Genomic DNA, 55899 nt, shown 5'->3' with positions numbered 1-55899 from the left:
CAACGTCCTGTCCTTCCCGGCCGCCCCGCAGCCGCGGCATGCCGGGACCGCCGCGCCCCTCGGCGACGTGGTCCTTGCGTACGAGACCCTGGTGCGCGAGAGTGCCGAGCAGTCGAAGCCGCTCCAGAATCACCTCGCCCACCTCCTCGTCCATGGCACCCTGCATTGTCTCGGTCAGGACCACGAGATCGGCGAGGCCGAGGCCGATGCCATGGAAGCCCTCGAGGTCGCGGCACTCGCGACCCTCGGCATCCCGGATCCCTATGCCTGAGCGCGCGACGTCCGAGCGACCCCAGACCCGAGAGACATGAGCAACGATCGAAGTCGCGGCGCGGCCCTGGCCGCGCCCAGTTCCACCGAGGGCGAGTCCCAGCACCGGGAGCCCTGGTACGACCGCCTGCTCCAGGCGCTCCATCTCAAGCCGCGCGATTCGCTGCGCGAGGGTCTTGAGGAGGCGCTGGCAGAGCCGGACGCCGGCGAGAGCGGCCTCACCCCGCTCGAGCGCGTCATGCTCAAGAACGTCCTCGGCCTGCACAAGGTGCGCGTCGACGACGTGATGGTCCCCCGGGCCGACATCGTCGCCGTCTCGAACGACACGAGCCTCGGCGAGTTGCTCAAGCTGTTCCGCACGGCCGGCCATTCCCGGCTGCCGGTCTACGGCGAGACCCTCGACGATCCCCGCGGCATGGTCCACATCCGCGACCTCGTCGACCACATCGCCGCCAAGGCCGAGCCGGCCCGCCGCAGCGCGCCCGCCGTCTCGAAGCCCGCCGAACTCGCGGCCGACGGCGCGGCGGACGCGCCGGCCGCGCCGCGCCCGCGCCGGCCGGCGTCGCGCCTGCCGCGCGGCCTGGACCTCGGCAAAGTCGACCTGACGACCACGCTGGCGGCGGCGCGCATCCAGCGGCCGGTCCTGTTCGTGCCGCCCTCCATGCCGGCGATCGACCTGCTGGTGCGGATGCAGGCGACCCGCACCCACATGGCGCTGGTCATCGACGAGTACGGCGGCACCGACGGGCTGATCTCCATCGAGGACCTGATCGAGGTCGTGGTCGGCGACATCGAGGACGAGCACGACGTGGCCGAGGACAAGTACGTCCAGCGCGTCGAGGGCGAGGGCGAGGTCTTCGTGGCCGACGCGCGCACGCCGCTGGCCGAGGTCTCCGAAGTGACAGGCGTCGACCTCGTCGCGGCCGTCGGCGAGATGGCCGAGGAGATCGACACGCTGGGCGGCATGATCGTGACGCTGGCGGGCCGCGTCCCGTCGCGCGGCGAGCTGATCGCCGGCCCCGGGGACCTCGAGTTCGAGGTGCTCGACGCCGATCCGCGCCGCTTGAAGCGGCTCCGGTTCCACAAGGGCGCGGCGCGCATCGGCAATGTCGTGCCGCTCGCCCTGCCGCCGCCCGCGAACGCCCCGGTCGCCGAGACGCCGCACCCGTGACGGTCGCGGCGTGACGGGTCTGGTGGACGGTTTCGCCCGGTCGCCCGCGGCGGCCGGCGCACCGATGCGCGGGCCGATGCCGGGCCCCATGTCCGATCCGGAGCGGGCGCGCGTGCCCGGCGCGGTGCTGGCGATCGCGCGCCTGACCGGCTGGCGCCGGCTCGGGTTGGCGTGGCTTGCCGGCGCCCTGGGCGCGCTGGCCATGCCGCCCTACGGGCTCCTGCCGGCGCTCGCGGTCTCCCTGACGGTCGCGGTCTGGCTGCAGGACGGGGCTGCGGCCGGTCGGACGACACTCCGGCGATTCGGGCCCTGCTTCCTCATCGGCTGGGCCTGGGGCTTCGGCTATCTCACTGCCGGGCTCTGGTGGCTGGGCCAGGCCTTCCTGGTCGAGGCCGACGAGTTCCTCTGGGCCCTGCCGCTCGGCGTGATCGGCCTGCCCTTCGTCCTCGGCCTGTTCTACGGCGCCGGTTTCGGCGCCGCGGGCCTGCTCTGGGGCCGCGGCGCGGCGCGGATCGCCGCCCTCGCCTTCGGGCTCGGCGCGGCCGACTGGCTGCGCGGCCACCTGTTCACGGGGTTCCCCTGGAACACCCTCGGGATGGCGCTGGCCCAGAACCTCTGGCTGATGCAGGGGGCGGCGGCGATCGGGCTCTACGGCCTGTGCATCCTGGCCGCGCTGGTCTGCGCGGCGCCCGCGACGCTCGCCACCGGCGCGAATCCGCGCGCGCGGTTCGGGCCGAGCGTCGCCGCCGCGATCGTCCTCGCCGGCCTGGCGCTCTACGGGGCCGAGCGGCTCGGTCCGCCCGACCCGGTGGTCGCGGGTGTCCGGCTGCGGCTCGTCCAGCCCAACCTGCCCCAGGACGCCAAGTTCCGGCCCGAGAACCGGGCCGACATCGTCGACCGCTACATCGAGCTGAGCCAGCGCCCGACGGAGGCCGGTGCGCCGGAGCCGACCCACATCGTCTGGCCGGAATCGGCCTTCCCGTTCCTGATCCAGCGCGACCCCGACGCCCTGGCCAAGGTGGCGGCCGGCCTCAAGCCCGGGCAGCACCTGATCACCGGGGCGGCCCGCGCCGAGGAGCCGCTCCCGGGCGAGCGCCTGCGCTTCTACAACGCCGTCCTGGTGATCGGCCCGGACGGCCGGATCTCCGACAGCTACGACAAGGTCCACCTCGTCCCGTTCGGGGAGTACCTCCCCGCGCCACTCGACGCCGCCCTGCGGGCCGTGGGGCTGCGCCAGTTCGTGGCGATCCCCGGCGGGTTCTCGGCCGGGACGCTCGCCGGGCAGCGGATCCTGACGGTGCCGGGCCTGCCGCCGGTCGCGGCGACGATCTGCTACGAGGCGATCTTCCCGGGCGCGATCCTGCCCGCCGGGCACGCCGCGCCGTCCCCGCAGCCGCCGGGGCTGATCCTGAACGTCACCAACGACGCGTGGTTCGGCGACACGCCGGGGCCGCGCCAGCACCTCGCCCAGGCGCGCCTGCGCGCCGTCGAGGAGGGGCTGCCGCTCGTGCGCGACGCCAATACCGGGATCTCCGCGGTGATCGACCCGCACGGCCGCGTCGTCGCCCGCACCGCGCTCGACACCGAGACCTGGCTCGACGCCGACCTGCCCGCCCGCATCGTCGGCGGCACGCTCTACGGTCAGTTCGGCGACGCCGCCTTCGCGCTGATGCTGGCCGCCTGCCTGGGCGGGGCCGTGATCGCGCGGCGGCGGCCGTGAGCGAGGACCGGGCGACCGCCAACCGGTTCCTGCTCGGCCTCGCGCTGATGCTGGTCGCGTTCAACCTGCGCCCGGCGCTGAGCACGGTCGGCCCCCTGCTGGCGACGATCCGGGACGGCACGGGGCTCGGCGCCGGCGGCGCCGCCATCCTCACGACGCTGCCGGTCCTGTGCCTCGGCATCGCCTGCGCGCTGGCCGCGCCGCTGATCCGCCGGATCGGGCCCGACCTCGCGGTGCTCGCCGGCTCGACCATTCTCGTCGCCGGCCTGACGCTCCGCGGTCTCGGCGGCCTCGTGCCGCTCTTCGCCGGGACGGCGCTGGCGGCCATCGGGATCGGGATCGACAACGTCCTGCTGCCGGCGCTGGTGAAGCGCGATTTCGCCGGCAACGGTGGCCTCATGACGGGCCTCTACACGATGACCCTGTGCCTCGGCGCGGCCGCGGGCGCCGGGGCCTCGGTGCCGGTGCAGCACGCCCTCGGGGGCGGCTGGCCCTCCGCCCTGGCGATCTGGTCGCTGCCCGCGCTGGTGGCGGCCTTCGTGTGGATCCCGTTCGCCCGCCGGACCGCCTCGACCGCCGCGCCCTCGGCCGGGCGGCTGCTCCGCAACCCGCTGGCGTGGTGGGTGACGGGCTTCATGGGCCTGCAATCGTCGCTCGCCTACATCCTGTTCGGCTGGCTGCCGCTGCTCCTGCAAGGCCGCGGGCTAACGCCGCTGAATGCCGGGCTCTACGCCTCGCTGGCGACGCTGGTGCAGGCGCCGGGCGCCCTGCTCGTTGCCATGCTGGCGGCCCGCGCCCGCGACCAGCGCGCCTGGATCGTCGTGATACCCGGCCTGACGGCCGCCGCCTTCGTGGTCCTCGCCTTCGGGGCGGATTCTCTGCGGATCCCCGCCGCCTGCGCGCTGGGCTTCGGAATCGGCGGCTGCTTCGGGCTGGGCCTGACCCTGATCGTGCTGCGCGCCGCGGACGCCGCGAGCGCCGCCGGCCTCTCGGCCATGGCGCAGGGCATCGGCTACACCTGCGCCGCGCTGGGGCCGCTGGTCTTCGGTCTCGCCCACGAGGCGACCGGCGGCTGGACCGTGCCGGGCGCCCTGTTCGTCGGCATCACCGTCGCGGCGATCCTGATCGGGCTCGCCGCCGGACGCGACCGGAAGGTCAGCGCGGCCGAACCCGAGCCGCGGGATCCGGCCGCTCAGCCGCTGACCGAACTCCAGCCGGCGAACCCGGCCAGCGGTTCCTGATCGTAGCGGGCCATCAGGTCGGTCATCGCGGCGGCGTCGCCGAGCCGTCCCTCCGCGGCGAGGCGGGCCAGACCGTCGAAGAAGCCCTCGCGGCCGAGGGCCGGCGCGAAGCTCAGCGTGAAGCGCACCGGGCGGTCGCCGCGATTGGCGAAGGCGTGCGCGACGCCGGGCGGGATGAGCGCGAAATCGCCGGGTCCCAGGTCGTGGTCCGCACCGTCGACGTTCAGGGCGAGCCGGCCCGCCTCGACCGAGAAGGTCTCGGTCAGCCGGGCGTGGCGATGCAGTCCCGCGCCCGGCGTCCGGGGATCCATCGCGACGCGGTAGATGCCGAGGCCGTCGGCCGTCTCGTCGCTGCGCGCGAGATAGGTGACCCGCATGCCGCCGATGACGGCGTTCGGGCCGGGCCCGCGGTGCACGACACTCGCCATCTTCGCCCCCGTCCGTTCCGCAAACGAGAACCCCGCGCGGCCGGGTGACCGCGCGGGGCTGTGTCGATGAGCGCGCGCGCGAGGCTTACTCGGCGGCGACCCGGTGGGCCTGCGAGCCGTCGGTCAGGGTCTCGGACTGCAGGCGCTTGCCCGGGGCGGCGCGACCCGGCAGCGGCGGCAGGGCCTTGGCCTTCTCCAGATCGATCCCGGCGCCCTCGGCGACGCGGCGGCCGTAATCCTCGTCGGCGTGCCAGAAGTGCCAGACCATCCGCAGCCGGATCGGCTCGGGGCACTGCTTCATGTCGGCCACGAGGTTGGCGATCAGGTCGTCGCGCTCCCAATCCTGGAACGAGCGGTACCGGACGCCGGCCTGGGTGTAGTCGTCCTCGGTCCGCGAGGTCTGGTAGCGCCCGAGGCGGCCCTCCACCGGCTGGTGGTAGTCCTTGGCGGGCTTCGGCGCCTCGCGCAGGCCCTCGGCCAGCGTCGACGGCTCGTAGTTGATGTGCTTGTTAGGGCCGGTGCCGTCGACCGTGTAGGCCATCTGACCGTCGCGCTGGTTCGAGTAGACCTTCACGCCGGGCTGCGGCGCGTTGATCGGCAACTGGAGGTAGTTGGCGCCGACGCGGTAGCGCTGCGTGTCCGAGTAGGACAGCGTCCGCCCCTGCAGCATCTTGTCGTCCGAGAAGTCGATGCCGTCGACCAGCACGCCGGTCCCGAAGGCCGACTGCTCGACCTCGGCGAAGAAGTTGTCCGGCACGCGGTCGAGCACCATGCGGCCCACCGGCAGCAGTGGGAACTGGTCCACCGGCCACAGCTTCGTGTCGTCCAGCGGGTCGAACGACAGGTGGTCGTTCGGGCCGTCCGGCATGATCTGGACGCAGAATTCCCACTCGGGGAAATTCCCGGCCTTGATGTTGTCGTACAGGTCACGGGTCGCGTGGCCGACATCCTTGGCCTGGATCTCGGAGGCTTGGCTCGAGGTCAGGTTGCGCACGCCCTGCTTCGGCTCCCAGTGGAACTTGCAGAGCACCGCCTCACCCTGGTCGTTGACCAGCTTGTAGGTGTTGACGCCCGAGCCTTCCATCTCGCGGTAATTGGCCGGGATGCCCCAGGGCGACTTCAGGTGCGTCACCATGTGGATCGACTCGGGGTGCTGGGCCACGAAGTCGAAGAAGCGCCACGCCTCCTGCCGGTTCGTCACCGGGTCCGGCTTGAACGCGTGGATCATGTCGGGGAACTTGATCGCGTCGCGGATGAAGAAGACCTTGAGGTTGTTGCCCACGAGGTCCCAGTTGCCGTCGACGGTCTTGAACTTGACCGCGAACCCGCGCGGATCGCGCTCGGTCTCCGGGCTCTCCTTGGCGCCGGCGACCGTCGAGAAGCGCACGAACATCGGCGTCTTCACGCCGGTCTCGTTCAGCACGCGGGCGCGGGTGTACTTGGAGGCCGGCTCGTCGCCGATCTTGCCGTAGGCCTCGAACCAGCCGTGGGCGCCGGCGCCGCGGGCGTGGACGACGCGCTCCGGGATCCGCTCGCGGTCGAAGTGGGTGATCTTCTCGATGAACTGGTAGTTCTCGAGCGTGGCCGGGCCCCGCTCACCGACCGTGCGGGTGCTCTGGTTGTCGCGGACCGGATGGCCCTGGCGGGTGGTCAGGATCGGGCGTTGATCGCTCATGCGTACCGTCTCTCCGTACTGCGAAGGCTCTCGGTGGACAGCGGGGTCAGCCTGGAACCGTTCTGGTGAAGGGTTATGACCGGGGCGTGACCCCGAGGCAAATGCATCGTCACAAAGGTTCTGATAGACGCAGCCTATGAATCTGGCCGGCCTCTCCCTCCGCGATCTCGAATACGTCGTCGCCGTCGCCGACGAGGGGCATTTCGGCCGGGCTGCCGAGCGCTGCAACGTCAGCCAGCCGACGCTGAGCGTGCAGGTCCGTAAGCTGGAAACCGCGCTCGGCCTGACTTTGTTCGAGCGCTCGAACCGGCGGATCCTGCTCACCGAGGCGGGCCAGGCCATCGTCCGGCAGGCGCGGGTCGTCCTGGCGGAGGCGCAGCGGCTCCTGGCCCTGGCCAGCGAGGGGCGCGGCTCGCCGCTCACCGGGCGCCTCGTGCTGGCGGCGATCCAGACGCTCGGCCCCTACTTCTTCCCGCTGGTGCTGCGGCCCCTGCGCGAGCAGTACCCGCTGCTGATGCTCTCGCTGTCGGAATCGCGCACGGCCGACATCGTCGAGGGTCTGCGCGACGGCCGCATCGACGCGGCCCTGGTCTCGCTGCCGCTGCCGTCGCACGGGCTCGCGGTCTCGCCGCTCTTCGTGGAACCGTTCTGGCTCGCCTGCCCGGCCGAGCACACCCTCGCCCGGGGCGGCGCGCTCTCCGCCAACGAGATCGCGGGGCCGGACCTGCTGCTCCTCGACGAGGGCAACTGCCTGCGCGACCAGACGATCGCGGCCTGCGGCGCCGGTTCCTCGGTCGGCCGCCACGCGACCAGCCTGGAGACGCTCCGCTCGATGGTGGCGGCGGGCGCCGGATACACGCTGCTCCCGGCCCTGGCGGTGCCGGCGAGCCCCGATCCCAGCGGCCTGACGGTGACCCGCGCTTTCGACGTCGACGGTCCCGGTCGGACCATCGCGCTGGTCTGGCGCGCGAGCGATCCGCGGGCCGCCGGCCTCGCGAGCCTGGCCGCCTTCTTCCGGGCGCACGCGCCAGCGGGCACGGCCGCCTGCCGCGACGGGGAGGCCGTCGCCTGAGCCGCCGCGGACGCCCACCTTGAGCGGTTGTGAATAGGAAGAGGGGCCGCGACCGGTCTATCAGGAGGGGTGACGACAGGGAGCGGCTCGATGCGGCGCACGATGGTCTGGGCCGTACTGGGGCTGCTGATCCCCGCGGGCGCGCGGGCCGAGCCGAAGGACAGCTTCGCCCGGATCGACCAGATCAACCGCGCCTCCCTGGTGATGACGGTGGAGACCGGCATCGTGCCGCGGGCGCTGGGCGCGACCGTCGCCCGCGCCCTCGACCAGGTCGCCGCCGACGCCGCCAAGCCGGGCGCCGAGCGGCCGGACGATTACCTGCGGATCGAGCCGCTGATCACCGCCATCGAGGGGGCCGACGCCACGCGGATGCATTCCGGGCGCAGCCGCCAGGACATCATCCCGACGGTGCTGAAGCTCGAGCAGCGCGACCGTCTCCTGAACCTGGCCAAGGCGCTCAACGAGACCCGGGCGGCCCTGCTGGCAGTGGCCGAGCGCGAGGCCGACACGATCGTCCCGGCCTACACCAACGGGGTGCAGGCCCAGCCGACGACGCTCGGCCACGTCTACCTGGGCTACGCGTCCGTCCTCGCCCGCGACGCCGACCGCCTCCGGGAGACCTGGGCGCGGCTGAACCTGTCGCCCCTGGGCGCGGCCGCCCTCGGCACGTCGAGCTTCCCGGTGGATCGCGAGAGGCTGGCGGCGCTGCTCGGCTTCGACGCGCCGGTGGAGAACAGCTACGATTCCGGCCAACTCGCGCCCATGGACATGGGGCTCGAGCTGACCGGGCTCGCGGCGAACCTCGCCACCACGGCCGGCAGCTTCGCGCAGGACCTCTACGCGCAGTACCACCAGACCCGGCGCTGGATCCTGCTGCGGGAGGGCGCGCTGACCGGGCCGAGCAGCATCATGCCGCAGAAGCGCAACCCCGTCGCGCTCTACAGCCTGCGCATGAAGGCCAGCGACGTCGTGGGGGCCGCCCAGGCCTTCGTCATCATGGCGCACAACGTCGATTCCGGCATGCCGGACTACAAGCGCAACCAGGCCGAGCCGCCGGGGCGGACCCTGGCCGAGGCCGCCGAGATGTGCCGGCGCTGGACGCGCGTCCTCGACGGGCTGGTCGTGGACCGGGCGCGCGCCGCCGACGAGGTCGCGGCGGACTATTCCACCACCACCGAGCTCGCCGACACGCTCCAGCGCGAGGCCGACGTGCCGTTCCGGCTCGGCCACCACTTCGCGTCCGAGCTCGTGAGCTACGGCCGCAGCCACGACCTGCGCCCGGCCGACCTGCCCTTCCCGGAGGTGCGGCGCATCTACGCCGAGGCCGCGGCGGGGTCGGGGCTGAAGCCGGACCTGCCCCTCGACGAGGCCCGCTTCCGGGCGGCGCTGTCGGCCCGCGGCATGATCGACGCCGCGAAGGGGCTCGGCGGCCCGCAGCCCGCGGAGGTCCGGCGGATGCTGGGCGCCGCGCAAACGCGGCTGCGGACCGACCGCGACTGGCTCGACGCCCGCCGCAAGGGCCTGGCCGATGCCCGGGCGCGCCTCGACGCCGCCTTCGCGGCCCTCACGCGCGAGCCCTGAATTCCGCGCGGGGGCGCCGTGCCGAAACTCTGCCGTGACAGGGCCAATATTGCGGTATAGCGCGCGCCTGACGCCTGCCGGCTGAAGCGGGCCTCTCCCGATCGGTCGCCTTGCCCCCTCTCCGCACCCTCGGCCTCTGGGCCGCCCTCGCCGCCGCGTCGGCGGCCGTGTCGTACGGCCTGATGCAGGCGCAATTCCCGGCCGCGCTGCTGCTCGGGCCGATGATCGCGGCCATCGCCTTCGGCGTCGGCGGCTCGCGCCTGCGCGTCCCGCGGCCCGCGTTCCAGGCCTCCCAGGCGGCGATCGGCTGCCTCGTCGCGCACGCCGTCACCGGGCAGATCGCCCAGACCCTGATGGAGGACGGGCCGCTCATCGTCGCGGTCGTGCTGGTCACCGTCGCGGTCAGCGGCCTCGTCGGCTGGATCCTGACCCGCCTGCGCGTGCTCCCCGGGACCACCGCGGCCTGGGGCTCGTCCCCCGGCGGCGCCTCCGCCATGGTGGCGATGGCCGAGGATTTCGGCGCCGATCCGCGCCTCGTCGCCTTCATGCAGTACGTGCGCGTCGCCGCCGTGGTGTTCTCGGCCTCGCTGGCGGCCCGCTTCCTGATGGAGGCCCCGGTCCCGGGGGCGTCGGCCGGCGCCGGCGAGGTCACCGGTCCGCTCTCGCTGCTGGCGACGCTCGCGGTCGCCGTCGTCGGCGCGGGCGCGGCGCTCGCCCTGCGGGTTCCGGCCGGCGCGCAGATCGGGCCGATGGTTCTCGGCAGCCTGCTCCACGCCACCGGGCTCGTCCGGATGGCGCTGCCGGTGCCGCTCCTCGAACTCGCCTACGCCTGCATCGGCATCTACGTGGGCCTGCGCTTCACCCGCGAGACGCTGCGCCTGACCGTCACCGCCCTGCCGGGCATCCTGGCGGCGACCTTCTCGGTCATCGCCCTCTGCGCGGCGTGGGGCTGGGGACTGACCCTCCTGCTGCCCATCGACCTGCTGACCGCGATCCTCGCCACGAGCCCCGGCGGCCTCGACTCGGTGGCGATCATCGCGGTCGGCTCGAAGGCGGACGTCTCCTTCGTGCTGGCCGTCCAGACCCTGCGCCTGTTCGTGGTGCTGCTCACCGGCCCGCTGCTCGCCAAGTGGATCAGCCGGTCCGTGCCGGAGGCCGCCATCCGATGAACGCCCTGGTCCTCGCATTCCTCAATTCCTGGCGCGGCCTGCGCCACGGCGCGCGCACCGAGCGGGCCGTGCGCCAGGAACTCGTGCTCCTGGCGCTCGGGATCCCGGTCGCGCTGTTCCTCGGCGCGACGCTCTGGGTGCGCGTCGCCCTGATGGTCAGCCTGCTGCTGATGCTGGCCGCGGAGTTCCTGAACACCGCCGTCGAGAAGCTCTGCGACCACGTCCATCCGGGCCATCACCCGATGATCGGGACCGTGAAGGACCTCGCCTCCGCCGGCACCTTCATGGCGCAGATGGCGGCGCTGCTCGTCTGGGTGGCGGCGCTGGTGGACCGTCTCGGCTGACCTGCCGCGCGCGGGGCGCGCTCGCATCCGCGGGCCGGAGGGTCTATCTGGCCGGCATCGCCCCGCGCATCGGCCGAGACTGCACACCGTGACGGACTACATCCGCAAGATCCTCACCGCCCGCGTCTACGACGTCGCGATCGAGAGCCCCCTCGATCCGATGCCGCGCCTGACGCAGCGGCTCGGCCGGCCGGTCCTGCTCAAGCGCGAGGATCTCCAGCCGGTCTTCTCGTTCAAGCTGCGCGGCGCCTACAACAAGATGTCGGGCCTGCGTCCCGACCAGATCGCCCGCGGCGTCGTCTGCGCCTCGGCGGGCAACCACGCCCAGGGCGTCGCCCTCGCCGCCGCCAAGCTCGGCGCGCGGGCCGTCATCGTGATGCCGCGCACCACCCCCTCGATCAAGGTCGATGCCTGCCGGGCGCGCGGGGCCGAGGTCGTGCTGCACGGCGACGCCTTCGACGAGGCCCTGGCGCAGGCCAAGATCCTCGAGGCCGAGCAGGGCCTGACCTTCCTGCACCCCTTCGACGATCCGGACGTGATCGCCGGCCAGGGCACCATCGGCAAGGAGATCCTGGAGCAGCATACCGGCCCGATCGAGGCGATCTTCGTGCCGGTGGGCGGCGGCGGGCTGGCCGCCGGGATCGCCACCTTCGTGAAGTACCTGCGGCCCGGCACCAAGGTGATCGGCGTCGAGCCCGAGGACGCCGCCTGCATGGCCGCCGCGCTCGCGGCCGACACCCGGGTCAGCCTCCCGAGCGTCGGCCTGTTCGCCGACGGCGTCGCGGTGCGGCAGGCCGGAGAGGAGACCTTCCGGCTCTGCCGCGAGCACCTCGACGAGGTCATCACCGTGGACACCGACGCCATGTGCGCCGCGGTCAAGGACATCTTCGACGACACCCGCGCGGTGTCCGAGCCCTCCGGGGCGCTGAGCCTCGCCGGCGCCAAGATGTACGCCGAGCGCGAGGGCGGCGACGGCACGCTGATCGCCATCTCGTCGGGGGCGAACCTGAACTTCGACCGCCTGCGCCACATCGCCGAGCGCGCCGAGATCGGCGAGCAGCGCGAGGTCCTGATCGGCGTGACCATCCCGGAACGTCCGGGCGCCTATCGCGCCTTCATCCAGGCCCTCGGCCCGCGCGCCGTCACCGAGTTCAACTACCGCCACGCCCCGGGCTCCGAGGCGCAGATCTTCGTGGGCATCAACGTCGGCGGCGGCAAGCGCGAGAAGCAGGCGCTGATCGGCTCCCTGCGCGACGCCGGCTACCGCGTCCTCGACATGAGCGACAACGAGATGGCCAAGGTCCACGTCCGCTACATGGTCGGCGGCCGGGCCGTGGGGGTGGCGCACGAGCGCCTGTTCCGCTTTCAGTTCCCGGAGCGGCCGGGCGCGCTGATGAAGTTCCTCGAAGCGCTGGGACCGGACTTCGACATCACGCTGTTCCACTACCGCAACCACGGCGCCGATTACGGCCGGGTGCTCGCCGGGATCGCGGTGCCGCCGGCCGAGCGCGCCCGCTTCGACGCCGTCATCGAGGCGCTCGGCTACCCGGCCACCGACGAGACCGAGAACCCGGCCTACCGCCTGTTCCTCGACGGCGAGGGCGCCGGGACGTTCTGAGCCCCGGCGGCGGCACGCCCCCGCGTCACCCCCCGTCAGCTCTCCGCCACGTCGACGGAGATGACGTCCGGCATCGCCCGCAGCTTCGCCGCGATGGTCTCGAAGCTCGTCCGCGACAGGCGCACGAAGGTGACGGTGACCTCGTCGAGGTCCGGGTCGGGCCCCGGATGGACCGTGAAGGTCCGGACGCGCGAGGCACGCTCGCCGGTCGCCGCCTGGAGGGTGTCGATCGACATGGTGCCGCGCTTGGCGGTCAGCCGCAGCGTCTGGGCGCGCATCCGGTCGCGCCAGCGCTCCTCGAAGGGTTTCACGCCGGCCAGGATCCCGACGATGAGCGCCGTCGCGGCGAGCGCCGGCACGTAGAGGCCGCTGCCGATCGCCAGCCCGATCGCCGCCACGCCCCAGAGGCTCGCGGCCGTGGTGAGGCCCTTCACCACCTCGCCGCGGAGCAGGATCGTCCCCGCGCCGAGGAAGCCGATGCCGGAGACGACCTGCGCGGCGATCCGGGACGGGTCGAGGACGACGTGCTCGGCTCCCAGCACGTCGGCGAAGCCGAAGGCCGAGACCAGCATGATCAGGCAGGAGCCGACGCAGACCAGCATGTGGGTCCGCAGGCCGGCCGCCCAGAGCAGCCGCTCGCGCTCCAGGCCGACCACGCTGCCGAACAGGGCCGCCAGCGCCAGCCGGGCCACCATCTCGCCGTTGCCGATCAGAGCCGCCTCCGTGCCTCCGCCCCGTGCGGATGGCGCGGATCCTTGCGGCTTTAGCGCGGGCGGATCAAGCGATCCCGAGCGCCGCCTTCTCGACCTCGTAGGCGGCCCGCACGGCGGCGGCGCCGTAGGCGCGCTCCAGGCGGCGCACGGTGAAATGCGCCCGCGCGGTCGACTGGAAGTGGTTCATGAAGGCTGTGTTGACCGCCGCCCCGCCGAAGGCGCCGAGGATCGGCACCGCCTGCGCGGCGACCTTCTGGGAGACCACGAGCCCGAAGCGCGCGGCGATCTGGGCGGTGAAGCGGATCAGCGCCGGGGCCGACTGGTCGAGGAGCGTCTTGCTCCCGGCGTAGCGGGCCGCCTCCGACAGGGTCTTGGCCAGCGCGGCGCGGACCGCGAAATAGCCGCTCTCGGTGAGCGCCGAGCCCGCCTCGGTCTCCGCCATGGCCCGGCCGCCGAGGGCGAAGACCTGCACGCAGGCGAGCGCGCCTTCGGGGGTCTCGAGATCCTCCCCCTCCTCCCGGGCGATCTCGGCGATCGAGCGCAGCATCAGCGTGGTCGAGACCGGCAGCTCGACCGCCAGCGTCGCGAGGCCGAACGCGCCGCCGACCGCGCCCGAGAGCGCGGCCATCGCCTTGTGCTTGGCGTCGCCCGAGCCGAGCAGCCGAGCGAGACGGCTCTCGGCCTTCGCGGCCACGCCGCCGAGACCCTCGCCCTCGGCGGGGACGAGTTCCTTGCGCGGCAGCGTCGCCAGCGCGACGCGCAGCGCGCCCCGCATGGCCACCTCGGTGCTGCGGCTGACAGCCTCGGTGACCGGGGTCGGCAGCGATCGGCCGATGATGTCGAGGGGTGCGCCGGCCGCCGCGGAGAGCCGCGCCGCGAGGCTCGGACGCTCCAGCACCTGCACGGCGCGGCGCAGGGCGGCGAGATCCGCGTCGCTCAGCGCTATCTCTGGCGTCTCGGCCGGCAGCGTCTCGCCGGCGCGGGTGAGGTCGCTCGTGCTCATCCGTCGATCCCTGGATCTGTCCCGCTCACGCGGCCCCGGGGGCGCGCGCCGTGGTAGGAAGCTCGGGCCCCGGGATGCGGTTCCCCGGCTCCTGGGCGTCCCGCGCCGGGGCCGCGGCCTCCACCCGACCGCTCCGGCGCCCGACCGCGAGGCAGAGCACGAGGACGGGGATTCCCACGAGGGAGGTCATGACGAAGAAGGCCGGGTAGCCGATCGCCGCGACCACGAAGCCCGACGAGCCCGCGATCAGCTTGCCCGGCAGCGCGTAGAGCGAGGAGAACAACGCGTACTGCGTCGCCGCGTAGGCCGGGCTGGTGAGGCTCGACATGTAGGCGATCAGCACGATCCCCGCGAAGGAGCCGCAGAAGTTCTCGATCGAGATGGCCACAGTCAGGCGCCAAATCTCGGGCGCGCCGGCCGCCAGCCACGCGAAGGCGAGGTGCGAGGCTGCCGCCAGGAAGGCGCCCAGCAGCAGCGTCGGGAACAGGCCGAACCGGGCCAGCGCCCAGCCGCCCGCGAAGCCGCCCGCGATGCCGACCCAGATGCCGTAGAGCTTGGTGACGGTGGCGATCTCTTTCAGGTCGAAGCCCAGCGTCCGGTAGAGCGGGCTCGCCATGACGCCCGACAGGAAGTCGGGCAGCCGGAACAGGGCCACGAGCAGGAGGATGCCCCAGAGCGCGCCGCCGAACCGGCCGTGCAACTCGGTTAGCGGCTCCAGGATGGCGCGGCGCATCGACCAGAACCGGGACCGGCCGGGCGTCTCGGCGGGGGCCGCGCGCGGTCTGTCGAAGGCCGGGGCCAGCAGGGCGGCGATCATCCCGACCAGCATGAGGGCGGCCATGATCAGGTAGGCCAGCGTCCAGCCCCCCGCGGAGGCGATGAACAGCGCGCCGGCGCCGGCGCTGATCAGGCCGAGGCGGTAGCCGAGGTTCGAGGTCGCCGCCAGGATGCCCTGGAAGTCGCTGCCGGCGGCGTCGATGCGCCAACCGTCGATCACGACATCCTGGCTGGCCGCGCAGAACGCCACCAGGAAGGCGCCGAGGCCCAGGAGCGCGAGGTTGGTCTTCGGGTCCGAGAAGGCCATCAGGATCAGGCACAGGGCGACCGCGGCCTGCGTCGTCACCATCCAGGCGCGGCGGCGCCCGAGCCGGGCGCTCAGCACCGGCACGTTCAGGCGGTCGATCGCGGGCGCCCAGAGGAACTTCAGCGAGTAGGGCAGCGCCACGTAGCTGAACAGGCCGATCGCCCGGACGTCGATGTCCGAGAAGGCGAGGCGGAGCGTGAACGTCCCCAGCACCAGGAGCAGCGGCAGTCCGGACGAGAATCCGAGTGCCAGCATGAGCGCGATCCGCCGGTCCTCGACGATGTCGCGGAGCCGGAAGCGACGCGTCGCCTGTGGCTGGTTCGCCATGGCATGGAACTCCTGAGCGTTCGTGGCCTTGATCCCGCGAAATCGTGGCAGCCTTACGCCGCACCTGTCTCCGCTGGATCCTGCTGTCTTGCGCCCCAATCTTGGTAGAAGCTTGCTTAACGCGGTGTCCACGTCCCGCGGTCGGAGCGCGATGGTGGCGCCGCCGGACGAACGGGGGCACCGCCTGACTGTGGAATGACGCGTTGAGTGCCCGATCCGAGACCGGTCCGCCCCTCGCGACGCTCGTCGACGCGTTCGCGTCGAGTCCGTCGCCGATGGTCATCACCGATGCCCGCGCGCCCGACAACCCGATCGCCTGGGCGAACGACGCCTTCCTGAACGCCACCGGCTACGCCGCCGACGAGATCGTCGGGCGCAACTGCCGCATGCTGCAGGGGCCGGCCACGGACCGGTCGACGATCCAGCGGATCCGCGCGGCCGTCGAGTCCGCCGAGGCGATCTCGGTGGAGCTGCTCAACTATCGCAAGGACGGGTCGTCGTTCTGGAACGCGATGACCATCACGCCGGTGCGCGACGCCGAGGGGCTCGCCTACTTCTACGCCGCGCAGGCGGACATGACCCATGTCCACCAGATGGAAGTGTCGATGCGCGGCACCAACGACGAGCTGGAGCGCCTCGTCGCGGCGCGGACCCAGGACCTGACATCGGCGCTGGAGCAGAAGACCGCCCTCCTCCACGAGGTCGACCACCGGGTGAAGAACAATCTCCAGGTGATCTCGTCGCTGATGCTCCTGAAGGCCCGGCGCACGCCCGAGGGCGAGGCGCGCGACGCGCTCCAGGGCATGGCGGAGCGGATCGGCGCCCTCTCGACGGCGCACCGGATGCTCTACTCCGAGGGCGACTGCACGCACTTCAACCTCGGCGACTTCGCGGCCGAGTTCCTGGCCGACATGAATGCCGGCCTGGACCCGGAGCGGCGCCGGGTGGAGGCCGATGTCGAGCCGATCGCGGTGGCCGCCGCGATGGCGGCGCCTCTCGCGCTGATGATCCACGAATTGACGGCCAACGCCCTGCGCCACGCCTTCCCGGGCGAGCGCGAGGGGCGCGTGTCGATCGTCGCCCGCCGCACCGAGGGCGGGATGCACATGACGATCCGCGACGACGGCGTCGGCGTCGCCGCGGCGGCCCCGAACCCGGCGGGGTTCGGGCGCAATCTCGTGGAGATGGTGGTTCGGCAGATGCGCGGGACCATCGCCTGGGCGGATGCCGGCCCGGGCACGACCGTCGAGATCGACATCCCGCTCCAGCAGCCGGCTTGAGAAATCGACGTGGAGGCATCAAGCTCGTCGGCCGCGGGGCCGGAGGACGAAGAGCGCATGGGGACCGGGAACGCCGCCGCGGACGCCGCCCTCCGCATCCTCGTGGTCGAGGACGAGGCCCTGATCGCCCTCGAGCTGGAATGCCTGCTGGACGATCTCGGGCACGTCACCGTCGGCGTCGCCGGCAACGCGACGGAGGCCATCGCGATGGGCCGGTCCACGGCGCCCGACGTCGCCCTCGTCGACATCCACCTCGTCGACGGCCCGACCGGCATCGACGTGGCCCGGGCGCTCTCGGCCGACCGGCGCACCACCGTGGTGTTCATGACCGCCAACGCCAAGCGCATCCCGGCCGATTTCGCCGGCGCGATCGGGGTGATCGCCAAGCCTTATTCCGAGCGCGTCGTGGCCAGCACCCTCGACTACGTGGCCGATCGCCGGGCCGGCCGCGACGGGCCGGCCTGCCCGGACGGTTTCTCGCCCGCGCCCGTCTGAGATTCTTCGGGTCAGGCCCCCGGCGCGCGGCCCACGGGTCTCAGCCCCGCGCCGCCCGCTCGCGCTTCAGCCGGTAGAGCGCGTCCAGCGCCTCGCGCGGCGTCAGCGCGTCCGGGTCGATCCCGTCGAGCAGCGCGCCCAGCGGATCCTCCGGCGGCGGCTCCGGCGGCGGGGGTGGCGCGAGGGCCGCGAAGAGCGGCAGGTCGTCGATCCGGGCGCGGGCGGGGCGGCCCCGCTCGGCCTTCTCCAGGCTCTTGAGGATCGCCCCGGCCCGGGTCACGACCCCGGCGGGCAGGCCGGCGAGCCGCGCGACCTGAAGGCCGTAGCTGCGCTCGGCGACGCCCGGCACGACCTCGTGCAGGAACACGACGCCGTCCCGGTGCTCGGCCACCTTCAGGGTGGCGTTCTCCAGCCGCGCCAGCCGGTCGCCCAGCGCCGTCAGCTCGTGGAAATGCGTAGCGAACAGCGCCCGGCAGGCATTCACCTCGTGGAGGTGCTCCAGGCAGGCCCAGGCGATCGACAGGCCGTCGAAGGTCGCGGTGCCGCGGCCGATCTCGTCCAGGATCACCAGGGAGCGCCGGGTCGCCTGGTTGAGGATCGCCGCGGTCTCGACCATCTCGACCATGAAGGTCGATTGCCCCCGGGCGAGATCGTCGGCGGCGCCGACGCGGGAGAACAGCCGGTCGACCCGGCCGATCCGCGCCTCCGCGGCCGGCACGAAGGCGCCGATCTGGGCGAGCACCGCGATCAGCGCGTTCTGGCGCAGGAAGGTCGACTTGCCGCCCATGTTGGGGCCAGTGATCAGCCGGATCCGGCCGCGCGTGTCGCCGGACAGGTCGCAGTCGTTGGCGATGAACGGCTCGCCGGCCCGGCGCAGGGCCGCCTCGACCACCGGGTGGCGGCCGCCGACCACGACGAAGCTGAGCGAGTCGTCGACCACGGGACGCCGCCAGTCGAGTTCGACGGCAAGTTCCGCGTGGCTCGCCGCCACGTCGAGCCCGGCCAGCGCCTCGGCCACCTCGGCGACGGGCTCGGCCTGGGCCAGCACGCGGGCCGCGAGGTCGTCGAAGACGGCGGCCTCCAGGGCCAGGGCCCGGTCGGAGGCGCCCGAGATCTTCGATTCGAGCTCGCCCAGCTCGACGCTGGTGAAGCGCATCGCGTCCACCATGGTCTGGCGATGGACGAACTCGCTCTGCAGGCCCTTCAGGCAGGCCTCGCCGACGGATTGCGGGACCTCGATGAAGTAGCCCAGCAGATTGTTGTGCTTGATCCGCAGGGTCCGGCAGCCGGTCTGCTCGGCGTAGCGCGCCTGAAGGGCCGCGATCACCTTGCGGGAATCCTGTCCGAGGGTCCGCGCCTCGTCGATCTCCGGGTGGTAGCCCGTGCGGACGAATCCGCCGTCGCGCCGGCTCAGGGGCAACTCGTCGGCGAGCGCCGCCGCCAGGGTCGCGATGAGCGCCCGGTCGGCCTCGGCCAGATGCTCGGCCAGCCGGGCGAGTTCCGCCGGGAGGCCGTGCATGGCGGCGAGGCGCGCACCGAGATCCGCCGCGACCGCGAGGCCGTCGCGGATCGCCGCGAGGTCCCGAGGACCCGCGCGACCGAGCCCGGTCCGCGAGAGGGCCCGGGCGAGGTCGGGCGCGCGGGCCAGGGCGTCGCGCAGGAAGCCGCGCAGGCGCGCGTCGTCCACCAGGTACGCCACCGCGGCGTGCCGCCGGGCGATGGCGTCGAGATGGGTCAACGGGCCCGCGAGGTGCTCGGCGAGCAGCCGCGCCCCGTTCGCCGTCACGGTCCGGTCGATCGTGGCGAGGAGGCTCCCGGCGCGCTCGCCCGACAGGGTGCGGGTGAGTTCGAGATTGGCCCGCGTCGCCGCGTCGATCGCCAGGGTGGCGCCGCCATCCTCGCGGGTCGGAACCGCCAGGGGCGGACGGGCCGCGAGCTGCGTCCGGGCGATGTAGAGCAGCGCCGCCCCGGCGGCCGCGATCTCGGCCCGGGTGAACTGGCCGAACCCCTCCAGGGTCGAGACCCCGTACTGCTCGCGCAGGCGCCGCTCGGCGGCCGCGGGCTCGAGCTCGGCCTGCGCGAGGGGTACGACGGCCGCGCGGCTCTCCTGCCAGAGGCGCGCGAGGGCCGGATCGGCGTGGATCGCCTCCGACAGGACGATCTCCCGCGGGTCGTGCCGGGCGATGGCGCCGGACAGGTCGCCGCCCGCGACCTCGCTGAGGGAGAAGCGGCCCGTGGAGATGTCCACCGCGGCGAGGCCGTAGGCGACCGCCCCCTCCCCGGTCTTCCGGCGCCCGATGGCCAGGAGGAGGTTGGCCCGGGCCGGGTCGAGGAGCCGGTCCTCCGTGATCGTGCCGGGCGTGACGAGCCGCACGACCTCGCGGCGGACCACGGATTTCGGCCCGCGCTTCTTGGCCTCGGCCGGATCCTCGGTCTGCTCGCACACCGCCACGCGGTGGCCGAGGGCGATGAGGCGGTTGAGATAGTCGTCGGACCGGTCGACCGGCACGCCGCACATCGGGATCTCGCCGCCCGCGTGCTTGCCGCGCTTCGTCAGGACGATGCCGAGGGCCCGGGACGCGATCTCCGCGTCCTCGAAGAACAGCTCGTAGAAGTCGCCCATCCGGTAGAACAGCAGGCAGTCCGGATTGGCGGCCTTGATCTCTATGTACTGCGCCATCATCGGCGTCGCGCCGGCCGGGTCCAGGCCGGGCGTGGGCGTCGTGTCGGCGGCGGGGCGGACGGCGGTTCTGGCCATGCCGCCTCTTAGCAGAGCGACGCCGGCGAATCAGGCCGGGCGAACCGATGCGCCTGGGGAGAAGGCGCCCGGACGTCGCATCGCCGGTGGATGGCGCCCGGATCCGCCACAGCCTGCGCGGGATCCGGGCGCGGTCGCGATGTCAGTAGCGCGGGCCGCCCGTGGTGTTGCCGAGCTGCTGCTGGTAGCCCGGGCGCGACGGGTTGCGGGCGTTCGGGTTGCCGTGGCGCATCGTGTTCATGCGCCGCATCCGGCGCTCGTGCCGGGTCGAGTGATGGCGGTGCATCCGGTGATGATGCATGCGGTGGTGGCGATGCATCGCCACGGTCTCGACCATGTCGGATCCGGCGAAGCCGGGCTGCGCGATCGCGGGCGCGGCCTGCGACGCGACGGTTCCGGCCAGGAGGCCGCCGAAGACCACACCCGCGGTCAGGAAAGAACGAAAAGACATCGTGGAGTAGCTCCGATCAGCCCTCATGGGCCACCACCAAGTGACAAGTGCTCGTCATGTTCCGGAGCGGCGAGCGAAAAATAGTACGTGGCTTCAGAGAAGCGAACGGATTACCGCACCGCCCGACGCGCGTCCGCACGCGCCGGCGCGGAGACTTGCGAGACCCGGCCGTGCATTGAATATCGCTCTACAACTTGCCCGCGTGGACCGGCCCGCTTTCACGCGGGTGCAAGGCGGCTAGCGGAGGAACGCGCCGAGGTCGGCGTTGACCGCCTCGGGCTCCTCGTGGGCGAGCCAGTGGCTGGCCCGCTCGTACCAGCGGAGCCGGCCGGCGTCGCAGTACGCGAGGCTCGCCTCCGCCAAGCCGGGCTGCAGCGCCGTGTCCCGTTGCCCCCAGAGGATCAGCACCGGCACGCGCACCCGCGGCGGCCGCGCCCGGGGCAGCTGCACCAGGGCCCGGTACCAGTTCAGCATGCCGGTCATCGCGCCGGGCCGGAGCCACCCCGCGACGTAATGGTCGAGATCGGCCTGCGCGAAGGTGCCCGGCCGGCTGGAGGTCGTCAGCGCGCGCCGCAGGGCCCGGCCGCGATCCGCCGTGAGCAGCCGCTCGGGGAGGCGCGGGAGCTGGAAGAGGCCCACATAGGTGCTGCGCAGCCACTGACCGGGATGGCGGCGCATGTAGGCGCCGACGATCGCGGGATGCGGCGCGTTGAGGATCGCCAGCCGGTCGATCCGCTCGGGGTAGCGGCTCGCCACCCACCACGCGACGAGGCCACCCCAGTCGTGGCCGACGAGCCGCACCGTGGGCGCGCCGTAGGCGTCGGCCAGGGCCAGGACGTCGCCGGCCAACCGGTCCAGGTGGTAGGCGGCGATCCCCGCCGGCTTGTCGCTGAGGCCGTAGCCGCGCTGATCCGGCGCGATGATCCGCAGCCCCGCCTCGGCGAGCGGCCCGATCTGGTGGCGCCAGCCGTACCAGGATTCCGGGAAGCCGTGCAGCAGGATGGTCGGCGGCCCCGTCTCGGGACCCGCCTCGGCCACGTGCAGGCCGCCCTCCGGCAGGGCGATCCGGCGAAACCTCACTCCCGCGACGGTCATCCTCTCGCGCGCCCCGTCATGTCCGACTCCCCCGCGGCGGAGAACGCGCGCGTCCTCCGGTCCGATCCGCTCAGAAGCCGAGCGCGGCGCCGTCGCCGGCGTCCGGGGAGAGCTGGTCGCGCAGACGCTCCGGCGCGGTCCGCGTCCAGAGGCACAGCAGCACGAAGGCGGCGCCGTGCAGGAGGGCGTGCGGCCCGGAATGGTCGGCCGCGGCGCGCCGGTCCGGCGCGGAACCGGGCACGGCGCCGGTCGGGGTCTTGGCAGGATGGGTCATGGTTCCGGTCTCCCGATGACGTGTTGCACCGGAGATCGTCGGCGGATGGTCCGGGTTACAGGGCCGCGGGCGCCGCGCGTGCGCCGCCGCACGCGGACATCTCAGCGCACCGGGTCAGCGGACCCGTTCAGCGCATCGGATCGAGCCAGCGCGCGAGGGTCCCTGTCGCGATGCCCAAGCGGGTCTCCCGGTAGCCGAGCTCCGCCGATTCCCGGAAGCGCGACCACGCCCGCAGGTCGATGCCGGAGAGCTGCGGCTTCAGCACGGCGGTCGCGTGGGCCGCCGCCATCAGGCTCTGCGCGTCGCTCGACACGGTGGCGGCGCGCAGGAGCAGCGGGGCCAGGCCCGGCATCGCCAGCGGTGAGCCGATCAGCTTGCGCATGAGCCGGCCGCTCCACCCGCGCCGCGGCATATCCTGGAACGCCCGGTCGGTCCCGACATCGACGGCCAGGACCGGGCCGCGCTCCAGCCCGGCGGCGACGTCGGCCGGCAGGTTGTTCATCATGCCGCCGTCGACCAGGACGCCCTCGTCGCACAGCACGGGCGGCAGGAGGCCGGGGATCGCGATGCTGGCGCGCAGGGCCTTCGGCAGGTCGCCCGAGCGGTGCACCATGGTGTTGCCGGTCGTCAGGTTCGACGAGACGCAGAAGAACGGCAGCCAGAGGTCCTCGATGCGCACGCCGCCGTAGCGCGCCGCGAGGCCGGCATCGACCTTTGCGCCGCGGGTCAGCGCGTGCAGTGGCAGCGTGTAGTCGTTGATCGGGTTGCTGGTGGCGAAGAACGCCTCGATCTGGGCCTGGATCTCCGCGACGCTCCAGCCCATGGCGAGGCTCGCCGCGATGATCGCGCCCATGCTGGTCCCGCCCACGAAGTCGGGCGCGCAGGACACCTCGTCGAGGGCCTTGAGCACCCCGAGATGGGCGAGCCCCCGCGCCCCGCCGCCGCCGAGGACGAGGCCGCGCGCCGACCCGCTGGCGAGCCGCGCGAGGCGATGCAGATCCCCCCGGTCGCCGTCCCGGACCTGGATGCGCATCGCCGCGGGCAGCGCGGCGACCTCCGGATGCAGGGCCCTCGGGCGCCGGGCCGCGGGGTCCTGGCGCACGACGAGGTCCATGCGGATCCAGTCGGAGCGCACCCGGTCGAGATAGGCCGCCGCGCCCGGCCGCGGCGGCGCGCCGGGCTCGGCGAGGAGCAGGACATGGTCGCCCCGCCGCTGGCTCTGGCGGCACCAGGGGCAGTCGATGTCGTGCGCCGCGAAGATCGTGCGCGCGTGGGCGCCCTCGAAGGCCTGGAACCACGCCTCGTCGGCGCCCTCCGGCCAGTCGGTGAGGCAGCCGGTCTTCCCGGGCAGCAGGGCGTCGAAGGCGGCGGCGAGCTGCCGCGCCACCCGCGCCGGATCGGGCCCCTCGGTCACGGCCAGGATCGTGAAGATCCGCGGTGCGTGGTGGACCGAGTGGCCGTCGTAGATCGCCCGCAGGCGGTCGGCGAGCATCCGGGCGAAGTAGAGGAGTGTGTGCGGGTGCTCGGCGATCACCGCCTCGAAGGCCCCGCGGGTGAGTTGCAGGAGGTGCGAATCGCGCAGCGCCATAACGGTCGCCGCCCGCGGGGCGTCCGACAGCAGGGCCATCTCGCCGAAGGTCTCGGGCGGCCGCAGGCGCGCGATCCGGGTCGGCCGCCCGGCATGGTCGCGGGCCGAGACGCCGACCGCGCCGGAGACCAGCGTGTACAGGGCGTCCCCGGTCTCGCCCTGCTCGAACAGGGTCCGGCCGCCCGGCACCGCCACCGGCACCATCCGGGCCCGCACGGCCGCGATTGCCGGCGCGTCGAGGCCGGCGAGGAACGGGATCTCGGGTGCGCTCACGCCGGGACCGCCGCGTCGCTCGTCCCGCGCAGGCCTGCCGACGAACCCTGCCCCATCGTTCCGTTCCCGTCCCCGTGTCTTTCGACCACCATAGCGCATGGCGGCTGCCGGTACGCCCTGTGACCGTGGCCCGCATGTGAAACGCCGACGCCTTCGCGCGGCGGCGGCCATCCGCTACAGGCGGTGAAACACCGGAGCCGGGAGGAACGCATGTCGGGGCTTGAGCGGATCGCGATCGTGACCGGGGCCGGGACGGGTGTCGGCAAGGCCGCCGCCCTGGCGCTCGCCGACGCCGGATGGCGCGTCGTCCTCTCGGGGCGGCGTCAGGCTCCCCTCGAGGAGGTCGCCGCGCGGATCGGACACGGAGCCCTGGCGGTCCCGACCGACGTGACCGATCCCGACTCGATCGCCGCCCTGTTCGCGCGCACCAAGGTGGAGTTCGGCCGGCTCGACCTGCTGTTCAACAATGCCGGGATCGGCGCTCCGGCGGTCCCGCTGGAGGATCTGCCCCTCGAGACCTGGCGGCAGGTGGTCGACACCAACCTCACGGCGCTGTTCCTGTGCACGCAGCACGCCTTCCGGATCATGCGCGACCAGGATCCCCGGGGCGGCCGGATCATCAACAACGGCTCGATCTCGGCCCACGCGCCCCGACCGAACTCCATCGCCTACACGGCGACCAAGCACGCCGTGACCGGGCTGACCAAGGCGACCTCTCTCGACGGCCGGGCCTACGACATCGCCTGCGGCCAGATCGATATCGGCAACGCCGACACGCCCATGGGCGGCAAGATGAAGGCCGGCGTCCCGCAGGCGGACGGCTCCCTGCGGGCCGAGGCGGTGATGGATCCGGACCATGTCGGTCAGGCCGTGCTGTCCATGGCGAGCCTGCCGCTGGAGGCCAACGTGCAGTTCATGACCATCATGGCCACCAAGATGCCGTTCGTCGGCCGCGGCTGAACCAACGCGGTTTCCGGGCCCGCGCGGCGACGCCGCGCTGAACTGCTTGGCGGTGCGGACACGCGATCCGCCCTCCCCTGATCCGATCGAGCGGACCGGTCATCGCCGCCGTGCCGATCGGCCGGCCGCGCCCCGTGGCCCGCGCGACCCCATCGCGCCGACCGGCGATCGAACTCGGACCTGAACCCGCGGCGCGCTCCACACACACACCTGAGACCGCGCCGCGAGACGGGGCGCCGCGCGTGCCGATTGACGGCCCCTCTATAACTCATACAAATAGAATGGCCGAGCTTCTCAAGGTGCGGGCTTGGCCCTCGAAGAGGCTGCCGGCGGCGCCCGGATTGCGCTTCTGCCTGCCAACCCGGCCAAGTTTGCCGGATCGGCTCCCGCAGGGATATTCGGTCGGGCAGTGGATGGGTGTCGGCCATAGACTAGATAAGTAAAACATCGAGTTGTAATTATAAAAAATAATCGATCGACAATAATGGAAGCACGGACTCGCTTCGATTGAAGTCGAAGTCCGGCTGCGCAGCGATAGGGGGGGATTGTGATCGCCAGGCATACGGTTCTCAAATACATCCTGGGCCTGTCGCTCATCGGCGCGTGCGCCACGGCATCGGCGCAGGCGGCCGGCGGGGATTCGATCGGGGTCGCCATGCCGACCAATTCGTCGCAGCGCTGGATCGACGACGGCAACAACATCGTCAGGCTTCTGAAGGCCAAGGGCTACAAGCCGGATCTGCAATACGCGGACGACGACATCCCGACCCAGCTCGCCCAGATCGAGAACATGCTCACCACCGGCGTGAAGATCCTGGTGATCGCTTCCATCGACGGCACGACCCTCAGCGATGTGCTGTCGAAAGCGAGCGAGCGCGGCGTCAGGGTCATCGCCTACGACCGGCTCATCCGGGGGACGCCGAACGTCGATTACTACGCCACCTTCGACAACTACAAGGTTGGCGTTCAGCAGGCGACATCCATCGTCGACGCCCTCGGCCTGAAGGACGGGAAGGGGCCCTTCAACATCGAGCTGTTCGGCGGTTCGCCCGACGACAATAACGCATACTTTTTCTACGACGGCGCCCTGTCGGTGCTGAAGCCCTACATCGACGCGAAGAGGCTCGTTGTGCGCTCGGGCCAGTTCGGCATGGACAAGGTGTCCACCCTGCGCTGGGACGCCGCGACCGCCCAGGCGCGGATGGATAACCTGCTCTCGGCCTATTACGGCAACGCCCATCTGGATGCCGTGCTCTCGCCCTACGACGGCATCTCCACGGCGATCCTCTCGTCGGTGAAGAGCGTGGGCTACGGGTCGGGCGGCGTGAAGCTGCCGGTGATCAGCGGCCAGGACGCCGAGCTGCAATCGGTCAAGTCGATCATCGCCGGTGAGCAGACGGCGACGATCTTCAAGGACACCCGAGACTTGGCCAAGGTGACGGTGGCGATGATCGACGCCATCGAGGCGGGCCGACAGCCCGAGGTCAACGACGTGAAGACCTACGACAACGGCAAGAAGATCGTCCCATCCTACCTGCTCACGCCGGTGCTCGTCACCCGGGCCAACTGGAAGCCGGCCCTGATCGACACGGGCTACTACACGCTCGACCAGCTCAAGTGACCGATGCCGGGGCGGCGCTCGGTCGCTCCGCCCGATCCGATCCCCGCCGCGACGACTGTCGCGCGGGCCGAACGTGCAGTCCGAGCTGGTAGGCGCCGCATGCAGCCCGTTCTCGAAATGCGGGGAATCACCAAGACCTTCCCCGGCGTGAAGGCCCTCTCCAACGTCAACCTGACGGTCGAGCCAGCCGAGATCCTCGCCCTGGTCGGCGAGAACGGCGCGGGGAAGTCGACGCTGATGAAGGTGCTGAGCGGCGTGTATCCCTACGGGTCGTAAACGGGCGACATCACCTACGAGGGGCGGCCGGGCCGCTTCCGGGACATCACGGACAGCGAGCGCCTCGGCATCGTGATCATCCACCAGGAACTCGCCCTGGTGCCGTACCTGTCGATCGCCGAGAACATCTTCCTCGGCAACGAGCCGGCCCGGTTCGGGGTCATCGACCGGGATCGTGTCCAGGCCCGCGCCCGCGCGCTGATGGCGATGGTGGGGCTCGACGAGAGCCCCGACACCCTCGTCACCCATCTCGGGGTCGGCAAGCAGCAGCTCGTGGAGATCGCCAAGGCGCTCTCCAAGGAGGTGAGGCTCCTGATCCTCGACGAACCGACCGCGTCGTTGAGCGAGACCGACAGCGAGGCCCTGCTGCAGCTCCTGCTGCGCTTCAAGGCGCAGGGCATCGCCTCGATCCTGATCTCCCACAAGCTGAACGAGATCGCCAAGGTGGCCGACCGGATCACGGTCCTGCGCGACGGCAGCACCGTCGAGACCCTCGACTGCTGCGGCGGCGCGATCGACGAGGACCGCATCATCCGGGCGATGGTCGGCCGCACGCTGGAGAGCCGCTACCCGGTCCGCACGCCGCGGATCGGCGCAGTGCTGATGGAGGTGCGCGACTGGACGGTCCACCACCCCGTCCACGCCGACCGGGCGGTGGTGCGCGACGTCGACCTGAGCCTGCGCCGGGGCGAGATCGTCGGGATCGCGGGCCTGATGGGCTCGGGCCGGACCGAGCTCGCCATGAGCCTCTTCGGCCGGTCCTACGGCCGGGACATCCGGGGCACGGTCCGGATCGAGGGTGTCGAGGTCGACGTCTCGACGATCGACCGGGCGATCGCGGCCGGCCTCGCCTACGTCACCGAGGATCGCAAGCAGCTCGGGCTCGTGCTGGGCGAGGACATCGCCCGGAACACCACCCTGGCGAACCTGCCCGGGATCTCCACCGCCGCGGTGATCGACGAGGCGGCCGAGCACCGGGTCGCGACCGGCTACCGCACCAAGATGCGCATCCGCTCCGTCGGGGTGACGCAGCAGACCGTGAACCTGTCGGGCGGCAACCAGCAGAAGGTCGTGCTGAGCAAGTGGCTGTTCACCCGGCCCAAGGTGCTGATCCTCGACGAGCCGACCCGCGGCATCGATGTCGGCGCGAAGTACGAGATCTACAGCATCATCAACGAGCTGGCCGAGGACGGCCGCGGCGTCCTCCTGATCTCCTCGGAGATGCCGGAACTGCTCGGCCTCTGCGACCGCATCTACGTGATGAACGAGGGGCGCTTCGTGGGCGAATTCGACCGCGCCGAGGCCAGCCAGGAAGCGATCATGCGCGCCATCATGCGCTCCAGGGGGCTGAACGGATGACCGACATCACAGTGAGCAAGTCCGTGAGCCCCGGCAGCGACCTCATCCCGGCGGGTGCGGCCGGGGTCCGGCGCGGCCGCCTGCCGATGGCGCAGCTGCGCGCCTACGGGCTCGTCGTCGCGCTGGCGGCGATCACGCTGTTCTTCGAGGTCGCGACGGGCGGCGTCCTGTTCCAGCCGCTGAACCTGACCAACCTGATCCTCCAGAACAGCTACGTCGTCGTGATGGCGCTCGGGATGCTGCTGGTCATCGTGGCCGGGCATATCGACCTGTCGGTCGGCTCGGTGGTCGGTTTCGTGGGGGCGCTCGCCGCCCTGCTGATGGTCCGCTTCCACGTCGACCCGTTCTCGGCGGCCGTCCTGTGCCTCGCGGTGGGCGCGGTCATCGGCGGTCTGCAGGGCTACTTCGTGGCCTACCTCGCCATCCCGAGCTTCATCGTCACCCTGGCCGGCATGATGGTGTTCCGCGGCCTGACGCAGGTGCTGCTGCAGGGGGCCTCCATCGGACCGTTCCCGGAGGTGTTCCAGCTCCTCGCCAAGGGCTTCCTCGTCAACGGCGCCGGACCCTGGACCGCCGTCCTGATCGCCGCCGCGCTGGTCGCGACGCTGACCGGGCTGAACTGGCGACGGCGGCAGGCGCGGCTGCGGAACGGGAGCCCGGCCGAGTCCCCGGCGGCGTTCATCGGCCGCAACGGCGTGACCGCCATCCTGATCCTGGCCTTCGCCTGGCAGATGAGCGCGTACCGGGGCCTGCCCAACGTGCTCCTCGTGCTGCTGGCGCTGGTGACGCTCTACGGCTTCGTGACGACTCGGACGACGATCGGGCGCCGGATCTACGCGCTGGGCGGGAACATCAAGGCCGCGCGCCTCTCGGGCATCAAGACCGAGCGGCTGACCTTCCTGACCTTCGCCAACATGGGCGCGCTGGCGGGCCTCGCCGGCATGATCTTCGTCGCCCGGCTCAACACCGCGAACTCGAAGGCCGGCGTCGGCATGGAGCTCGACGTGATCGCCGCGTGCTTCATCGGCGGCGCCTCGGCGGCGGGCGGCATCGGCAAAGTCTCGGCTGTCGTGATCGGCGCCTTCATCATCGGCATCATGAACAACGGCATGTCGATCCTGGGGATCGGCGTCGACTGGCAGCAGGTGATCAAGGGTGTCGTCCTGCTCGCCGCCGTGTGCCTCGACGTCCACAACAAGACCAACCGGCTCTGACCGGCGCCGCGCGCTCCGCGGTCCCGCCTCCGGTTCGGATGGCCCCGATCGGGACGGCGCGGGTCCGCCTCGCGGAGGGTGTCGATCCGGCGGTGCCGCGATCGCTTGTGGCGTGCGTCGCGTGGTCGTGGCGCAGTGTTCGCGGAGGTCCGGCCGCCGGGCCCGGCCCGGCCGCCCGAGGCGGCGGCCGGATTTCCCCCGCCCGGCGCGATCAGGTCTTGCGGGCGACCGTGAAGCGGGCGGCGTCGCGCAGGACCCGGGCGCCCTCCCCCCAGGACGACACCGCGTCCTCGCAGACGCCGACGAGGCGGTCGCACTCGGCGCGGGCCCCGTCGATGCCGAGACGGTCGACGAGCGTCGCCTTGCCGGCATCCTTGTCCTTGCCGGTGGCCTTGCCCATGGCCTCGGGCGAGGCCTCCCGGTCGAGGATGTCGTCGGCGATCTGGAAGGCCTGCCCCAGGGCGAGGCCGTAGCGCAGGAGTGCGGCCTGCTGGTCCTTGTCGGCACCGCCGACGATCGCGCCGGCCTCCACCGAGAAGGCCAGGATCGCGCCGGTCTTCATCGCCTGCATCCGCAGGGTGTCGTCCACGTCCATGTTGGCCGCGCCGAACCGGCCCTCGGCGGTGAGGTCGAGGAGCTGGCCGCCGACCATGCCGCCGAGGCCCGAGGCCCGGGCGAGGCCGAGCACGAGGTCGGCGCGGATGCGCGCATCCGGCTGCCAGGTCGGGTCGGCCACGATCTCGAAGGCCAGCGTCTGCAGGGCGTCGCCGACGAGGATGGCGGTGGCCTCGTCGTAGGCCTTGTGGACCGTGGGCTTGCCGCGGCGCATGTCGTCGTCGTCCATCGCCGGCAGGTCGTCGTGGACGAGGCTGTAGCAGTGGACCAGCTCGACGCCGGCGCCGGCCGCCAGCGCGGCGGCCTCGGAGCCGCCGAGCATCCGGGCGGTCTCGATGGCCAGGAACGGCCGGAGACGCTTGCCGCCGCCGAGCACGGCGTGCCGCATGGCCTCCATCAGGCGGGGCGGCCGGGCGATCTCGCCGGCGCCGACCGCGGGGCCGAGCCGCTCGACCAGGAAGGTCTCGACCGTGCCGGCGACCTCCGTCAACCTGTGGGTAAAATCGGCGGCCGGCGTGACTGCCTTGACCGAACCGGTCGGTGCCTGCGTTGAGGGGGTCGGGGTCATCGGGCTTACGTCCGGTCCTGGCCTTGCGAAAACCAATCGGGTGTCAGTTGGGCGGGGACGGACTCACGGTGGACGGGGCTCGACGCAGGCGGGAGACGGCAGGTCGCGACCTCCCGCTCGCGCGCCCGCGCCGTTCCCGTCGCGTCCGACAGCTTGTGGGAGCGCTGCTGCTGCTCCCCGCCGTCGGGTTCGTCCTCGCACTGACGTTGGCGCTCGTCTATAGCGCGGTGATGCCGCCGTCGACCCTGATGCTGGGACGGTGGTTGACGCTTCAGCCGGTGAGTCGGGATCCGGTCCCGCTCTCCGCCATCGCGCCGGCCCTGCCCCAGGCCGTGATCGCCTCGGAGGACCAGCGCTTCTGCCTGGATCACGGCGTCGATTTCGGCGCGATCCGCGACGTGGTCGAGGACGAGGATTCCCCGAGCCGCGGCGCCTCCACGATCGCCATGCAGACGGTGAAGAACGTCTTCCTGTGGCCCGGCCGCTCCTACATCCGGAAGGCCATCGAGATCCCGCTGGCGCTGGCGCTCGACACGCTCTGGGGCAAGCGCCGGATGATGGAGATCTACCTCAACGTCGCCGAGTGGGGCGACGGGATCTACGGCGCGCAGGCCGCGAGCCGGCACTGGTTCGGCAAGGACGCGAGCCGGCTGACCCGCAACGAGGCCGCCCTGCTCGCCGCCGTGCTGCCGAACCCGATCACCCGCAGCGCCGGCCGGCCCTCCCCCGGGGTGCGCCGCCGGGCCGCGCGGATCCAGGCGATGATGGGACAGATCGACGGCCTCACGGGCTGCTTGCGGCGGTAGCAGGGGGCGACCCGCCTCTGTAAGACGGGCCTTCCAAGCGTGAGAGCCGGGACCGATACACGATGAGCGATGCCGTCTACGACCTGAGCCTGGAGCGCATCGCCCTGATCCGCCGGATGGTCGTCGCCTGGGACGGCGCCGAGCCAGGGGCGCCGACCATCCACCCGGCCGCCCCCTATGGCAGCCTCGACCGCGACGGCGACATCGCCAACGTCACCGGCGACGACGAGGGCGCCGAGGAGGAGCACCGGTCGCTCGAGTACGGCCTCGCCGTCTTCGTCCAGAACGGGCAGCTGAAGCCGGGCCGGTACCAGTACCACAACGGTCTGGCCAAGCTCGATCCGGGCGCCGTGGGCGACGTCTTCCGGGACGCGGCCACCGGCGAGACCCCGGACCTGATCACCTTCGCGGTGACGCCCGAGCACCTCGCGCTGATCCCGCAGCTGAATATCGGGTGGAACGCCGAGCAGGGGGTGCCGCGCGTCGACCCGGAGCGGCCCTACGGCGCGGACGGCGCCTACACCGCGGCGATGAAGCGCCTTCTCGCCGCCGTGCCGGGCGCGGCCGCGAACGACGACGAGGACGCGGAGACGCGGCTCGTGCGCCTCCATCGGGAATTGCAGCCGGCCCTGCAGATCTTCCTGCGCTACGCCGATCTCGGGCCCGGCGACTTCCGTCGGGCCGCCGAGCGCTGGCTCCCCGCCTGACGGCTACCTCCGGTCGCGGCCGCCCGCGCGGCGGCGACCGGCACCGGGCTCAGCCCTCGCGCTTCCTGCGCTGGGCCAGCGTGCGAAGCCGCAGGGCGTTGAGCTTGATGAAGCCTGCCGCGTCGCGGTGATCGTAGGCGACGGCGCCCTCCTCGAAGGTCACGAGGTCCTGGTCGTAGAGCGAGTGCGGACTCTCGCGGCCGATCACGTGGACGCCGCCCTTGTAGAGCTTCAGCCGCACCGTTCCGGTGACCTTCTCCTGGCTCTTGTCGATCAGGGCCTGGATCATCTCGCGCTCCGGCGAGAACCAGAAGCCGTTGTAGATCAGCTCGGCGTATTGCGGCATGAGCTGGTCCTTCAGGTGCGCGGCACCCCGGTCCAGCGTGATCGACTCGATGGCGCGGTGCGCCGGCAGCAGGATCGTGCCGCCCGGCGTCTCGTACATGCCGCGGCTCTTCATGCCGACGAAGCGGTTCTCCACCAGGTCGAGCCGGCCGATGCCGTTGGCGCGGCCGAGCTCGTTGAGCTTGGTCAGCAGGCTCGCGGGCGACAGAGCCTCGCCGTCGATCGAGACGGCGTCGCCGCGCTCGAACCCGATCGTGATGACCGTCGGCTGGTCGGGCGCCTCCTCGGGGGAGAGCGTGCGCGAGTAGACGTAGTCCGGCACCTCGACGGCCGGATCCTCCAGCACCTTGCCCTCCGAGGAGGCGTGCAGGAGGTTGGCGTCCACCGAGAACGGGCTCTCGCCGCGCTTGTCCTTGGCGATCGGGATCTGGTGCTGCTCGGCGAAGGCGATGAGCTGCTCGCGCGAGCGCAGGTCCCACTCGCGCCAGGGCGCGATCACCGTGACGTCGGGTTTCAGCGCGTAGTAGCCGAGCTCGAACCGGACCTGATCGTTCCCCTTGCCGGTGGCGCCGTGGCAGACCGCGTCGGCGCCGACGCGCTCGGCGATCTCGATCTGCTTCTTGGCGATCAGCGGCCGGGCGATCGAGGTCCCGAGCAGGTAGACGCCCTCGTAGACGGCGTTCGCCCGGAACATCGGGAAGACGTAGTCGCGGACGAATTCCTCGCGCAGGTCCTCGATGTAGATGTTCTCGGGCTTGATGCCGAGCAGCTCCGCCTTGCGGCGCGCGGGCTCCAGCTCCTCGCCCTGGCCGAGATCGGCCGTGAAGGTGACGACCTCGCAGCCGTAGGTGGTCTGCAGCCACTTCAGGATGATCGATGTGTCGAGGCCGCCGGAATAGGCCAGCACGACCTTCTTCACGGGGCTCTTCGCGGGAACGGACATGGGACTTCCGGAACTGGGCGAGGGATCTGGCTCGGCGTTTGCGGCTTATCGCGGGTGTCACCGGCCTGCAACCGGCGCGCCGCCTCGCGCGTAGCCGAGATGCCGGAGGATCGGCCGCGTTTCGCCTCACGACGGCCTTGCGGTTGTGTCAGAAACGGCGCGGGCGTTGCAGGTCGTCATCGCCGCGAGAGTGCATCGGAGAAGCGAAGTCTATGGCGCGCCAGCCAATTCTGGAGTTCTGGTACGAATTCGCCTCCACCTACTCCTACCTCGCGGCCATGCGCGTCGAGGCCGCCGCCGCCGAGGCGGACGTGGCGATCCGGTGGCGCCCCTTCCTGGTCGGGCCGCTCTTCGCCGCGCAGGGCTGGACCACCTCGCCGTTCAATCTCTACGCGGCCAAGGGCAAGAACATGTGGCGCGACGTCGAGCGCGAGGCCGCGCGCCTCGGCCTGCCGCCGGTGACGCGCCCCGCCCAGTTCCCGCAGAACAGCCTCAGCGCGGTGCGGGTCGCGATCCTCGGCCAGGACCAGCCCTGGCTGGTGCCGTTCTCGAAGGCGGTCTTCACCGCGAGCTTCGCCGAGGGCCGCTCGATCGCGGAACCGGCGGCCGTCGCGGAGATCCTCGATTCGCTCGGGCTCGACGGCACGCAGACCGTGCGGGCCGCCGCCGCCGAGGCCAACAAGACGAAGCTGCGGGTCAGCGTCGAGGAGGCGCGCTCCCGCGGGATCTACGGGGCGCCGACGTTCCTGGCCGACGACGGCGAGCTGTTCTGGGGCAACGACCGGCTCGAGCAGGCCCTGGCCTGGGCGACCGGCGACCGGCCGAAGGGGCTGCGCTAGGCCGCGCTCGCCCCGCGGTAGCGCGACGTTCACGGCCGCTCGGCCATGAAACCGACTCGACCCCCTGGTTCTGGTCTGGCTCCGCTTCGGCGCGGCCGGAGCGGGACAGCGATGCCCCGGACGAGTCCCATGCCTGTTTCGAAGCCTGTCTCGCGACGTCTCCTGCTCGCCGCAGCCGCCACCTTCGGTGCCGGCCTGACCGGCGCCTCCGCGCAATCCTACGGCCAGCGGGTCGCGGTGACGGGCGACGACGGGCGCGCGGTGGCGAACTCGATCCTGCCGGGCGAGATCACCGGGCAGATCCCGGCCTTGCGCGGCGTGACCTATGTCGGGCCGCGGGATGCCGGGACTACGCTCTACGAGTTCTTCGACTTCAACTGCCCGTACTGCCGGAAGGCGGCCGCCGACGTGGTCGCCCTGCACGACAGCGATCCGGAGCTGCGGATTGGGCTTGTCCACAACCCGATCCTGTCGCCGCAATCCGCCCAGGCCGCCAAGGTGATGCTGGCGGTGCAGCGCAAGCTCGGCTCCGAGGCCGCGTGGCGCTTCTACCAGACGCTGCTGGGCAAGCCCGGCCGCATCGACGGGCCCGGCGCGCTCGCCGTCGCCGCCACGATGGGGATCCCGCAGGCGGAGGTCGAGGAGATCGCCGACAGCGAGGAGGTGCGCGCGGCGCTGAAGAGCCAGATGCGGATGGCCGCGGATCTCGGGCTCTACGCGACGCCGTCCTACGTGATCGGCAACAGCGGGATCCTCGGGCATCCCGGCGCCGGCGCCATGGCCAAGATGATCGCGAGCGTGCGGCGCTGCGACCGGCTCGCCTGCTGAGGCGGGACCCGCGTCACACTTCCGCCGTCCTGACGCGCAGCGACGCGCGCCTGCCGTGTTGCGCGCGGCCATGCTGGCATGCTAGGCGGTCGCCGCGCCGCGAGGACAGTTCTCGACCTGTCCGTTGCCGGCGCGATCCCACGTCCCGAACGGTCTCGCACCGCGCTCCAGCCGGAGCGCGCGGAGCGGACGGGCAACCAGAGAAGAGAGCGACGGGTGGCGCAGAACGGTTCCGAGGCTGGTCCCCTGGTCGCAGGCGTGGCGGGCCGGTACGCTTCCGCCCTGTTCGAGCTCGCGCGCGACGAGCGCCAGGTCGACGCGGTCGCCGGGTCTCTCGATCAATTCGACACGCTGCTGAAGGAGAGCGCGGATCTCCGCCGCCTCGTCCGCAGCCCGGTCTTCAGCGCTGAGGAGCAGGCGGCCGCCATCGGCGCCGTGCTCGACAAGGCGGGCATCGGCGGCCTCGCCGGCAATTTCATCCGCCTCGCGGCCTCGAACCGCCGGCTCTTCGCCCTGCCCGACATGATCGACGCGTTCCGGACCCTGGTCCAGGACTCGAAGGGCATCGTGCGCGCTCAGGTCCGGGTGGCCGAGAAGCCCTCCGACGCGGTGATCGAGGAGATCAAGGCGTCGCTGCGCGACATCGCCAAGGCCGATGTCGCCGTCGACCTCGTGGTCGACCCCAGCCTGATCGGCGGCCTCGTCGTGAAGATGGGCTCGCGCATGGTCGACGCCTCCCTCAAGACCAAGCTCAACGGTATCCGCCTCGCGATGCGGGCCGCGCGGTAAGCGCCCCCATCCGACCCGAACACGCATAGACGCATCAGCGACAGAGGCCCGAGTATGGACATCCGCGCCGCCGAGATCTCCGCGATCCTGAAAGAGCAGATCAAGAACTTCGGCGAGGAGGCCGAGGTCTCCGAGGTCGGACAGGTCCTGTCCGTCGGCGACGGCATCGCCCGCGCCTACGGCCTCGACAACGTCCAGGCCGGCGAGATGGTCGAGTTCGAGTCGGGCGTGCGCGGCATGGCCCTGAACCTCGAGCAGGACAACGTCGGCATCGTGATCTTCGGCTCCGACCGCGAGATCAAGGAAGGCCAGACCGTCAAGCGGACCGGCGCCATCGTGGACGTGCCGGTCGGCAAGGGCCTGCTCGGCCGCGTCGTCGACGCCCTCGGCAACCCGATCGACGGCAAGGGCCCGATCCAGTCGACCGAGCGTCGCCGCGTCGACGTGAAGGCCCCGGGCATCATCCCGCGCAAGTCTGTGCACGAGCCGATGGCCACGGGCCTGAAGGCGATCGACGCCCTGATCCCGGTCGGCCGCGGCCAGCGCGAGCTGATCATCGGCGATCGCCAGACCGGCAAGACCGCCATCGCCCTCGACACGATCCTGAACCAGAAGCCGGGCCACGCCGCCGGCGGTGACGAGAAGGCCAAGCTCTACTGCATCTACGTCGCTATCGGTCAAAAGCGCTCGACGGTGGCCCAGTTCGTGAAGGTCCTGGAGGACCAGGGCGCGCTGGAGTACTCCATCGTCATCGCCGCCACGGCGTCCGACGCGGCCCCGATGCAGTTCATCGCGCCGTTCGCCGGCTGCGCCATGGGCGAGTACTTCCGCGACAACGGCATGCACGCCGTGATCGTGTACGACGATCTGTCCAAGCAGGCCGTGGCCTACCGCCAGATGTCGCTGCTGCTGCGCCGCCCGCCGGGCCGCGAGGCGTATCCGGGCGACGTGTTCTACCTCCACAGCCGCCTGCTCGAGCGCGCCGCCAAGATGGGCGACGCCGCCGGCAACGGCTCGCTGACCGCGCTGCCGGTCATCGAGACCCAGGCCAACGACGTCTCGGCCTACATCCCGACCAACGTGATCTCGATCACCGACGGCCAGATCTTCCTCGAGACCGACCTGTTCTACCAGGGCATCCGCCCGGCGGTGAACGTCGGCCTCTCGGTGTCGCGGGTGGGCTCCTCGGCGCAGACCAAGGCGATGAAGAAGGTCGCCGGCAAGATCAAGGGCGAGCTCGCGCAGTACCGCGAGATGGCCGCCTTCGCGCAGTTCGGCTCGGACCTCGACGCCTCCACCCAGGCACTCCTGAACCGCGGCTCGCGGCTCACCGAGCTCCTGAAGCAGCCGCAGTTCTCGCCACTGAAGATGGAAGAGCAGGTCGCGGTGATCTACGCTGGCGTGAACGGCTACCTGGACAAGATGCCGGTCAGCAAGGTCCGTCCCTTCGAGGACGCGCTGCTCAGCACCCTGAGGTCCAAGCACAAGGACCTGCTCGACTCGATCGCCGCCTCCAAGGACCTGTCGGACGAGAACGCCGGCAAGCTGAAGGGCGTCGTCGAGAGCGTCGCCAAGTCGATCGGCTGATGTGAGGCCCCTCCCCTCGGGGAGGGATCTTGGGTGGTGCGGGGGGATCCCGGTCCCCGCCGCACCGCCCGAACTTCCGGCTCCTTCCCGCCGAGGGAAGGAGAGGCCCATAGAACGGACCTGGACCTCACCCGATGGCGAGTTTGAAGGACCTGCGCAACCGCATCACCTCGGTGAAGGCGACGCAGAAGATCACCAAGGCCATGCAGATGGTCGCCGCCGCCAAGCTGCGCCGGGCGCAGATGGCCGCCGAGGCGGGCCGTCCCTACGCCGAGAAGATGTCGGCGGTGCTCGGCAACCTCGCGGGCAACCTCGTCGGCGGCGTCGGCGCCCCGCGGCTCCTGTCCGGGACCGGCTCCGAGCAGACGCACCTGCTCGTGGTGTGCACGGGCGACCGCGGCCTCGCCGGCGCGTTCAACTCGTCGATCGTCCGCCTCGCGGTGCGCGAACACGCCCAGAAGCTCGCCGCCGAGGGCAAGACGGTCAAGATCATGACGGTCGGCAAGAAGGGCCTCGACGCGCTGCGCCGGCAGTACCGCGACCAGATCGTCGAGAGCATGGATATCCGCGGCAACCGCCCGGTGGATTACGAGTTCGCCGCCTCGATCGCCGACAAGATCCTGACCCGCTTCGAGAACGGCGAGTTCGACGTCGCGACCCTGTTCTACTCCGAGTTCCGGTCGGTCATCTCGCAGATCCCCACGGCGCAGCGCCTGATCCCCGCGGAGCTGCCGGCGGTCGACACGACCGCGAAGGCGGCGGCCGGCAACGCCGCCCTGGAATTCGAGCCGTCCGAGGAGGCGATCCTCGAGACGCTGCTGCCGAAGAACCTGACGGTGCAGATCTACCGGGCGCTCCTGGAGAACGCCGCCTCCGAGCAGGGCGCGCGCATGAGCGCCATGGACTCGGCGACCCGCAACGCGGGCGAGATGATCAAGAAGCAGACGCTGATCTACAACCGGACGCGTCAGGCCATGATCACCAAGGAACTCATCGAGATCATCTCGGGTGCGGAAGCCCTCTGAGGCACCGCGACCCGACCGCACAGCTTGAAGGGTAGGTTAACGATGGCGAACACCGCACTCCCCGGCACCGGCTCCAACAAGGTCGGCAAGATCACCCAGGTCATCGGCCCCGTGGTCGACGTGCAGTTCGAGGGCCACCTGCCCGAGATCCTGAACGCGCTGGAGACCAAGAACAACGGCGCCCGCCTCGTCCTCGAGGTCGCCCAGCAGCTCGGCGAGAACACCGTCCGCTGCATCGCCATGGACACGTCCGAGGGCCTGACCCGCGGCCAGGAGTGCACCGACACCGGCGAGCCGATCAAGGTTCCGGTCGGCATGAACACCCTCGGCCGCATCATGAACGTCATCGGCGAGCCGATTGACGAGGCCGGCCCGGTCCAGGCCGACACGTTCCGCGCCATCCACCAGCCGGCCCCCTCCTACGCCGAGCAGTCGACCGAGGCCCAGATCCTCGTCACCGGCATCAAGGTGGTGGACCTGCTCGCCCCCTACGCGAAGGGCGGCAAGATCGGCCTGTTCGGCGGCGCCGGCGTCGGCAAGACCGTGCTGATCATGGAGCTGATCAACAACATCGCCAAGGTGCACTCGGGCTACTCGGTGTTCGCCGGCGTGGGTGAGCGCACCCGCGAGGGCAACGACCTTTATCACGAGATGATCGAGTCCAAGGTGAACGTCGACCCGAAGGAGCACGGCTCCGCCGAGGGTTCGAAGTGCGCCCTGGTCTACGGCCAGATGAACGAGTCGCCGGGCGCCCGCTCACGCGTCGCCCTGACCGGCCTCACGATCGCCGAGCAGTTCCGCGACGACGGCCAGGACGTGCTGTTCTTCGTCGACAACATCTTCCGCTTCACGCAGGCGGGCTCCGAGGTGTCGGCGCTCCTCGGCCGCATCCCCTCGGCGGTGGGCTACCAGCCGACGCTCGCCACCGACATGGGCGCCCTCCAGGAGCGCATCACCACCACGACCAAGGGCTCGATCACCTCGGTGCAGGCGATCTACGTGCCGGCCGACGACCTGACCGACCCGGCGCCCGCCGCCTCGTTCGCCCACCTCGACGCCACGACCGTGCTGTCGCGCTCGATCGCCGAGAAGGGCATCTACCCGGCGGTGGACCCGCTGGACTCGACCTCGCGCATGCTGTCGCCGGCGATCCTCGGCGAGGAGCACTACGACGTCGCCCGTCGCGTCCAGCAGACCCTGCAGCGCTACAAGGCTCTCCAGGACATCATCGCGATCCTGGGCATGGACGAGCTGTCCGAGGAGGACAAGCTGACCGTGGCCCGCGCCCGCAAGATCGAGCGCTTCTTCTCGCAGCCCTTCTCGGTGGCCGAGGTGTTCACCGGCTCGCCGGGCAAGCAGGTCGCTCTCGAGGACACCATCAAGGGCTTCAAGGGCCTGGTGAACGGCGACTACGACGACCTCCCGGAGGCCGCCTTCTACATGGTCGGCACCATCGAGGAGGCCCAGGAGAAGGCCAAGAAGCTCAAGGCCGCGTAAGACGACACCCCCTTCCCCGCGCGGGAAGGGGACAGAGGCCGCGCGGGCGACCCTGACCGGTGCCGTCCGCGCAGCCTTTTTCCGAGACGCTCCGCCCGCTTGGCGGGGCGCGCGCCGCCGATCCGGGAACACGTCAGGCCATGGCCACCTTCCACTTCGATTTCGTCGGCCCCGAGCGGACGCTGTATTCCGGCGAGGTGACCGCCGTTCAGCTGCCCGGTACCGAGGGCGAGATGACCGTGATGCCGGGCCACGCGCCCGTGCTGACCTCCCTCCGGGTCGGCGTCATCGTGATCACCGAGAGCCAGGGCAGCGGCAAGCGGATCTACGTCCGCGGCGGCTTCGCCGATATCGGCCCGACGGCCGTGACCGTGCTCGCCGAGCGCGCCGCCCCGATCGAGGAGCTGACGCACGAATCCCTCGACCGCGACATCGAGGCGATCGAGATGCAGCGCGACGCCACCGAGGACCTGCAGAAGCGCGAGGAGCTGAACGGCCAGATCGTCCAGCTCCAGGAGACCAAGGCGCTCCTGAAGCTCTGAGCCTCGTTCAGCGGGCGCTCTCCAGCGCCCGCGCCAGCAGGTCGGCCCGCGCTTCCGCGTCCGTCGGGCAGCCCCGCTTCAGCCAGATCCTCCGCGCCGCGGCCAACCCGCGCCCGATCCCGGGCCCCGGCGCCACACCGGCCGCGACGAGATCCGCCCCCGCCAGGGGAAAGGCCGGCGACGCCCCCTCCCCCTCCAGGGCCCGCAGGGCCGCCCGCGCCGCCTCCGTCACGGCGGGCCGCGGCTCTCCGGCCAGGATCGCCAGCGCGTCGGCCAGGCACGACAGGCCGTGCTCCGCCGCCAGGGCCCGCGCCGCGACCGCGTCCAGCACCGCGCATCCGTGGAGATCGGCCAGCGCCCCGGCGTAGCCGAGCAGCTGCCCGTGCTCGCTCTTCGACAGGCGCAGCCGCTCGCGCAATCTGTCGGCGTCGTGCCGGGCGCCGACGGCGAGGGCTGCGAGGCGCGTCACCGGAGGCAGGCCCGCGGCTGCGGCCCGTTCCAGCCGCCCGAGCTCCCCGACGCCGCCGGTGATCCGCGGCAGCAGCCCGGTCGCGCTCAGCGTCGTCACCATGGCCGGGCCGCCGGGGGCCGCGAGCAGCTTCAGGAATTCCGCGCGCACGCGTTCGCGAGAGAGCCGGTCCAGGCTGTCCCGCGCGGCCACGCAGGCCGCCAGGGCCGCGGCGTCGGGCGCGCCGGCACCGAACCGGGCGTGGAAGCGGAAGAAGCGCAGGATCCGCAGCGCGTCCTCGCGGATCCGGGTCGCGGGGTCGCCGATGAAGCGCACCCGCCCGGCCGCGAGGTCGGGCCTGCCGCCCACCGGGTCGTGCAGGGTTCCGTCGGCACCGAGGGAGAGCGCGTTGACGGTGAAGTCGCGGCGCTCGGCGTCGCGGAGGAAGTCGCTGCCGAAGCGGACGACGGCGTGACGCCCGTCGGTCTCGACGTCCTCGCGCAGGGTCGTGACCTCGATCGGCCCGTCCTCGGTCACCAGCGTGATGGTGCCGTGCTCGATGCCGGTCGGCGCCGCCTTGAGGCCGGGCGCCCGCTGCGCCGCCCGCATCACCGCCTCGGGCCGGTGCGTCGTCGCCATGTCGATGTCGGCGGTCGGTGCGCCGAGGAGCGCGTCGCGGACGCAGCCGCCGATCAGGCGGGTCTCCGCGCCCGGCGCGTCCAGGGCCGCGAGGACGCGGCGGACGCCCGGGCGTTCGAGCAGGGCCGCCAGCCCCGCCGGATGGAGGGCGCGCCTCACCGGAAGCCACCGGGTACGAGGCGGCCGTTCTCCATGTGGGTCGGCACGTAGCCCCCGGGACGGCGCTCCGAGAACAGGCCCTCGTAGACGAGGGTGCCGATCACCACCGCCAGCCCGGCCAGGACCAAGCGGAACAGGTGCGCGTCCCAGTGCACCCGGCGCAGGGGATTGCGGCCGGACAGCAGCAGGTAGACGAGGAACAGCGCGAAGGGGATGAGGAAGAGGCCGAACTCTTCGAGGATGCGGCGGAGCATGCGGTCAGCCTAACGCGCTGCGCGGTCGGCGTCGCCCGGCGCCGCCTCCGGGTAGAGCCGTTCCCGCAGATTGTTCAGGATCCCGGCGGTGACGCCCCAGATCAGCCGCTCGCCGAAGGTCAGGGCGTAGAACCAGCGCTCGCGGCCCTGCCACGCGCGGGAGCGCAGGCGGTAGCGCTCCGGATCCATGAGGAACGGGAGCGGCACCTCGAAGACGTCGGCCACCTCGTCCGGGTTCGGCGTCAGGACCGCGCCGGGATCGACCAGGCCGATGACCGGCGTCACGAGGAAGCCGGTGCCCGAGAGGTATGGGTCGAGATAGCCGAGGAACCGCACCGCCTCGGGCGGCAGCCCGATCTCCTCGTAGGCTTCCCGCAGGGCCGCGTCCGCAGGCCCGGGATCGGACGGATCGATCTTGCCCCCCGGCAGCGCCACCTGCCCGGAATGGTCGCGCAGGTTGGCGGCCCGCATCGTCAGGATCAGGGTCGGACCGTCCGCGCGCGGCACGACCGGCACGAGGACGGCGGCCCGGCGGTGCGGCGGCGGCGGGATCACGGCCGTCCCGTCCGGATCGAGGCTGTGGTCGCCCCGGGGATTGGAGGTCGGATCGTCCGGTCCGGGCGGGTCCGGCGACAGGCCGGCGGCGGCGCGGGCGAGGAAGTCGGCGAGCGGGTCGCTCACGCGGCGGCGACCGGCGCGATCGAGTGGAAGGCGCCGCCGGCCCACAGGCCGAGCCAGGGCTTCCCGTCGACCAGACGCTCCTCGGCGAGGTCCACGAGGTCGTAGGTGAGCGCCCGGGTCACGAGCGCCCACAGCCCGCGGCGGACATGGAGGTAGGGCTTCAGCGCCCCGTCCGGCGCCTCCTCGAAGCGGAGGGCGTGGTCGGCGTCGACGCTCACCAGGTCGTCGACGTTGGTCCGGAACGAGACCCGCCGGTCCGCCCCGCTCCCGTCCACCGCCATCTCGACGGCCACGAAGGCCGCGTCGTCCACGGTGATGCCCACGCTCTCCACCGGCGTGACCAGGACGGTCCGGCCGTCCGGCTCGCGCCGCAGGATGGTGGCGAAGAGCTTGACCAGCTTGTCCCGTCGGATCGGCGAGCCGTTGTGGAACCACGTCCCGTCCGCGGCGATGCGGATGTCGATGGCGCCGCAATAGGGTGGGTCCCACCGCTCCACCGGTGGCAGCCCGCGCTTCGGCAGATCCCCGAGGGCCGCGCTGAGGCGGCTCAAGGTCGGGTCGGGGGCGGGATCCTCGCTCATGCCCGTGACAGATAGCGTCGCGATGCCCGGTCAGCCATGGCCGAGAGGAGGATCGGCGCCGGTTCCGTCCCGGATCGCAGGTGCGCGATCCTAGGCCGGCCCGGCGCCCTGGGTATTCACCGTCAGGGCGTAGAGCGACTGGCTCGCCGCCATGAACAGGCGGTTGCGCTTGGGGCCGCCGAAGGTGAGATTCCCGCATACTTCCGGCAGGCGGATCCGACCGATGAGCTTGCCCTGGGGCGTCCAGACGGTGACGCCGTTGTAGCCCACGGCCCGGCCGGCATTGCTCGACACCCAGAGATTGCCGTCGACGTCGGTCCGCAGGCCGTCGGGCCCGCATTTCACCCCGTCCACGACGCAGTCCGAGAAGAGGCGCTTGTTCGAGAGCGCCGCCCCGGCCCCGACGTCGAAGGCGTAGATCTCGCCCTTGCCGCCGGGTCCGGTATCCCCGGGACCCTTGCCGGTGGAGCAGACGTAGAGCGTCCGGTGATCGGGCGAGAAGCACAGGCCGTTGGGGTCGGGCACCTGGTCGTCGGTGAGCACCCGGTCGACCCGGCCGGACGGGTCGATGCGGTAGACGGCGTTCGGGAGCACGCGTCGCCGCGGGACGGTCCCGGCGGGCTGGCCGAGCCGCGGATCGAGATGGCCCTGCCGGTTGCTCGGGCCACCGGCGACGTCGGGCAGGCCCTCGTAGAGCAGCGCGCCGTAGGGCGGATCGGAGAACCAGTAGGCGCCGTCCGGGTGCTGGACGACGTCGTTGGGCGAGTTGAGCGGCTTGCCTTCGAACGAATCGGCCAGGACCGTCGCCGAGCCGTCGAGCTCGTAGCGGACGACCCGCCCGGTGGCGTGCTCGCAGGTAAGCTGTCGCCCCTGGCGATCGAAGCTGTTGCCGTTGGAGTTGTTGCTCGGCATCCGGAAGGTGGAGACGTGCCCGTCCTCCTCCAGCCAGCGCATCTGCCGGTTGTTCGGGATGTCGCTCCAGACCAGGTAACGGCCGACCGAGTTCCAGGCCGGTCCCTCCGCCCAGAGGGCGCCGGTCCAGAGCCGGCGGATGGCACTGTTGGGCACGATGTAGGGCTCGAACGCCGGGTCGACCGTGACGATGTCCGGATCGGTGAAGTAGGTGGTCGGGGCGGCGCCAGGCCGGAAGTCGCGCGGCGGGCTCGTCACCGTGCTGGGCGGTTCCGGTCGGGCCGCCGCGTCGCCGGCAGTGACGGCCAGGGCCCCCAGGCCCGCGAGGATCGTGCGCCGGGATCGCGGGGCGGACCCGCGTTCAGCCGCGATCCCGGATGCGTCGGTCGGCGACGGTCGCATGCGATCCTCCCCCGCACATCGGGCCTCTGCGCCGCGATGCGCCCGGGCAGGTTAGGACCGTCGTCCTGCGCGGGTCAATCGGGACGGCGCCTAAGGATCTTCCAGACGCCGTCCGCCGAGGCGAGGAGACGTGTGCCGTCGCGGACGTCGCCGCGCATGAATACCAGGGAGCCCGTGCGCTTGACGACCTGCGGCCGGATCTCGATCCAGTCGCCGAGTCGGCCGACATCGATGAACTTCATCTCCAGCTGGATGGTCACGCAGTTGGCGCCCCCGGCGGCGCGCATCGCGGTCTCGCCGAGGGCGCGGTCGGCGAAGCTCATCAGCATGCCGCCGTGGACCACGCCGATCAGGTTGGCGTGCTTCTGATCGGCCCGGAAGGCATAGGCGCCGTCCGCGCCGCGGACGTGCAACGGCCCGACATGGGCGATGAAGCCCTTGTCCTCCACCGGCGTCCAGCCTTCGGCGGGGTCGTGGGCGGCGGGGTCGTGGGCATCCGTGTCGGTCGTCATCGCGTCGGGTCCGTTCATGTCGGGGTCTCGGAGGCCGGCTGTCAGGTTCCCCGGGGCTTGGCCCGGCGGGTCGGGGCCTCGCTGAGCGGGTCCTCCGGCCAGGGATGGCGCGGGTAGCGCCCGCGCATCTCGGACCGCACCGCCGCCCAGGAACCGCGCCAGAAGCCCGGCAGGTCCCGGGTGATCTGGATCGGCCGCTGGGCCGGCGACAGCAGGTGCAGGACCAGCGGCCGGCCGCCGGCCCTGGGATGCCGGTCGAGGCCGAACAGCTCCTGGACCCGGACCGCCAGCGCCGGTTCCTCGGCCGTGTAATCCACCGGGATGCGGGAGCCGGTCGGCACCTCGACATGGGTCGGTGCCTCCGCGTCGAGCCGCGCGCGCAGGTCCCAGGGCAGCAGGGCCTGGAGTGCGTCCGCGAGGTCGCTCGCCGTGACCGACGCCAGGGCGGCGCGCCCCACTACGGCGGGCGCCAGCCACGTCTCCGCGGTGCGGGCCAGGGCGTCGTCCGACAGGTCGGGCCAGGCCGCGCCGTCGGCGGCGTGCAAGAAGGTCACCCGGGCCCGCCACTGCGCCAGGGCCGGCGTCCACGGCAGGCGGTCGATCCCGAGATCGGCGATGCCGCGCGCCAGGATCGCGGCGCTGTCCGTATCGGGCGGCACCGGCAGCGGCCGTGACCCGAGACTGACCGCGCCGAGCCGCCGGACCGCACGCGCCCGCAGGGCGGCCGCCTGCGGATCGAAGGCGATCTCGGTGCGCGACTCGATCCGATCGGCGAAGAGGCGCTCGATCGCCTCGGTGCCGATCGCCGCCGCGGCCAGGATCCGGGCGTTCCCGGCCGATCCGGAGAGGTCGGCGACCACCAGATGGGTCTCGCGGGCGAGCGGGCTCGCCGGGTCGAGGCGCCCGGCCCGACCGCTCGCCATCACGAACTCGCCCTCGCGGCCGCGCGCCCGGGCGACCCGGTCGGGGTAGGCGAGCGCCAGGAGCGGCCCGGCGGCGGCCGGGCCGGCATCCGGACTCGCCGACCCGCCGGCTCCGGCGATCCGGGCCCAGCCCTCGGCGAGCCGGCGCATGTCGGCGGCGCGCCCGCCCCGGTCGCGGCGGAAGCGCTCGACCCGGTCGTCGAGGTCGGCCCCGTCGCCGCCGAGGCCGCGCTCGACCAGCACGGCGGCGAGGTCGGCGGCGGCTCGCGCCTGGCCGGTACCGGCCGCAACCGTCACCATCCGGGCGAGCCGCGGCGGCAGCGGCAGCGCCCGCAGGCGCGCGCCGACCGGCGTCAGGCGGCCGTCGGCGTCGAGGGCGCCCAGCTCACTCAGCAGGGCGCGGGCCTCCGCCAGGGCCGGCGCCGGCGGCGGGTCGAGGAAGGCGAGCGCGCCCGGGTCGGTCACGCCCCAGGCGGCGCAGTCGAGGAGCAGCCCGGCGAGGTCGGCCGACAGGATCTCGGGCCGCGTGAACGGCTCCAGGGCGTTGGTGCCGGCCTCGGACCAGAGCCGCCAGCACAGGCCGGGCTCGGTGCGGCCGGCGCGGCCCCGGCGCTGGTCCACCGAGGCGCGGGAGGCGCGGGCCGTGACCAAGCGGGTCAGACCGAGGCCCGGCTCGTAGACCGGGACCCGCGCCAGCCCCGAATCGACCACGATCCGGACGCCCTCGATGGTGAGGGAGGTCTCGGCGATGCTGGTCGCGAGGACGACCTTCCGCGTTCCGGCGGAGGCCGGCGCGACGGCGCGGTCCTGCTCGGCGGGCGTCAGCGCGCCGTAGAGGGGCGCGACCTGCACGTCGGGGCCGACCTTCTCGGCCAGGAGATCCGCGGTCCTGCGGATCTCCGCCTGCCCCGGCAGGAACACCAGGATCGAGCCCGGATCGGCCCGCAGGGCCCGCAGCGTGACCTCGGCGACCGAGTCCTCGATCCGCCGGTTCGGATCGCGCTCCGCGTAGCGGGTCTCCACCGGGAAGGCGCGCCCCTCGGAGGCCACGACCGGGGCGTCGCCCATCAGCCGCGCGACCCGGGCGCCGTCGAGGGTCGCCGACATGACGAGGATCCGCAGGTCTTCCCGCAGGCCGCCCTGCGCGTCGAGCGCCAGCGCGAGGCCGAGATCGGCATCGAGGGAGCGCTCGTGGAACTCGTCGAACAGGACGGCGCCGATCCCGGAGAGTTCCGGATCGTCCAGGATCATCCGGGTGAACACGCCCTCGGTGACCACCTCGATCCGCGTCCGCGCGGTGATCTTCGAGCCGAGGCGGACCCGCAGGCCGACCGTGCCGCCGACCGACTCACCGAGCGTCTGCGCCATCCGGGCGGCGGCGGCCCGCGCGGCGAGGCGGCGCGGCTCCAGCAGGACGATCTTGCGCCCGTCGAGCCAGGGCGCCGCGAGCAGGTCGAGGGGCACGCGCGTCGTCTTGCCGGCGCCGGGGGCCGCCACCAGGACGGCGGCGTTCCGCGCGGCGAGCGCGCGGCGCAGATCGGGGAGCGCCGCCTCGATCGGCAGCACGGGTGCGGGACCGGCCATCGCGGCCGCTGATGGCGCGGTGCGGCGCCGAGCGCAACCGGGCCGGGCCCGGGACCGCGACGCGTCCGGCATTCCCGTGACGCCGCGCGCGATTCGACACGGGCTTGCCGCCCCGGGCCCTGGTGGCCGCGCGGCGCCGCCGCGATCGTGCGGCGCGACTGCACAGATCCAACGGGAGCGAAACGATGACCCTCCGCCGCCGCGCGCTGACTCTAGCCGCCCTCGCCCTGGCCCTGCCGCTGGCGACCCCGCTGGCGACCGTGGCGGCGCGGGCGCAGGACCGGCTGCCGACCATCCCGCTCCAGGACTACACGCCCGAGCAGAAGCAGGCGGCCGAGGCCTTCGCGCAGGCGCGCGGCAAGCCGCCCTTCGGGCCGTTCGAGCCGCTCATGTACTCGCCGGAGGTGATGTCGCTCGCCCGGTCGATGGGCGACTACCTCCGCTTCAAGCCGAAGATCGGCACCACGCTCTCGGAGCTGGTGATCCTGATGACCGCCCGCCGCTGGACGCAGGACTACGAGTGGTACGTCCACGCGCCGATCGCCGAGAAGGCCGGCATCTCCGCTGACATCATCGCGGCGATCCGCGACGGCCGCCGGCCGGCGAAGATGAGCGACGACGAGACCCTCGTGTACGAGTTCACCGCCGAGCTCCAGGACACGAAGCGCGTCTCCGACGCGACCTTCGCCCGCGCCGAGGCCCGGTTCGGCAAGCCCGGCGTCGTCGATCTGGCGGCGATCTCCGGCTACTACACGTTCCTGGCGATGGAGCTGAACGCGGCCCGCTACCCGATTCCCGCCGACGGCAAGCCGCTGCCGCGCATGCCCGAGTGAGCCGGCTTATCCACAGTCGTCCGGCAGCGGAAACAGCGTTGTCCACAGGGTTTGGCCGGTCACGCGCGGCCGGCCCGGCCGCCGTTGACGGAACGTTAACCCTTATGGCTTGTTCTCTTTTCGTTCCCGGACGCGACGAAGGAGAACCCGATGCTGACCCAGGTCCTGGCCCAGCGCGACGATCACGTATGCCCCGTCGAGGCGATCAGCACCGCGTATCTCGGCTTCGCGGGCGGCGATGCCGGGATCGCCCTGCGCTGCGCGATCGCCGACGCCCTGTCCGACCTGATGGAGGCCGAGCGGCGCACGCGCGAGCGCAGTCGCCTGATCTCCCGAGGCTACATCCGCACCGCCCCCGACACGGAGGCCGGACCGGCAAGCTGAACCGTGGCTGCAGGCCGGCTTCAGCATCGGTGCAGCGCGGGCGCGGCATTGTCCCTCGTGTGATCCGGGGCGCCGCAGGCGCTCCCCGCACCCACCGGAGACAGGTCATGACACGCATCGCTCTGCTCTCGGCCGCCGCGCTGATCGGCGCGGGCACCCTGGCCTCCACCGCCGCCGAGGCCCGCGGCGGCGGCGCCATCGCGGCCGGCATCATCGGCGGCCTCGCGGCCGGCGCCCTGATCGGCGCCGCGACCCAGGCCCACGCGGCGCCCGGCTACGGCTACGGATACGCGGATTACGGCTACGCCCCGGCTCCCGTGGTCGTGCGGCGGCCCCCGGTCTACCGCGTCTACGAGGAGGACGCGCCGGTCTACGCCACCCGCCGGACCGTGACTTACGAGCGGGTCCCGGTCGGCTACGGCCCCGCCCGCCACTGGGGCGGGGATTACGAGGGCGGCTACGGCTATCGCGGCTGGTGAGCCGGGGGTTGCGTCCGGCGCCGTGACGGCGCCCGGGCGCGTGGCTTAAGACGGTGGCGGCGCCGACCGAATCCGGTTTCCGGCACCCCACCGACGGGTCATCGACGGGTCCATGCTGGTCCACGAAGGCGTGACGCGCACCCCCGAGGCCGACAGGGCGCTCGCCCTCTCCCTCGCCGGGGTGGCCGGCGCGCTGAACACCGCCGGCTTCTACGCGGTGGGCCTCTACGCCTCGAACATGACCGGGAACGTCTCGGCCATCTCGGACAGGACCGGCACGGGCGACCTGCTCCTCGCCGCGCAGGCCGGTCTGCTCGTCGTCCTGTTCGTGCTCGGCGCCGCCACCGCGACGCTGCTGATCCGCCGCCGCCGCCGCGGGCACCGACCGGGCGCCTACGCCTACGGGGTCTGCGCGGAGGCGATCCTCCTCGTCGCCGTCGGCTTGGTCGTGCTGCCGCTCGAGGAGCCTGCGCGGAGCCACGCCCTGGTGCTCGGCTTGAGCTTCGTCCTGGGCCTTCAGAACGCGGCCGTGACGAAGATCTCCGAATCGCGGGTGCGGACCACGCACGTGACCGGCATGATCACAGACATCGGCATCGAACTCGCGCGCTGGCTGGACCGCGGCCCATCCGGCGCGGATCCACTCAAGCCCCACGATCCGGAGCGGCTGCGGCTGTACCTGCTGACCGTCGGCGCCTTCCTGGTGGGCGGTGTGGTGGGGGTCGTGGCCTACCGCCTCGTCGGCGTGGCCCTGCTCTTCGCGGCGGCCGCGATCCTGGCTGGCATCGCCCTCCCGGCGCTCAGGCGGTGACGTCGAGGAGCTGGCCCATCATGCGGTCGGCGGAGCGCGCCACCGCGGCGTTCAGCGCGAAGGCCGACCGCGACCCGATCAGGTCCAGCGCGGCGCCCGACAGGTCCACCTGCGCGGCCGGCGGCAGGGCCGTGTCGCCGGTGGGCGCGCCGCTCGCCGCGATGGTCTCGGCGGCTTTCCCGAGCCGGTCGGTGGCCCGGGTCATGCCGGTCGCGGCGGTCTGAAGGGCGTCGATCATACCGGAATCTCCCCGCCGCCACTCTGGCAGGGACACGACAAGGGCCGGTTTCGGCGATCGCTCAAATGCAATCCATCCGGCGCGACGGCCGCCGCGTCCGCCTCACCCCTTCGGCGCGCACACGGTCACCGGAGAGGCGCCGCCGTAGGGCCGCTCCGCCTCGGCGATCTGCTTCGCGGCGGCCTCGCAGGCCTGCTTCGTGTTGAACTCGACGGATCCGATCGCGGAGCCCGAGCCGGCGAGCATGATGATGAGCACGTAGACCACGCCATTCCCCTCCGGCATCCCGGTCCGGCGTCGCGCTGCGTGCTGGTGCGGACGGCGGGACTCGAACCCGCACGGCCTCGCGGCCGCAAGATTTTAAGTCTCGTGCGTCTACCGGTTCCGCCACGTCCGCATGCACCCTCGGTAGCGGGGGCGGCGGGTCCGATCAAGCGGGGGGCGTCCAGCCATACAGCCAGGCGTAGCGGTCGCGCATGCCGTCTGGGCCGAGACGGGCCATCACGGCGTTGCGCAGGAACGCCACCACGCCGCCGGCGTGGTAGGTTCGGCCGTTGCTCCGCGCCGCTTTCTGAACCCGTCGCACCCGTGCGGTCCGCGCGCCCGAATACGCCGCGAGCGCGGCCGGAACGTCGGCGTTGTCCGCGAGGGCGCGCGTGAGGACTGCGGCGTCCTCGATCGCCAGGGCGGCCCCCTGCGCGAGATAGGGCAGCACCGGGTGGCCGGCATCGCCGATCAGCGCGAGCCGGTCGCGGGCGAGCGGGCGCGCCACGGCCCGGTCGGCGAGCGACCAGACCAGCCAGGAATCCGGCAGGCTCAGGAGGTCGCGCAGCGGCGCGGCGCTGCCGCGCAGATGCCCGCGCAGCACGGCCGGCTCCCCGAGCCGGCCCCAGCCCTCGTCGCCCACCGCCTCGGGCACCACCGCCACCACGTTCAGGAACTGGCCGTCCCGCACCGGGTAATGCACCACGTGCCGGCCGCGGCCGAGCCACAGGCCGGTGGCGCCGCCGCGCAGGTCCTGCGGGACCGCCTCCATCGGGATGAGCGCGCGCCACGCCGCGGCCTGACCCGGGCGGAGCGGCGCCGAATCGAGATGCGCGCGCAGCCGGGACCTCAGCCCGTCCGCGCCGATCGCGAGGTCGAAGGCGACCGGCTGGGCCCCGCTCGCGCCCTCGACGGTGAGGACGGCCTCGGACGCGGTCTGGGACACGGCGGTGACGGTGCGCCCCATCAGCAGGCGGATCGTCGAGCGGCTCCGGAGCGCGTCGAGCAGCAGCGTCTGCAGGTCGGCGCGGTGGATCACGTAGTAGGGCGCGCCGAAGCGGCTCTGCGCCTGCGCGCCGAGCGCCACGCCGCCGATGCGGCGGCCGCTGTCCAGGGCCCGCACCTCGACGGCGGGCGGCTCGCTCGCCGCCCGGCGCAGCGCCGCGGAGAGCCCGAGGCCCGCCAGAGCCCGGCTCGCGTTGGGTGAGATCTGGATCCCGGCCCCGACCTCGCTGAAGCCGGTCCGGCGCTCGATCACCGTGACGGCGTGGCCGGCATCCGACAGCGCCAGCGCCGCCGTCAGGCCGCCGATCCCGGCCCCGACGATCCCGATCCGCAGTGATGGACTGCCAGAAGGCACGGTGGGCGGCGCCTACTCCGCCGCGACCTTGGCGTCGTCCCGCCACACGCAGGCCTGCGGCTCCGCCTCGTCGGCCTTCAGGCCGGCCCGGTAGCGGTAGAGCGTCGAGCAGTACTGGCAGATGATCTCGCTGTCGGCGCCCATGTCGAGGAACACGTGCGGGTGGTCGAACGGCGGCAGCGCGCCGATGCACATGAACTCCTTCACGCCCACGGTGATAACCGGCACGCCCGGCTCGTTGTGGAAGTGCGGTACCGCCTTGCCTGCCATCCGGCCCTCGCCTGCCCCGCGACTGACCGCGCGGCGAATCTGCCAGCGCGCTCCCGGGCGTCTCGCGGCCGCTTATGCCGCCAGCCCCGCGACCGGCGCAAGCCTCGCCCGACCTACGACCGATGCGGCTTGGACTCGCGGGCCCCGCGCCGTACATAGGGCAAAGCCCGATTGACGCCGCCGCGAAAAAAGTCCCGACCATGCAGCAGGAACAGGCCAGTGCGCAGGGTGCGCGCCGCGCCCCGGAACCGCCGATCCACGGTCCCGAGGGCTTCGAGGGCATGCGCCGGGCGGGGCGGCTCACCGCCGAGGCCCTCGACCTGCTGATGGAGGCGACGCAGCCCGGTGTCACCACCGAGGAGCTCGACAGGCTCGCCTACACCTTCGCCATGGACCACGGCGCCTATCCGGCGTCGCTGCTCTATCGCGGCTACCCGAAGTCGATCTGCACCTCGATCAACCACGTGGTCTGCCACGGCATCCCCAACGACAAGCCGCTGCGCGAGGGCGACATCGTCAACCTCGACATCTGCCTGATCCTCGACGGCTGGCACGGTGATTCGAGCCGGATGGCCTATGTCGGCGAGGTGCCGCGCAAGGCCCAGCGCCTGTGCGAGATCACCTACGAGGCGCTGATGCGGGGCGTCGCCGCTGTGAAGCCCGGCGGATCGACCAACGACATCGGCCGGGCGATCCAGTCCTACGCCGAGGGCGAGCGTTGCTCGGTGGTGCGCGATTTCTGCGGCCACGGCCTCGGGCGCACCTACCACGACGCGCCCACGATCCTGCACTACGTCGAGGCCAGCTACGACGTGCCGTTCAAACCCGGCCAGTTCTTCACGATCGAGCCGATGATCAATCTGGGCCGGCCCGCCGTGAAGGTCCTGGGCGACGGCTGGACCGCCGTGACCCGCGACCGCTCGCTCTCCGCCCAGTTCGAGCACACGGTCGGTGTCACCGAGACCGGCGTCGAGATCTTCACGATCTCGCCGAAGGGGCTGCACCAGCCCGTCAACCCGGCCGCCTGACCGACCGTGCCCGAGCGGCAGGACGACGGTGAGGCGGGGCTGTTCGCCGACAGCGCCGCCCCGTCGCCGGTCGAGAAGGAGACGCCGCACTACCACGGCCATCGCGACCGCCTGCGGGAGAAGTTCTCCGCCGCGGGGCCCGACGCGCTGCCCGATTACGAGCTGCTGGAGCTCGTCCTGTTCCGGGCGATTCCCCGGCGCGACGTGAAGCCCCTCGCCAAGGCGCTGGTCGCCCGGTTCGGCAGCTTCGCCGAGGTGGTCAGCGCCGAGCCGGCGCGGCTCATGGAAGTGGAGGGCGTGAGCGCCGGGGTTGCGTCCGACCTCAAGGTGATCGAGGCCGCGGCGCGGCGGCTCGCCCGGGGCGCGATCCGCGAGCGCGCGCTCCTGGGCTCGTGGAGCGCGCTGCATGAGTATCTGCGCGCCACCATGGCGTTCGCCCCGCGCGAGGAGTTCCGCGTCCTGTTCCTCGACAAGCGCAACCACCTCATCGCCGACGAGGTGCAGGGACGCGGCACCGTCGACCACACGCCGGTCTACCCGCGCGAGGTCGCCCGCCGGGCGCTCGAACTGTCGGCGACGGCCATCATCCTGGCCCACAACCACCCGTCCGGCGACCCGGCCCCGTCGGCGGCCGACGTGGCGATGACCCGCGAGATCGTGGCCGTCCTGGCGCCGCTCAAGATCGTGGTCCACGACCACGTGATCCTCGGCCGAAACGGTCACGCCAGCCTGAAAGGCCTGAAGTTGATCTGATCCTCCGGCCGCCTTGAGCGTTATCGCCCGCGGATATAGCCATGATCGGGTGGCGCGCCTCTTGCCTCAAGAGCGGGAGCGTACGGGAGGAGCGAGATGGCGGTGACGGCCTTCGACGAGATGAACGGGATCGGCGCGGCCGATCCGGCGGCCGTCCGCGACGCCTACGGCCAGCTCAAGGCCTGGCTCGACTCCACGCCGCCCGAGCATTTCAACACCCGCCGCAGCCAGGCCGAGCTGCTGTTCCGCCGGATCGGCATCACCTTCGCGGTCTACGGCGACAACGAGTCGACCGAGCGGCTGATCCCGTTCGACATCATCCCCCGGGTGATCACCAAGCCGGAATGGGCCTTCCTGGAGCGCGGGCTGACGCAGCGGGTCACCGCCATCAACCTGTTCCTGAAGGACATCTACGGCGCCCAGGAATGCATCAAGGCCGGCATCATCCCGGCCGACCTCGTCTACCGCAACGCCCATTACCGCATGGAGATGCGGTCCTTCCGCGTGCCGCACGACCTCTACGTGCACATCGCCGGCATCGACATCGTCCGGACCGGCGAGAACGATTTCTTCGTCCTGGAGGACAACGCCCGCATCCCGTCGGGCGTCTCCTACATGCTGGAGAACCGGGAGGTGATGCTGCGCCTGTTCCCGGACCTGTTCTCGAAGCACCGGGTCGCGCCGGTGGAGAACTACCCGGACGCCCTGCTCGCCACCCTGCGCAGCCTCGCGCCGGGCTCGGCGACCCGGGACCCGACCGTCGTACTGCTGACCCCCGGACGCTACAATTCCGCGTTCTACGAGCACTCGTTCCTGGCCGACAAGCTCGGCGTCGAGCTGGTGGAGGCGTCCGACCTCTTCACCAAGGACGACGTCGTCTACATGCGCACCACCGAGGGGCCGCGGAAGGTCGACGTCATCTACCGCCGCCTCGACGACGACTTCCTCGACCCGCTGGTCTTCCGCCCGGACTCGGTGCTCGGCGTGCCCGGCCTGATGAACGCCTACGAGCGCGGTTCGGTCACCCTCGCCAACGCGGTCGGGACCGGCATCTCGGACGACAAGGCGGTTTACAGCTACATGCCGGAGATCGTGAAGTTCTTCACCGGCGAGGAGCCGATCCTGCACAACGTGCCGACCTATCGGTGCCGCGAGAAGGACGCGTTCGCGTACGTGATGGACAACCTGTCCGACCTGGTGGTGAAGGAGGTCAACGGCTCGGGCGGCTACGGGATGCTGGTCGGGCCGCATGCCAGCAAGCGCGAGCTCGACGACTTCGCCAAGAAGCTCAAGCACGCCCCGGACGGGTTCATCGCCCAGCCGACCCTGTCGCTCTCCACCTGCCCGACCTTCGTGGCCTCGGGCGTCGCGCCCCGCCACGTCGACCTGCGGCCCTTCGTGCTGTGCGGGGCCGACAAGATCCGCATCGTTCCGGGCGGCCTGACCCGGGTGGCGCTGAAGGAAGGCTCCCTGGTGGTCAATTCCAGCCAGGGCGGTGGCACCAAGGATACCTGGGTGCTCGACGCCTGAGCTCCGCGATATCCGGACGTTCCGAGGCGCGGACACCGTGGTCCGCACGACTTGGCTGAAGACCGATGCTCTCCAGGACTGCCGACAACCTCTTCTGGCTCTCCCGCTACGTCGAGCGCGCCGACTTCGTCGCCCGCATCCTCGACGCGGCGCACCGATTCGCGTCTCTGCCGACGAGCTACGGCGGCGGCGGGAGCAACGAGTGGGAATCGGCCCTCGCCTCGGCCGGTGACCCCGACGCGTTCAAGACCCATTACAGCGCCGTCAACGCCGACACGGTCTGCGACTTCCTGGCCTTCAGCCCGCACAACCCGTCCTCGATCCGCTCCTGCATCGAGGCGGCCCGCGAGAATGCCCGCTCGGTCCGCACGGCGCTCACCACCGAGATGTGGGACGCGATCAACGGCGCGTGGCTGGAACTGCGCAACTACGCCGGCAAGGACCTCAACCGCGACGAGTTCGGCCGCTTCCTCGACTGGGTGAAGACCGTCTCGCTGACCTTCGACGGCTCGGCGTTCCGGACGATGCTGCGCAACGACGCCTTCTGGTTCACCCGGCTCGGCACGGCGATCGAGCGGGCGGACAACACCGCCCGCATCCTCGACGTGAAGTACCAGATCCTGCTGCCGCACGACGAGACGGTGGGCGGCAGCCTCGACTACTTCCAGTGGACCACGATCCTGCGCGAAGTGTCGGCGTTCAA

Annotated in this window: 54 protein-coding genes, 1 tRNA gene and 1 pseudogene (2 of these 56 cut by a window edge); 32 read left to right on the top strand and 24 right to left on the bottom strand. The window is 72.0% G+C overall.

The features are described from left to right. From ybeY to C4T42_RS14930, 4 genes are all read left to right on the top strand, one after another. Positions 1 to 271 carry the 3' portion of an rRNA maturation RNase YbeY gene (gene ybeY / locus C4T42_RS14945; protein WP_026604977.1) on the top strand. 209 nt of this gene lie to the left of the window's left edge, so the window shows 271 of its 480 coding nt (coding positions 210–480); its start codon lies beyond the left edge, outside the window; it ends in the stop codon at positions 269 to 271. A 36-nt stretch (positions 272 to 307) separates the two neighbouring features. Continuing rightward, a complete protein-coding gene (locus C4T42_RS14940) occupies positions 308 to 1441 on the top strand; it encodes a hemolysin family protein (RefSeq protein ID WP_091680042.1) in 1134 nt (377 codons plus the stop codon). A gap of 88 nt (positions 1442 to 1529) precedes the next feature. After that, a complete protein-coding gene (gene lnt, locus C4T42_RS14935) occupies positions 1530 to 3161 on the top strand; it encodes an apolipoprotein N-acyltransferase (protein ID WP_244603206.1) in 1632 nt (543 codons plus the stop codon). Continuing rightward, positions 3158 to 4402 (top strand): MFS transporter, encoded by a 1245-nt coding sequence (locus tag C4T42_RS14930; protein ID WP_103985324.1) that lies wholly within the window; start codon positions 3158 to 3160, stop codon positions 4400 to 4402. The genes lnt and C4T42_RS14930 overlap by 4 nt, the downstream gene beginning before the upstream one ends. Here C4T42_RS14930 and C4T42_RS14925 read toward each other — a convergent pair. Together C4T42_RS14925 and C4T42_RS14920 are read right to left on the bottom strand one after the other, a co-directional pair. Continuing rightward, positions 4354 to 4830, bottom strand: a complete 477-nt coding sequence (locus C4T42_RS14925; protein ID WP_103985323.1) for a cupin domain-containing protein — start codon at positions 4828 to 4830, stop codon at positions 4354 to 4356. The two genes, C4T42_RS14930 and C4T42_RS14925, sit on opposite strands and share 49 nt — an antisense overlap. 85 nt (positions 4831 to 4915) lie before the next feature. Then, the gene (locus C4T42_RS14920; protein WP_103985322.1) at positions 4916 to 6505 is read right to left on the bottom strand and encodes a catalase; all 1590 of its coding nucleotides are present in this window, start codon (positions 6503 to 6505) and stop codon (positions 4916 to 4918) included. A 136-nt stretch (positions 6506 to 6641) separates the two neighbouring features. Here C4T42_RS14920 and C4T42_RS14915 point away from each other — a divergent pair, with 136 nt between their 5' ends. The 5 genes from C4T42_RS14915 (at position 6642) to ilvA (ending at position 12289) form a co-directional block, all read left to right on the top strand. After that, the gene (locus C4T42_RS14915) at positions 6642 to 7577 is read left to right on the top strand and encodes a LysR substrate-binding domain-containing protein (protein ID WP_056522542.1); all 936 of its coding nucleotides are present in this window, start codon (positions 6642 to 6644) and stop codon (positions 7575 to 7577) included. 90 nt (positions 7578 to 7667) lie between these two features. Continuing rightward, the gene (locus C4T42_RS14910; RefSeq protein WP_103985321.1) at positions 7668 to 9158 is read left to right on the top strand and encodes an argininosuccinate lyase; all 1491 of its coding nucleotides are present in this window, start codon (positions 7668 to 7670) and stop codon (positions 9156 to 9158) included. Positions 9159 to 9268: 110 nt separating this feature from the next. Further along, positions 9269 to 10327, top strand: a complete 1059-nt coding sequence (locus C4T42_RS14905) for an AbrB family transcriptional regulator (RefSeq protein WP_020093476.1) — start codon at positions 9269 to 9271, stop codon at positions 10325 to 10327. After that, complete coding sequence (locus C4T42_RS14900; RefSeq protein WP_020093477.1) at positions 10324 to 10671, top strand: diacylglycerol kinase; 348 nt, start codon at positions 10324 to 10326, stop codon at positions 10669 to 10671. Before C4T42_RS14905 ends, C4T42_RS14900 begins: the two co-directional genes overlap by 4 nt. Position 10672: 1 nt before the next feature. Continuing rightward, complete coding sequence (gene ilvA, locus C4T42_RS14895; protein WP_348529870.1) at positions 10673 to 12289, top strand: threonine ammonia-lyase, biosynthetic; 1617 nt, start codon at positions 10673 to 10675, stop codon at positions 12287 to 12289. Between the two features lie 35 nt (positions 12290 to 12324). Here ilvA and C4T42_RS14890 read toward each other — a convergent pair whose 3' ends face one another. The 3 genes from C4T42_RS14890 to C4T42_RS14880 all read right to left on the bottom strand — a co-directional run bounded on the left by C4T42_RS14890 (position 12325) and on the right by C4T42_RS14880 (position 15416). Beyond that, on the bottom strand, positions 12325 to 12984 hold the full coding sequence (locus C4T42_RS14890) for an MgtC/SapB family protein (protein WP_103985320.1): 660 nt from the start codon (positions 12982 to 12984) through the stop codon (positions 12325 to 12327). 82 nt (positions 12985 to 13066) lie between these two features. Next, positions 13067 to 14005: an EcsC family protein gene (locus C4T42_RS14885; protein ID WP_103985319.1), complete on the bottom strand. Its 939-nt coding sequence runs from the start codon at positions 14003 to 14005 to the stop codon at positions 13067 to 13069. Positions 14006 to 14030: 25 nt separating this feature from the next. Beyond that, entirely contained in the window at positions 14031 to 15416 is a 1386-nt protein-coding gene (locus C4T42_RS14880) for an AmpG family muropeptide MFS transporter (protein WP_056522528.1), read from the bottom strand. A 203-nt stretch (positions 15417 to 15619) separates the two neighbouring features. Here C4T42_RS14880 and C4T42_RS14875 point away from each other — a divergent pair, with 203 nt between their 5' ends. Together C4T42_RS14875 and C4T42_RS14870 are read left to right on the top strand one after the other, a co-directional pair. After that, complete coding sequence (locus C4T42_RS14875; RefSeq protein ID WP_103985318.1) at positions 15620 to 16696, top strand: PAS domain-containing protein; 1077 nt, start codon at positions 15620 to 15622, stop codon at positions 16694 to 16696. A 57-nt stretch (positions 16697 to 16753) separates the two neighbouring features. Continuing rightward, complete coding sequence (locus tag C4T42_RS14870) at positions 16754 to 17191, top strand: response regulator (RefSeq protein WP_020093483.1); 438 nt, start codon at positions 16754 to 16756, stop codon at positions 17189 to 17191. A 40-nt stretch (positions 17192 to 17231) separates the two neighbouring features. Here C4T42_RS14870 and mutS read toward each other — a convergent pair whose 3' ends face one another. The 5 genes from mutS to C4T42_RS14845 all read right to left on the bottom strand — a co-directional run bounded on the left by mutS (position 17232) and on the right by C4T42_RS14845 (position 23630). After that, a complete protein-coding gene (gene mutS, locus C4T42_RS14865; RefSeq protein ID WP_103985317.1) occupies positions 17232 to 19949 on the bottom strand; it encodes a DNA mismatch repair protein MutS in 2718 nt (905 codons plus the stop codon). 142 nt (positions 19950 to 20091) lie between these two features. Beyond that, positions 20092 to 20400, bottom strand: a complete 309-nt coding sequence (locus tag C4T42_RS14860) for a hypothetical protein (protein WP_026604979.1) — start codon at positions 20398 to 20400, stop codon at positions 20092 to 20094. A 237-nt stretch (positions 20401 to 20637) separates the two neighbouring features. Then, the gene (locus C4T42_RS14855; protein WP_103985316.1) at positions 20638 to 21495 is read right to left on the bottom strand and encodes an alpha/beta hydrolase; all 858 of its coding nucleotides are present in this window, start codon (positions 21493 to 21495) and stop codon (positions 20638 to 20640) included. Between the two features lie 70 nt (positions 21496 to 21565). Continuing rightward, positions 21566 to 21769 (bottom strand): hypothetical protein, encoded by a 204-nt coding sequence (locus C4T42_RS14850; protein WP_020093487.1) that lies wholly within the window; start codon positions 21767 to 21769, stop codon positions 21566 to 21568. A gap of 127 nt (positions 21770 to 21896) precedes the next feature. Further along, on the bottom strand, positions 21897 to 23630 hold the full coding sequence (locus C4T42_RS14845) for a patatin-like phospholipase family protein (RefSeq protein WP_103985315.1): 1734 nt from the start codon (positions 23628 to 23630) through the stop codon (positions 21897 to 21899). A 210-nt stretch (positions 23631 to 23840) separates the two neighbouring features. Between C4T42_RS14845 and C4T42_RS14840 the strand changes: the two genes are divergently transcribed. From C4T42_RS14840 to mmsB, 4 genes and pseudogenes are all read left to right on the top strand, one after another. Beyond that, positions 23841 to 24590, top strand: coding sequence for an SDR family oxidoreductase (locus C4T42_RS14840; protein WP_103985314.1), 750 nt, complete (start codon positions 23841 to 23843; stop codon positions 24588 to 24590). 580 nt (positions 24591 to 25170) lie between these two features. Further along, positions 25171 to 26211 (top strand): multiple monosaccharide ABC transporter substrate-binding protein, encoded by a 1041-nt coding sequence (gene chvE / locus C4T42_RS14835; RefSeq protein ID WP_244603210.1) that lies wholly within the window; start codon positions 25171 to 25173, stop codon positions 26209 to 26211. Between the two features lie 99 nt (positions 26212 to 26310). Then, positions 26311 to 27846: pseudogene (mmsA, locus tag C4T42_RS14830) on the top strand (multiple monosaccharide ABC transporter ATP-binding protein). 86 nt (positions 27847 to 27932) lie between these two features. Then, on the top strand, positions 27933 to 29060 hold the full coding sequence (mmsB, locus tag C4T42_RS14825) for a multiple monosaccharide ABC transporter permease (protein WP_244603209.1): 1128 nt from the start codon (positions 27933 to 27935) through the stop codon (positions 29058 to 29060). Between the two features lie 211 nt (positions 29061 to 29271). Here mmsB and C4T42_RS14820 read toward each other — a convergent pair whose 3' ends face one another. Continuing rightward, entirely contained in the window at positions 29272 to 30243 is a 972-nt protein-coding gene (locus C4T42_RS14820) for a polyprenyl synthetase family protein (protein WP_026604982.1), read from the bottom strand. A 155-nt stretch (positions 30244 to 30398) separates the two neighbouring features. On the opposite strand from C4T42_RS14820, the gene mtgA reads away from it, so the two are divergent. Both mtgA and C4T42_RS14810 read left to right on the top strand, forming a co-directional pair. Continuing rightward, positions 30399 to 31049, top strand: coding sequence for a monofunctional biosynthetic peptidoglycan transglycosylase (gene mtgA / locus C4T42_RS14815; RefSeq protein WP_012317618.1), 651 nt, complete (start codon positions 30399 to 30401; stop codon positions 31047 to 31049). Between the two features lie 62 nt (positions 31050 to 31111). After that, positions 31112 to 31756: a hypothetical protein gene (locus tag C4T42_RS14810; protein WP_103985310.1), complete on the top strand. Its 645-nt coding sequence runs from the start codon at positions 31112 to 31114 to the stop codon at positions 31754 to 31756. 49 nt (positions 31757 to 31805) lie between these two features. Here the strand turns inward: C4T42_RS14810 and C4T42_RS14805 are convergent, their stop codons facing one another. Beyond that, complete coding sequence (locus C4T42_RS14805; protein WP_103985309.1) at positions 31806 to 33044, bottom strand: argininosuccinate synthase; 1239 nt, start codon at positions 33042 to 33044, stop codon at positions 31806 to 31808. 212 nt (positions 33045 to 33256) lie between these two features. Between C4T42_RS14805 and C4T42_RS14800 the strand changes: the two genes are divergently transcribed. The 7 genes from C4T42_RS14800 (at position 33257) to C4T42_RS14770 (ending at position 40151) form a co-directional block, all read left to right on the top strand. Further along, positions 33257 to 33883, top strand: a complete 627-nt coding sequence (locus C4T42_RS14800) for a 2-hydroxychromene-2-carboxylate isomerase (protein WP_020093497.1) — start codon at positions 33257 to 33259, stop codon at positions 33881 to 33883. A gap of 129 nt (positions 33884 to 34012) precedes the next feature. Beyond that, positions 34013 to 34711: a DsbA family protein gene (locus C4T42_RS14795; RefSeq protein ID WP_056522497.1), complete on the top strand. Its 699-nt coding sequence runs from the start codon at positions 34013 to 34015 to the stop codon at positions 34709 to 34711. A 216-nt stretch (positions 34712 to 34927) separates the two neighbouring features. Then, positions 34928 to 35500: a F0F1 ATP synthase subunit delta gene (locus tag C4T42_RS14790; RefSeq protein ID WP_103985308.1), complete on the top strand. Its 573-nt coding sequence runs from the start codon at positions 34928 to 34930 to the stop codon at positions 35498 to 35500. A gap of 54 nt (positions 35501 to 35554) precedes the next feature. Next, positions 35555 to 37087 carry a F0F1 ATP synthase subunit alpha gene (gene atpA, locus C4T42_RS14785; protein ID WP_103985307.1) on the top strand — a complete coding sequence of 511 codons (1533 nt, stop codon included), beginning with the start codon at positions 35555 to 35557 and terminating at the stop codon, positions 37085 to 37087. A 134-nt stretch (positions 37088 to 37221) separates the two neighbouring features. Continuing rightward, the gene (locus C4T42_RS14780) at positions 37222 to 38112 is read left to right on the top strand and encodes a F0F1 ATP synthase subunit gamma (protein WP_103985306.1); all 891 of its coding nucleotides are present in this window, start codon (positions 37222 to 37224) and stop codon (positions 38110 to 38112) included. Positions 38113 to 38154: 42 nt separating this feature from the next. Then, positions 38155 to 39609 (top strand): F0F1 ATP synthase subunit beta, encoded by a 1455-nt coding sequence (atpD, locus tag C4T42_RS14775; protein ID WP_020093502.1) that lies wholly within the window; start codon positions 38155 to 38157, stop codon positions 39607 to 39609. A 140-nt stretch (positions 39610 to 39749) separates the two neighbouring features. Then, positions 39750 to 40151 carry a F0F1 ATP synthase subunit epsilon gene (locus C4T42_RS14770; protein WP_020093503.1) on the top strand — a complete coding sequence of 134 codons (402 nt, stop codon included), beginning with the start codon at positions 39750 to 39752 and terminating at the stop codon, positions 40149 to 40151. A 7-nt stretch (positions 40152 to 40158) separates the two neighbouring features. On the opposite strand, the gene C4T42_RS14765 is transcribed toward C4T42_RS14770, so the two are convergent. The 7 genes from C4T42_RS14765 to hrpB form a co-directional block, all read right to left on the bottom strand. Further along, complete coding sequence (locus C4T42_RS14765) at positions 40159 to 41397, bottom strand: CCA tRNA nucleotidyltransferase (protein ID WP_103985305.1); 1239 nt, start codon at positions 41395 to 41397, stop codon at positions 40159 to 40161. Beyond that, positions 41394 to 41651, bottom strand: a complete 258-nt coding sequence (locus C4T42_RS14760) for a DUF6111 family protein (RefSeq protein WP_020093505.1) — start codon at positions 41649 to 41651, stop codon at positions 41394 to 41396. Before C4T42_RS14760 ends, C4T42_RS14765 begins: the two co-directional genes overlap by 4 nt. 9 nt (positions 41652 to 41660) lie before the next feature. Further along, entirely contained in the window at positions 41661 to 42332 is a 672-nt protein-coding gene (locus tag C4T42_RS14755; RefSeq protein WP_056522483.1) for a CoA pyrophosphatase, read from the bottom strand. After that, complete coding sequence (locus C4T42_RS14750; protein ID WP_103985304.1) at positions 42329 to 42913, bottom strand: DUF1285 domain-containing protein; 585 nt, start codon at positions 42911 to 42913, stop codon at positions 42329 to 42331. Before C4T42_RS14750 ends, C4T42_RS14755 begins: the two co-directional genes overlap by 4 nt. Positions 42914 to 43003: 90 nt before the next feature. Continuing rightward, positions 43004 to 44227, bottom strand: coding sequence for an SMP-30/gluconolactonase/LRE family protein (locus C4T42_RS14745; protein WP_103985303.1), 1224 nt, complete (start codon positions 44225 to 44227; stop codon positions 43004 to 43006). Between the two features lie 74 nt (positions 44228 to 44301). Then, positions 44302 to 44739 carry a PaaI family thioesterase gene (locus C4T42_RS14740; protein WP_103985371.1) on the bottom strand — a complete coding sequence of 146 codons (438 nt, stop codon included), beginning with the start codon at positions 44737 to 44739 and terminating at the stop codon, positions 44302 to 44304. A gap of 41 nt (positions 44740 to 44780) precedes the next feature. Further along, a complete protein-coding gene (gene hrpB, locus C4T42_RS14735; RefSeq protein WP_103985302.1) occupies positions 44781 to 47246 on the bottom strand; it encodes an ATP-dependent helicase HrpB in 2466 nt (821 codons plus the stop codon). 185 nt (positions 47247 to 47431) lie between these two features. Here hrpB and C4T42_RS14730 point away from each other — a divergent pair, with 185 nt between their 5' ends. From C4T42_RS14730 to C4T42_RS14715, 4 genes are all read left to right on the top strand, one after another. Continuing rightward, on the top strand, positions 47432 to 48079 hold the full coding sequence (locus C4T42_RS14730; RefSeq protein ID WP_103985301.1) for a 4-carboxy muconolactone decarboxylase: 648 nt from the start codon (positions 47432 to 47434) through the stop codon (positions 48077 to 48079). A gap of 150 nt (positions 48080 to 48229) precedes the next feature. After that, the gene (locus C4T42_RS14725; protein WP_020093512.1) at positions 48230 to 48463 is read left to right on the top strand and encodes a hypothetical protein; all 234 of its coding nucleotides are present in this window, start codon (positions 48230 to 48232) and stop codon (positions 48461 to 48463) included. 107 nt (positions 48464 to 48570) lie between these two features. After that, on the top strand, positions 48571 to 48942 hold the full coding sequence (locus C4T42_RS14720; protein WP_020093513.1) for a hypothetical protein: 372 nt from the start codon (positions 48571 to 48573) through the stop codon (positions 48940 to 48942). A 112-nt stretch (positions 48943 to 49054) separates the two neighbouring features. Continuing rightward, positions 49055 to 49753 (top strand): YoaK family protein, encoded by a 699-nt coding sequence (locus C4T42_RS14715; protein WP_103985300.1) that lies wholly within the window; start codon positions 49055 to 49057, stop codon positions 49751 to 49753. On the opposite strand, the gene C4T42_RS14710 is transcribed toward C4T42_RS14715, so the two are convergent. The 5 genes from C4T42_RS14710 to C4T42_RS14690 form a co-directional block, all read right to left on the bottom strand. After that, complete coding sequence (locus C4T42_RS14710) at positions 49743 to 49991, bottom strand: flagellar protein (protein WP_103985299.1); 249 nt, start codon at positions 49989 to 49991, stop codon at positions 49743 to 49745. The genes C4T42_RS14715 and C4T42_RS14710 overlap by 11 nt on opposite strands. A 102-nt stretch (positions 49992 to 50093) precedes the next feature. Further along, entirely contained in the window at positions 50094 to 50276 is a 183-nt protein-coding gene (locus C4T42_RS14705; RefSeq protein ID WP_020093516.1) for a hypothetical protein, read from the bottom strand. Positions 50277 to 50301: 25 nt separating this feature from the next. Continuing rightward, positions 50302 to 50388: transfer RNA gene (locus C4T42_RS14700), tRNA-Leu, on the bottom strand. 33 nt (positions 50389 to 50421) lie between these two features. Continuing rightward, positions 50422 to 51615 (bottom strand): FAD-dependent monooxygenase, encoded by a 1194-nt coding sequence (locus C4T42_RS14695; protein ID WP_056522450.1) that lies wholly within the window; start codon positions 51613 to 51615, stop codon positions 50422 to 50424. A 12-nt stretch (positions 51616 to 51627) separates the two neighbouring features. Continuing rightward, entirely contained in the window at positions 51628 to 51885 is a 258-nt protein-coding gene (locus C4T42_RS14690) for a zinc-finger domain-containing protein (protein ID WP_020093518.1), read from the bottom strand. 200 nt (positions 51886 to 52085) lie between these two features. Between C4T42_RS14690 and map the strand changes: the two genes are divergently transcribed. From map to C4T42_RS14670, 4 genes are all read left to right on the top strand, one after another. After that, positions 52086 to 52913: a type I methionyl aminopeptidase gene (gene map / locus C4T42_RS14685; RefSeq protein WP_056522448.1), complete on the top strand. Its 828-nt coding sequence runs from the start codon at positions 52086 to 52088 to the stop codon at positions 52911 to 52913. Between the two features lie 6 nt (positions 52914 to 52919). Next, complete coding sequence (gene radC / locus C4T42_RS14680; protein ID WP_020093519.1) at positions 52920 to 53666, top strand: DNA repair protein RadC; 747 nt, start codon at positions 52920 to 52922, stop codon at positions 53664 to 53666. Positions 53667 to 53762: 96 nt separating this feature from the next. Further along, complete coding sequence (locus C4T42_RS14675; RefSeq protein ID WP_020093520.1) at positions 53763 to 55196, top strand: circularly permuted type 2 ATP-grasp protein; 1434 nt, start codon at positions 53763 to 53765, stop codon at positions 55194 to 55196. A gap of 65 nt (positions 55197 to 55261) precedes the next feature. Beyond that, positions 55262 to 55899: the 5' portion of an alpha-E domain-containing protein gene (locus C4T42_RS14670; RefSeq protein WP_056522445.1), read on the top strand. 310 nt of this gene lie beyond the right edge of the window; only the first 638 of its 948 coding nucleotides appear in the window; its start codon is at positions 55262 to 55264; the stop codon falls past the right edge of the window.

This window comes from Methylobacterium sp. 190mf (genome assembly GCF_900107945.1).
Taxonomy (GTDB): domain Bacteria; phylum Pseudomonadota; class Alphaproteobacteria; order Rhizobiales; family Beijerinckiaceae; genus Methylobacterium.
The sequence above is the reverse complement of the archived record's forward strand: the minus strand, read 5'-3'. Positions and strand labels throughout refer to the sequence as shown.

Bases quoted from the DNA above. Each gene is read 5' to 3' on its own strand.
- C4T42_RS14940 (WP_091680042.1), top strand. From the start codon at position 308: ATGAGCAACGATCGAAGTCGCGGCGCGGCCCTGGCCGCGCCCAGTTCC.
- lnt (WP_244603206.1), top strand. From the start codon at position 1,530: ATGTCCGATCCGGAGCGGGCGCGCGTGCCCGGCGCGGTGCTGGCGATC.
- C4T42_RS14925 (WP_103985323.1), bottom strand. From the start codon at position 4,830: ATGGCGAGTGTCGTGCACCGCGGGCCCGGCCCGAACGCCGTCATCGGC.
- C4T42_RS14920 (WP_103985322.1), bottom strand. From the start codon at position 6,505: ATGAGCGATCAACGCCCGATCCTGACCACCCGCCAGGGCCATCCGGTC.
- C4T42_RS14915 (WP_056522542.1), top strand. From the start codon at position 6,642: ATGAATCTGGCCGGCCTCTCCCTCCGCGATCTCGAATACGTCGTCGCC.
- C4T42_RS14910 (WP_103985321.1), top strand. From the start codon at position 7,668: ATGCGGCGCACGATGGTCTGGGCCGTACTGGGGCTGCTGATCCCCGCG.
- C4T42_RS14900 (WP_020093477.1), top strand. From the start codon at position 10,324: ATGAACGCCCTGGTCCTCGCATTCCTCAATTCCTGGCGCGGCCTGCGC.
- C4T42_RS14890 (WP_103985320.1), bottom strand. From the start codon at position 12,984: ATGGTGGCCCGGCTGGCGCTGGCGGCCCTGTTCGGCAGCGTGGTCGGC.
- C4T42_RS14885 (WP_103985319.1), bottom strand. From the start codon at position 14,005: ATGAGCACGAGCGACCTCACCCGCGCCGGCGAGACGCTGCCGGCCGAG.
- C4T42_RS14880 (WP_056522528.1), bottom strand. From the start codon at position 15,416: ATGGCGAACCAGCCACAGGCGACGCGTCGCTTCCGGCTCCGCGACATC.
- C4T42_RS14870 (WP_020093483.1), top strand. From the start codon at position 16,754: ATGGGGACCGGGAACGCCGCCGCGGACGCCGCCCTCCGCATCCTCGTG.
- mutS (WP_103985317.1), bottom strand. From the start codon at position 19,949: ATGGCCAGAACCGCCGTCCGCCCCGCCGCCGACACGACGCCCACGCCC.
- C4T42_RS14860 (WP_026604979.1), bottom strand. From the start codon at position 20,400: ATGTCTTTTCGTTCTTTCCTGACCGCGGGTGTGGTCTTCGGCGGCCTC.
- C4T42_RS14855 (WP_103985316.1), bottom strand. From the start codon at position 21,495: ATGACCGTCGCGGGAGTGAGGTTTCGCCGGATCGCCCTGCCGGAGGGC.
- C4T42_RS14850 (WP_020093487.1), bottom strand. From the start codon at position 21,769: ATGACCCATCCTGCCAAGACCCCGACCGGCGCCGTGCCCGGTTCCGCG.
- C4T42_RS14840 (WP_103985314.1), top strand. From the start codon at position 23,841: ATGTCGGGGCTTGAGCGGATCGCGATCGTGACCGGGGCCGGGACGGGT.
- mmsB (WP_244603209.1), top strand. From the start codon at position 27,933: ATGGCGCAGCTGCGCGCCTACGGGCTCGTCGTCGCGCTGGCGGCGATC.
- C4T42_RS14820 (WP_026604982.1), bottom strand. From the start codon at position 30,243: ATGACCCCGACCCCCTCAACGCAGGCACCGACCGGTTCGGTCAAGGCA.
- C4T42_RS14810 (WP_103985310.1), top strand. From the start codon at position 31,112: ATGAGCGATGCCGTCTACGACCTGAGCCTGGAGCGCATCGCCCTGATC.
- C4T42_RS14805 (WP_103985309.1), bottom strand. From the start codon at position 33,044: ATGTCCGTTCCCGCGAAGAGCCCCGTGAAGAAGGTCGTGCTGGCCTAT.
- C4T42_RS14800 (WP_020093497.1), top strand. From the start codon at position 33,257: ATGGCGCGCCAGCCAATTCTGGAGTTCTGGTACGAATTCGCCTCCACC.
- C4T42_RS14795 (WP_056522497.1), top strand. From the start codon at position 34,013: ATGCCTGTTTCGAAGCCTGTCTCGCGACGTCTCCTGCTCGCCGCAGCC.
- atpA (WP_103985307.1), top strand. From the start codon at position 35,555: ATGGACATCCGCGCCGCCGAGATCTCCGCGATCCTGAAAGAGCAGATC.
- C4T42_RS14780 (WP_103985306.1), top strand. From the start codon at position 37,222: ATGGCGAGTTTGAAGGACCTGCGCAACCGCATCACCTCGGTGAAGGCG.
- atpD (WP_020093502.1), top strand. From the start codon at position 38,155: ATGGCGAACACCGCACTCCCCGGCACCGGCTCCAACAAGGTCGGCAAG.
- C4T42_RS14770 (WP_020093503.1), top strand. From the start codon at position 39,750: ATGGCCACCTTCCACTTCGATTTCGTCGGCCCCGAGCGGACGCTGTAT.
- C4T42_RS14760 (WP_020093505.1), bottom strand. From the start codon at position 41,651: ATGCTCCGCCGCATCCTCGAAGAGTTCGGCCTCTTCCTCATCCCCTTC.
- C4T42_RS14750 (WP_103985304.1), bottom strand. From the start codon at position 42,913: ATGAGCGAGGATCCCGCCCCCGACCCGACCTTGAGCCGCCTCAGCGCG.
- C4T42_RS14745 (WP_103985303.1), bottom strand. From the start codon at position 44,227: ATGCGACCGTCGCCGACCGACGCATCCGGGATCGCGGCTGAACGCGGG.
- C4T42_RS14740 (WP_103985371.1), bottom strand. From the start codon at position 44,739: ATGACGACCGACACGGATGCCCACGACCCCGCCGCCCACGACCCCGCC.
- hrpB (WP_103985302.1), bottom strand. From the start codon at position 47,246: ATGGCCGGTCCCGCACCCGTGCTGCCGATCGAGGCGGCGCTCCCCGAT.
- C4T42_RS14730 (WP_103985301.1), top strand. From the start codon at position 47,432: ATGACCCTCCGCCGCCGCGCGCTGACTCTAGCCGCCCTCGCCCTGGCC.
- C4T42_RS14725 (WP_020093512.1), top strand. From the start codon at position 48,230: ATGCTGACCCAGGTCCTGGCCCAGCGCGACGATCACGTATGCCCCGTC.
- C4T42_RS14720 (WP_020093513.1), top strand. From the start codon at position 48,571: ATGACACGCATCGCTCTGCTCTCGGCCGCCGCGCTGATCGGCGCGGGC.
- C4T42_RS14715 (WP_103985300.1), top strand. From the start codon at position 49,055: ATGCTGGTCCACGAAGGCGTGACGCGCACCCCCGAGGCCGACAGGGCG.
- C4T42_RS14710 (WP_103985299.1), bottom strand. From the start codon at position 49,991: ATGATCGACGCCCTTCAGACCGCCGCGACCGGCATGACCCGGGCCACC.
- C4T42_RS14705 (WP_020093516.1), bottom strand. From the start codon at position 50,276: ATGCCGGAGGGGAATGGCGTGGTCTACGTGCTCATCATCATGCTCGCC.
- C4T42_RS14690 (WP_020093518.1), bottom strand. From the start codon at position 51,885: ATGGCAGGCAAGGCGGTACCGCACTTCCACAACGAGCCGGGCGTGCCG.
- map (WP_056522448.1), top strand. From the start codon at position 52,086: ATGCAGCAGGAACAGGCCAGTGCGCAGGGTGCGCGCCGCGCCCCGGAA.
- C4T42_RS14675 (WP_020093520.1), top strand. From the start codon at position 53,763: ATGGCGGTGACGGCCTTCGACGAGATGAACGGGATCGGCGCGGCCGAT.